We start from the raw sequence: 44981 nt of genomic DNA, 5'->3' as shown, positions 1-44981 counted from the left end.
CATGCCGTCGGACGCGGCGGCGGGAGCGGCCGGTGCGTTCGGCGGTGCCCCGGGCGCTGCGGCCGCGACCACCACCGACATCGTCCTCCAGGCCCCCGTGACCGCGTGGATCATCGTCATCGCCGTCGGGATCGCCATCCTCGGCGGGCTGCTCGCCGGTGCCATCGGCGGGTGGCGCGCCTCACGACTGCGCCCGGCCGAGGCGCTCCGCTCCGTCGCCTAGGCGACGCACCAGACGCCGCCGGGTGGTCGTCTCCCCCGCGACCACCCGGCGGTCCCACTCCTCACTCCAGCCAGCAGAACGAAGGACCCCATGTACACGATCACCGGCCTCACCAAGCAGTACCGCCAGGCCAAGCGCTCCGTCACGGCGCTCGACGGCGTCGACCTCGAGATCCCCGATGGACAGCTCGTCGCCATCCAGGGCCCGACCGGCGGCGGCAAGTCGACGCTCCTCCAGATGCTCGGCGCGCTGGACCGACCGACCGCCGGCAGCATCTCCCTCGCCGGCGACGACCTCTCGACGCTCAGCGAGACGAAGCTCGGCAGGATCCGCGCCACGGAGATCGGCTTCGTGTTCCAGGGCTTCAACCTCATCCCGACGCTCACGGCACAGGAGAACGTCGAGATGGCCCTGGTGCCGATCGGCACCCCGCGGGCCGAACGCGAGACCAGGGCACGGGCGGCGCTCGCGTCCGTCGGACTCGCCGAGCGGGGTTCGCACCTCCCGGCTGAGCTGTCGGGCGGGCAGCAGCAGCGGGTCGCGATCGCCCGTGCGCTCGTCAAGGAGCCCGAGGTGCTGCTCGCCGACGAACCGACCGGCAACCTCGACGAGGAGACCCGCGACGAGATCATGGACCTCCTCGAGGGCCTGTGGCGAGACCGCGGGCTCACGGTCGTCGTGGTGACGCACGACACCGCGGTCGCCAAGCGCGCCGAGCGTCGTCTGCACATCGCGAACGGGAAGCTCAAGGACGTCACGGCTCGGCGCTGACCGGCCCCTCTGCAGGCTCGGGGAGCGGCTCCATCCGCTCCCCGAGCCACCCCGCCCCGGTCCCTGAGTCACCCGCCCGCTCCCCGACGCGCCCCTCCCCGGTCCCTGAGCCTGTCGAAGGGCCATGGGAATACCCCGCCATCGCGATTGGTTGACACTGATCAACTACTTCTCATATAGTTGACGCATATCAACTAGCTGACGTCATCACGATCGCGGAGCCCATGTCACACACCACTTCTTCACCAGCCACGCCCGCTCGCGCGGACAACGGCATGACGCATCGCCAGGTGCTCGAGGCCCTCTCCGGCCTCCTCCTCGGCATGTTCGTGTCGATCCTCGCCGGAACCGTCGTCTCGACCTCCCTCCCCCGGATCATCTCCGACCTGAACGGCGACCAGACGGCGTTCACCTGGGTCGTCACGGCCACGTTGCTCGCCACCACCGTCTCGACGCCCATCTGGGGCAAGTTCGCCGACCTCTTCAACCGCAAGCTGCTCATCCAGCTGGCGCTCGGGATCTTCGTCCTCGGCTCGGCGCTCGCGGGCTTCTCGCAGGACACCGGCACGCTCATCGGCTTCCGCGTCCTGCAAGGCCTCGGCGCCGGTGGTCTCACGGCGCTCAGCCAGATCATCATGGCCGACATCATCAGCCCGCGTGAGCGTGGGCGGTACATGGGCCTCTTCGGTGCGGTCATGGCGGTCGGCACGGTCGGCGGCCCGCTCTTCGGCGGCCTCCTCACCGACTCGCTCGGCTGGCGCTGGAACTTCTTCGTCGGCGTCCCATTCGCGATCGCCGCGATCTTCCTCCTGCAGCGCACGCTCCACCTCCCGAAGCGGAACGTCGGCAAGGTCAAGATCGACTACCTGGGCGCCGCCCTCATCGCCGGCGGCGTCTCGCTGCTGCTCATCTGGGTCACCCTGGCGGGGACGCAGTTCGAGTGGGCGAGCTTCACGACGCTCGTCATGGTGGGCATCTCCGTCCTCCTGCTCGCCGCCGCGGTCATCGTCGAGATCAAGGTCGACGAGCCGATCATCCCGATGTCGCTGTTCAAGAACCGCACCTTCACCCTCGCGGTCGTCGCGAGCATCTCGGTGGGTGTGGCGATGTTCGGCACCTCGGTGTTCCTCAGCCAGTACATGCAGCTGGCGCGTGGAGCGACGCCGACCGAGTCGGGCCTGCTGACGCTCCCGATGATCGGCGGCCTTCTGATCGCCTCCATCGTGGTCGGGCAGTTCATCTCCCGCTTCGGCCACTGGAAGCCGTACCTCATCGTGGGTTCGATCCTCCTCACCGTCGGCCTGTTCCTCATGAGCACGATCCACTACGACTCGAACTACCTGCTCGTCTCCGTGTACATGTTCGTCCTCGGCGCCGGTGTCGGCATGGTCATGCAGAACCTCGTGCTCGTGGTGCAGAACGACGTCCTGCCGCAGCAGCTGGGCACGGCGAGCGCGGGTGTCGCGTTCTTCCGCAGCCTCGGCGGCACGATCGGCGTCTCGGTCATGGGCTCGGTGCTCGCGACGAAGGTCACCGACATGCTGTCCGACCGACAGGACGACCTGCAGGCGGCCATCGTCGCCCTCGGTGCTCCCGGCGCCAAGATCGCCGAGACGCTCTCGAGCGGCACGATCCCGAAGGTGAGCACGCTGCCCGAGTCGGTGCGGACCATCATCGAGTCCGTCTACGGTGACGCGGTGGCCGACATCTTCCTCGTCGCCGCACCACTCGCGATCCTGACGATCATCGCCGTGATCTTCCTGCCGAACAAGAAGCTCGGGTCGAAGAACGCCGTGCAGCGCATGGCCGAGCAGGGCGCCGGGGAGCCGGCCCTCGTCGGCGCGGCCACCGGTTCCGTCACGACGACCACCGCGTCCACGTCGACCCAGTCGTTCGCGACCGGTGCGCTCGACGTGGCCGAGGCCATGATCGGTGGCGAGGCGGACACCCGACTCGAGCGAGGACGGGACGAGACCGCCGACGCCGACAGCGGCTCAGAGGCCGAGGCACACAGCCCCCGCCACGGCCGCTAGTCCGTACAATGCGAACGATGTCCATCGATCACGACGCCCAGGCCGGGCCGGCCGCTGCCGACGACGCAGCGGCCGGCACCGCGCACGACCTCGCGATCGGTGCCGTGGAGGAGCAGTTCGCCCTCCTCGTCAACCGCATCCGCAACGGCATCCGCGACCGCGCCGAGCGGATCTCCCCCGGACTCCAGCCGGCCGGCTACAAGCTGCTCAGCATGGTCTCGCGCTCCGGAGCGATCCGCGCCGGTGCCCTGGCCGAGATGCTCGCGACGGACAAGAGCGCGGTGAGCCGCCTCATCCACCAACTGGAAACGCTCGGCCTCGTGACGAGGACGCCGGACCCCGAGGACGGTCGTGCGAGCCTCGTCGTCGCGACCGCCGAGGGCGAGCGCCGGATGGAGTCGACACGGGCCAACGACCAGGCGATGCTCTACCAGCAGCTCTCGTCCTGGGACGAGGCCGAGGTGCGGCGGCTCGCGGAACTCCTCGCGAAGCTCAACGGCGCCCTCTGAAGTCCCTTTCTCAGGAGTCCTCCGGAGCGCCGGGCTCGCGAGCGAGCGACGCGCCGAGGAACTCCTGAGAACGGGTCAGCGCCAGCTGTGCTTCGGGTCGTACCCGAGGACCTCGCGGGCGTGGTCGATCGAGAGCAGCGTGCCGTTGCCGGCGATGTCGCCGTTGACGGGCACGTCCGGGAAGACCTCCGCGACGAGCTCGACGTTGTCGCGCGACATGACCGTGTCGGCCGCAGCGATGATGAACCGGTCGAACCCGGTGGCCTGGTGCTCGAGCGCGAGCCGCACGGCCTGCGCGCCGTCACGGCCGTCGATGTAGCCCCAGAGGTTCCACTTGCGGAGGGTGGCGTCGGCGTCGAACGACGGGAACGCCGCGTAGTCGGCCTCGTCCATCACGTTGGAGAAGCGGAGGGCGATGATCTTGAGCTCGGGGTGCCACCGCGTGAGCTCGATCGCCAGCTGCTCCTCGAGGTGCTTCGAGAGCGAGTACGTCGACTCGGGTCGCGCCGAGTAGGCCTCGTCGACGGGGATGTAGGGCGGCGGGGTGTCGAACGGCAGCCCGAGGACGGTCTCGCTCGACGCCGTGACGATGTTCGTGATGCCGGCCTTGATAGCGGCGTTGAACACGTTGTAGGTGCTGAGGATGTTGTTCTGGAAGGTCGCCGTGTTCGTCGAGAGCCCCGGCGCGGGGATGGCGCTCAGGTGGACGACCGCGTCGAACCCGTCCGGCGCCTGCTCGTCCACGCCGGTGAGGGCGTCGAACACTTGGCCCGCATCACGCAGGTCAATACGGACGAAGCCGTCACCCCGCTCCCCTGCCTGGTCGAGGTTGATCACCAGGTGACCGTGCTCCCGAAGATGGCCGACCACTGTTCGCCCGAGCTTGCCCGAGCCTCCCGTCACTGCGATTCTCATGACGCCCATCCTGGTCCATCAACCCGCGATCGCGTGGACGATTGACAACTCCCCCAGGATCGGGCGACCGAAGCGGAATGGTCGACCGCCGGGTCGCGTTGGACGAGACGTGAAGCTCACCCTGTACACCTCCGCGTTCTGCGCCCCCTGCATGCAGGCTCGCGCCGTCCTGGCCGAGGTCCCGGCGCTCGTGGCCGGTGCCGTCGTCGAGGAGCGCGACGTCGCCTTCCGTTCGGCGGAGGCGGAGGCCGACGGCATCCGCTCCACCCCCACGGTCATCATCAGGGCCGACGACGGCACCGAGGTGTTCCGCGCGACCGGCGCGCCCACGCTCAACCAGGTGCTCGTCGCGGCGGCGAAGGCGTTGTAGCCCTTCGACAGGCTCAGGGACCGAAGAGGCGGCTCAGGGACCGAAGAGGCGGCTCAGGGACCGAAGAGCAGCTCAGTGACCGGAGAAGCAGTTCAGGGTCCGGGGCTACTGCGTGCTGAACGCCGCGTCGAAGGACTGCTCGGGCAGCTTCCAGAGCAGGTTCCGGATGTATCCGACGGCCTCCTCGGCTCCGTGGAGGCGGTCCATGCCGGCGTCCTCCCACTCGATCGAGATCGGCCCGGCGTAGCCGATGCTCGAGAGGGCACGGAAGGCGTCCTCCCACGGCACGTCGCCGTGACCGGCCGACACGAAGTCCCAGCCGCGTCGCGGGTCGCCCCAGGGCAGGTGCGAGCCGACGATGCCGGCGTGACCGGTGGCCGGCCGGATCCGGGTGTCCTTGCAGTCGACGTGGTAGATCCGGTTCGCGAACTCGACGATGAACCCGACCGGGTCGACACCCTGCCACATCATGTGCGACGGGTCCCAGTTGAAACCGAACGCCGGGCGGTGGTCGATCGCCTCGAGGGTCCGGACACTCGTCCAGTAGTCGTAGGCGATCTCGGACGGGTGCACCTCGTGTGCGAAGCGGACACCTTCGGCGTCGAAGACGTCGAGGATCGGGTTCCAGCGGGTCGCGAAGTCCTCGTACCCGGCGTCGATGACGGAGGCCGGCACCGGCGGGAACATCGCGGAGTACTGCCAGATCTTCGACCCCGTGAAACCGACGACCGTGTCGACGCCGAGCTTGCGCGCGACCCGTGCGGACCGCTTCATGTCCTCGGCCGCCCGCTGGCGCACCCCCTCCGCGTCGCCGTCGCCCCAGGTGTAGTCGCGCACGATCGCCTGGTGGCGGAAGTCGATCGGGTCGTCGCACACGGCCTGGCCGGTGAGGTGGTTCGAGATCGCGAAGACCTCGAGGCCGTGCCGGTCGAGGATGTCGAGGCGGGACTGCAGGTAGGCGTCGTCCTCATCCGCGCGCTTCAGGTCGAGGTGGTCGCCCGAGGCCGCGATCTCGAGGCCGTCGTAGCCCCAGGAGGCGGCGAGGCGGGCGACCTCTTCGAAGGGGAGATCCGCCCACTGTCCGGTGAACAGGGTCACCGGGAGGCGGCTGGCGTACTGCTTGTCGGTGGTGTCGGTCATGCGGTGATCCTCTGCTCGTCGTCGGTGGAGGTGGCGATCGCTTCCCAGCGGCCGGTTTCGGCCGCGTCGAGGACGGCCTCGGTGATGCGCGCGGTGCGGAGTCCGTCGGCGAAGACGGGCAAGCCGTCCGGCGACTGCCCGGCCATCGCCGCGTAGCTGTCGGCCACGAACGCGTTGAAGGCGTCCTGGTAGCCCATCGGGTGCCCCGAGGGGACGATGGACAGGCGTGCGGCGTCCGGGTGCAGCTGGTCGGCGTCGCGCGGCAACACCTGCGTGCCCGACCGACGGCCGAGCCAGAGCGTCTCCGGCGCTTCCTGGTCGAAACCGATGCTGAGCTCGGTCCCGGCGACCTCGAGGTGCAGCCGGTTCTTCCGACCGGGCGCGACCTGCGAGACGAGCAGCGTGCCGATGGCGCCGCCCTCGAGCCGGATCACGACCGCGGCCGCGTCCTCGGTCGTGACCTCCGGGGTGTTCGCGCGTTCGGCGAAGAAGGTGCGGACCGTCGAACTGAGCTCCGTGATGCGCGCGCCGGTGATGAACTCGAGGAGGTCGACGAGGTGCGAACCGATGTCGGCGAAGGCGCGCGAACGGCCCCCGGCCGCCGAGTCGACCCGCCAGTTGTCGTCGGCTTGCGCGAGCAACCAGTCCTGGAGGTAGGACCCGCTGATCGTGAGCAGGGTCCCGAGGTCACCGGCGGCGACACGCGCCCGGGCCTCCCGGACGAGCGGGTGGAAGCGGTACACGAACGGCACCGTGCCGACGACACCGGCCTCGGCCGCGGCGGCGACGAGACGCTCGGCGGTCGCGGCGTCGGTCGCGAGGGGTTTCTCACAGACGACGTGCTTGCCCGCCGCGATGGCCGCGAGTGCCTGCTCGGCGTGGAGCGCGTTCGGCGTGCAGACGTGTACCACGTCGACCGAGGGGTCGGCCAGCAGCTCGTCGAGCGAGCCGTATCCACGCTCGAACCCGAGGCTCGCGGCGACCTCCCGCGAGCGTTCGGGTGTCGAGGCGACGACACCGACCAGCCGGGCACCCGCAGCGCGGGCCGCCCGGCTGTGGACGGTGGCCATGAAGCCACCGCCCACCACCGCGATACCGGGGCCGGCCACGGTCATGCTCCGAAGGTGCCGTCCGCCGGCGTCCACGACTCCGGCAGCGCGGGAGCGAGCTCCACGGTGCTGACGACGTCGACCGAGGTACGGCTCAGGCCCGACTCGGCCGTCGAGACCATGACGTCGAGCACGTGGTAGGCGAGCTCACCGGAGGCGCGCTCGGGACGACCGGCGCGGATCGCCTGGGCGAGCTCGACCACCCCGGTTCCGCGACCCTGCGTCGGACCGGTCGACGGGATCGACTCGGGCTCCTCGCCACCGCCGTAGACGAGCAGGTCGCCCTCGAAGGTGTTCGGGTCGGGGACGACGAGCGTGCCGGTCGAGCCGGCGACCTCGAACTGCGTGCGGCCGAGCTTGGAGTCGAAGCTGAAGACGCTCTGCGCGAGCTGGCCGCTCTCGAACTCGAAGAGGGCGCTCACGTGCGTCGGCACCGTCACATCGAACGACTGACCGGCGCGCGGGCCGGATCCGATCGTCCGCTGCGGGAAGGCCTGCGAAGCCAGCGCGGTGACGCGGGCGATCGGACCGAACAGCTGCACGAGCGCCGTGATGTAGTACGGGCCGATGTCGAAGAGCGGACCGGCGCCGTCCTGGAACAGGAAGTCGGGGTTCGGGTGCCACGACTCCGGGCCGGGACTCTGCATGAGGGTCAGCGCGGTGAGGGGCTGGCCGATGCCACCGGCCTCGACGAGCCGGCGGGCGGATTGGATACCGGCGCCGAGGAAGGTGTCCGGAGCCGTGGCGACGCGGAGCCCCTTCTCCTTCGCGGCGGCCAGCAGGGCCTGCCCGCTCTCACGGTCGAGCGCGAAGGGCTTCTCGCTCCACACGTGCTTACCGGCGTCGAGGATCTGCATGGCGACCTCGACGTGGACCTTCGGGATCGTCAGGTTGACGACGATCTCGATCTCGGGGTCGGCCAGGAGTTCGGCGACCGAGCCGTGGCCGGGCACCCCGTACTTCTCGGCCTGCGTCTTCGCCCGCTCGAGGTCGAGGTCCGCGACGAACCGGACCTCGAGGTCGGGGAAGGTGACCATATTGCTGAGGTACTGGTCGCTGATGACGCCGGCGCCGATGAGGCCGACACCGACCGTTCCGGTGCTGTTGCTCATGCCTGGACTCCGTTCGTGGTGAGGTACGTGAAGCTCTGCTCGAGCCCCTGGAAGATGTCGCCGTCGAACGCGTCGAACTCGACGACGCGGAGGGCCTGCGGTGCCGCGGCGAGGATGTCGAGCACCGGGACGACCCCGGCGCCCGCGGGCAGCTGCTTCAGCGTGTCGCGGGAGGCGTCGCCGTCCTTGACGTGGATGAAGCGCACACGATCGCCGATCGCACCGAGGACGTCGACCGCGCGGCGTCCGCCGACCTCGACCCAGTAGGTGTCGACCTCGAACACGACGGCCGGGTCGGTGAGCGCGGCGAGGTGCTCGAGCGGGCTGGTGCCCGCGACGTCGCCCTCGAGCTCCCACCAGTGGTTGTGGTAGCCCACCTGGACTCCGTGACCGGCGGCGACCGCCGCCGCGGCGTTCAGCTCGTCGGCGATCGAAGCGACCGTCTCCGCCGTGGCGAAGCGCTCTTCGGCGATGGCTGGGTCGATGAGGACCTGCACGCCCTGCTCCGCCGCCGCGCCGAAGGCCGCCGACAGGTCGATGTCGTCGGCGATGACCTTGCCGTGCGCGCTCGGGGTGGCGAGGCCGGCATCGTGGATGTCCTGCAGGCTGACGCCGGGACCGAAGCCGAACGGCTCAGCCTGGCGGAAACCGATCTCGGTCAGGCGCTGCAGCGCTGCGGCACGATCCGCGGTGAGCGGCTCCCGTACCGAGTAGAGCTGGACAGAGAGTTGGGAAGTCGACACGATGCTCCTCAATGATGATGGTGTCAGGCAGCCGCTGCTGCGAGATCCAGGCTAACCACACTTCTGTCGGTGGTCAAACAAAAGTCTCCCACCGGTCGCCGCTCCCCCGGCGACGAATACCGCAGGAGTCGGAAGCGTGGGGGACAATGGAGAGGTGAACTCAGCTCTGCTCTCCCGGATCGTCGCTGACTCCAGCGACCGCATCTCGTGGTTGCGGGCTCGTTCGCGCGGGATCACCGCGACCGACGTCGCCACCCTCTCGACCCCGGCCTCGATCCAGCGGGCGGCCGACGCGAAGCTCGGCGGGACGGGCTTCTCCGGCAACGCCTTCACCGACCACGGTCGCGCCCGCGAGCCGGAGATCGCCCGGTGGGTCGCCGCGACGCACGGGATCAACCCCTCGTCGGCGCTCTTCCGGGCCGAGGTCGAACACCGTCACCTCGCCACCCCCGACGGCATCGCCGTGACCGAGCGCGGGGCCGTCGTGCTCGCGGAGATCAAGACCACGACGAAGTCCTGGCGCTCGATCCCCCGCAACTACCTCCGCCAGGTGTGGTGGCAGCAGTACGTGATCGGCGCGGAGCGGACGCTCGTCGTCTGGGAGGAGCATAAGGACTTCGTCCCCATCGACGACGAACCGCTCTGTCGATGGGTCGAGCGGGATGACGTCGAGATCGCGAAGCTTGTGGGCCTTGCGAACGCACTCATCGACGAGCTGTACCACCGCACCAATCCAGCCGCCCGGCGCCCGGTCCTCCCGGAGCCTGCGCCCGTCACGCGGCAGCTCCGGGAACCACTGCTGAGCGCCGACTTCTGACGACAAGTCGACAGAAGTCCGCCGAGGTGGTTGACTGTCGCCATGACCGAGCCGCTACGCCCCTCCCCCGGAGCACCGGGCGCCGGCGACCTCTTCCAACTCTTCCGCGGCGGTGAGGCACGCACGAAGTCGGAGTTGTGCGCCCTGACCGGCCTGGCCCGCTCCACCGTCTCCCTCCGGATCGACGCCCTCGTGGCCGCAGACCTGCTCCGTCCCGCTGGAGAGGCAGCCTCCTCGGGTGGTCGCCCGCCCGCACGGATCGCATTCAACCCGCTCGCGCGCGTCGTCGTCGCCGTCGACCTGGGGGCGACGCACGGGACGGTGGCCGTCACCGACCTGGCCGGCGCGATCCTCGCGACGAGCCGATCGGAGCTGCAGATCGCCGCAGGACCCGAGCCCGTCCTCGACTGGGTGGTCGAAGCGGCGTCGGCCCTGCTGGCCGCTCCGCAGACCTGGGCCACACCCCAGCCGGTCGCGCCCCCGGTCATCGGGATCGGGATCGGGCTTCCGGGGCCGGTCGAGCACTCGACCGGACGGCCGACGAACCCGCCGATCATGCCGGGCTGGGACCGTTTCGACGTCCCCGCCTACATCCGTCGGACCATCGACGTCCCGGTCCTCGTCGACAACGACGTCAACGTCCTCGCGCTCGGCGAGCACGCGATCTCCTGGCCGGACACCGACGACCTCGTCTACGTGAAGGTGTCCACGGGTATCGGTGCCGGCATCATCGCGGGTGGCGAGCTGCAGCGCGGGGCACTCGGTGCGGCCGGCGACATCGGGCACGTCCAGGTCCCCGTCGGCCGAGACTCCCCGCGCGCTGCGGACGACGAGCGCGACCTCGAGGCCATCGCGAGCGGGCCGGCGATCGCGACCGAGCTCCGCGCCCGCGGGATCGACGCCGTCAGCAGTCGCGACGTCGCAGCACTCATCCGCGCGGGCGACCGTACGGCCATCGAGACCACGCGGCAGGCCGGCCGGGAGATCGGTGAGGTGCTCAGTGTCGTGGTGAACCTCCTGAACCCCTCGGTGATCGTGCTCGGCGGGACGATGACCCGGGCGGGTGAACATCTCCTCACCGGTGTCCGCGAGGTGGTCTACCGCCGGTCGATGCCGCTCGCCACCGGACACCTCGGCATCGTCACCTCGACGGCCGGCGAGGAGGCCGGGGTGTTGGGAGCGGCGATCATGGTGCTGCGCGACGCCCTGTCCGCACCGGCGATCGACGCGATGACTCAGCCCCGGGCGCTCGAGGCCGCGTCGACCTGACGCGCGTCCTCCAGTGCGGAACCAGGGCGTCCGACGTCGTCCGCCTTCCCGACGGCGAGGACTTCCGCCAGGCCGTACCCGACGAGCCAGAACAGGGCGATGGTCATCGCCGCGAACTCCAGCCAACTGCCGACCTGCTGCCCGACCTCCGCGAGTGAGAGCAGGCCACCGAGCCCCGCGACCACCGCGACGGCGGATCCGGCGAACCAGGACAGCCGCCGGACGGCGCGCAGCCGCGACCCGAGGGCCGACCCGATCATCGCCAGGCAGGCGAGGGCGAAGCCCAGCACGGCGAAGGAGATGTGCACCGCGTCCTGGAGCGTGAACAGCGGATTCGACGGGATCGGGCACTCGTAGGTGCAGGTCACCCGGGACGCCACGAGGAAGCACAGGCTCGACAGTCCGACGAGCAGCCAGGGGATGAGCAGCAGTCCAACCCTCGTGCGGCGCTGACCGGGCTTGCGGGACGGGACGGCTCGCTGCAGCGCCACAGCGATGCTGAGACCACCGACCGCGACCATGAGCAGTGCGGCGTTGAAGACCGGAGCCGTCACCTCGCCGGTGGCACCGAGGCCGCTCACGTAGCTGTTCTTGCCGAGGCTGAGTCGTGCGGCCCAGATCATGATCGTGGCGACCACGAGGAGCACGCCACCGATGATCGCGAACCCGAGGGCGACGGATCGGCGCCGACGGACGGCCGACGGGCGAGAGACCCGCTGGTCTGATGTGGCCCCCGTCATCCGCGGATGAGCCTCGTCCGGCTCAACGCGATGACGGCGCAGCCCATCAGGCCGATGAACCCGGCGATGGCGATCATGTAGACGACGACGGCTCCCCACCCGCCGGGCTGAGCCGGGTTGAGGAACGGGTACGGGTACCAGCCGACGATCGATCCGCGGATCATCGTGTAGACGGTCCAGACGAGCGGGAACGCGATGATCGCCCACACCTGACGCCATTCGAGGCGGGACTTGCCGGGCGTCACGATCCAGACGAGCACCAGGTAGATCGGTGCGATGAGGTGCAGCACCTCGTTCGACCAGCCGAGGGTGTGCCCCTGGTCGAGGGCGATGCCGCGGAGCAGCAGGTTGTAGACGACGCCCGTGGTCGCCATGTAGGTCACGACGCAGCCGAGGACCAGGTTGTACCAGGCCGGATCGCGTCGCAGCCGGAAGCAGAACCCGGCACCGACCAACAGGACGATCGCACTCAGCGCGTTCGACAGGATCGTGAAGTAGCTGAAGAAGTTGACGAAGAAGTCGTCGGGCGCATCACCGAAGGACAGGGTGTAGACGAACTGGCCGACGATGGCGGCGATGATCACCCCACCCGCGATGATCCTGATGACTCCGAACAGTGCGCGCATTGCGCCACTGTATCGGAAGCACGCGCCCGAGGATCAGGCGACAGCCGGGCCGCCGTGTCCCCCGAAGAGAGGGAATCGTTTCCAGCCAATTGACACCCCCGTAACAGCGCCGACTCATTCGACGGCTTTGATGAGAACAGAGCCGGACCACGCACCGGAGCGAGACTCGTCGCCGAGCCGACCTCCGCCGGGTGGAGCTTTCGGGGGATGAACGACGAAGGAGTACTCGATGCGTCAAGGAGTCGGACACTCCTGGTCTCTGGCGACAACCGCGGACGCGGTGAAGCCGGCACCGGAGACCATGCGAGCCGCGGTGATCGACGCCGTCGGCAGCCCTGAGGTCCTCCGGATGGAGACCGTACCGACACCGCGTCCGGTCATGGCGGAGTTCCTCGTGAAGGTCGTCGCGGCCGGCGTGAACCCGGTCGACGCCAAGACCCGCGCGGGCCGGGGCGTCTCCTCCTCCATCACGGCGATGCCGGCCGTCCTCGGGTACGACTTCAGCGGCATCGTGGTCGAGTCGCCCTTCGCCGCTGCCGGTCTCCTGCCCGGCGACGAGGTCTACGGCATGACGAGCTTCCCGCGGACGGGCGGCAGCTACGCCGAGTACGTCACGGTGTCCTCTCTGAGCCTGACGCGGAAGCCGACGACCCTGTCGCACGTCGAGGCCGCCGGGGTCCCCCTCGCCGCGCTCACCGCATGGGGCATGGTCGTCGACGTCGCGAAGGCGCACGAGGGGCAGCGCATCCTCATCCACGCCGGAAGCGGCGGTGTCGGGCATTTCGCCGTGCAGTTCGCCACCTACTTCGGCGCGCGGGTGATCGCCACCGGCTCCGGTCGGAACGTCGGTTGGCTGCGCGAACTCGGCGCCCATCAGGCGGTCGACCACGAGTTGCACCGGTTCGAGGACGTCGTCGACCAGGTCGACGTCGTGATCGACCTCGTGGGCAACACCGTGGAGGACACGGGGTCGCGTTCCCTGCGGGTCCTGCGTCCCGGCGGGCTCATCATCAACGCGCCGACCGGTTCCTGGCCGACGCTCGAGGAGGAGGCTCGCGCCGCGGGCGTCCGCGCGACGCGGTTCACCGTGGCACCCGACGGTGCCACGCTCGACACCATCAGCAGGCTGCTGGAGTCCGGGGACGTCCGGGTGTTCGTCGACCAGGTGTTCGACCTCGACGCCGTCCGGCAGGCCCACGTGCTCCTCGAGGGCGGGCACTCACGCGGCAAGATCGTCCTGAAGGTCGCCGACGGCTGACGACCGAGGCCGTCGGGTGACGACGCCGCTACGGCGCCGCCACCCGACGCTCAGCGGACGAGGGTGAAGTCGTAGGGCAGTGTCCTGATCACCGTGCCACCCACGGCTTCCGTCACCGTGCCACCCGAGTACCGAGCAGGCAGGTAGTCCGACGGCCAGGTGATGCTCCAGTCGCCCTGCGGTCCGGCCGTGATGCTCCCGAGGTCCGTGCCCCAGGCCCCGCGGATCTTGATCAGGGCGCCGGGGTTCGCGTGGCCTGAGAACACCGGCCGGGTTCCGGCGATGGTGCCGCCGAGTGCGGGCGACACCACCTCGAGGCGTGGGACGACGACGGTGAAGTCGTAGACGACCGAGTGGGTCTGCTCGCCGTCCACGAACTGCCTGACGGTGCCGCCGACGTACCGTGCGGGCAGCAGGGTCTTGTTCCAGGTGATGGTCCATCGGCCGTCGTCGGCGACGCGGTCGACGGCGCCCAGGAGGTCTCCCGACGCACCGCGGATCTCGATCGCCGCACCCGGCTGTGCGGTGCCCGTGAACACGGGGCTGTTCTCCAAGACGATCGCCCCGACCGACGGGGAGGTCACGACGAGGGGCGCCACCCGCCAGTCGACTCGGAAGTCGTAAGGGACGCTCGTGAACGGCTTGCCGTCGAGGTACTGCCGGACCGAACCGCCCGAGTAGGTCCCGGGCGTCAGCGCCTTGTTCCAGGTGAGCGTCCAGGTGGCGTCCGTCTCCACGCGGGTCTCACCCAGGAGCGAACCCCACGCTCCGTAGACCTGGATCAGTGCACCGGGCTGACCGGTCCCGGAGAACACCGGGGCGCCGGGCTCGAGGACCCCACCGATCGCCGGTGAGAGCAGGACGACCGGGGCGTCGGGAACCGGCGCACCGGCCTCGATCGTCGCGGTCCACACCTGGTCGATCCCTGTGGCGCGCACGGCGCCGTCGAACACGCCGACGGCGGCATCGGCGTTCGCGGTCAGCGCCAGGGTGAACGATCGGTTCGCGGCCGTGATCGTGCCCCGGTAGCTGTTGCTCGCGGGGTACCAGGTGAATCCGGCCGGCGCATCGCCGGTGGGCCTGAGCCCGGCCGGGACGACGATCTCCGCGGATCCGGACACCGATCCGGTGAAGGCGACGGGGACCTCGACGGCGTCCCCCTGTCGTACGGTGACGTTCGGGATGGCGACACCAGGCGCGATGGGTGCCGCGAGGACGTTCGCCGTGAAGTCCGCGAGCTTCACCCGGTTCGTGGACCAGCTGACGCTCCCGCCGGTGGCCAGGCCGAGCCGCGCGTCGGCGTCGGCAGTGAGGGTGAAGGTGACGGCGGTGGTGCCGATCGGCAGGGTGCCCCCGGCACCGGTGCCGTCGAGCGCGAATGCCGGGTTCGCCACGGCGGTGATCCTGGTACCGAGCGGCGGCACGATGTCGATCCGTTGACCACCCGCGTCGGTGTTGAAGGTCGCCTGGACCTGGACCGATTCGCCCTGCCGGAGCGACGGGGTCGGCACGGAGGCCGACGGCGACAGGTCCGGCACCAGCTGGCTCATCACCAGCTTGCTGACGTCTGCGTCGTTGTTCGGCCCGAATCCGAGTTGCATGTCCTTCGTGCCGACCCCGAGGACGTTCAGGCGCCGCCCGGACGGATCGGTGAGGAACCCGTCGGCGGCCAGCGTGTACTGCGTGCTCGCCGAGGAGCAGCTCGCCACGCGCACGAGATCGGTCCTCGTGCCGCCCCGGTCCGTGGTGAGGCATTGGCCGTTGATCTCGATCCGACCGCTGGTGCCGACGGCAGGGAAGGTCGCGGTGGCGGCGGCCGCCAGCGCTGCCTCGTACGACAACCCGTAGGGCCCGCCGGTGCCGATCGACTGCGGGTGGGTGAGCCACTGCGAGGACCCCCGCGGCGCCCATCCGTGGAATCCGGTGGACCACGCCGGATCGGTCACGAACTTGCCGCGCAACCGCGGCTGCGTGGCGGTCACCGACGTCTCCGCGTCTGATCCGGCCTGACCGACGGGCGCGGCCGATGCCGGACCGGACACCAGCGCTGTGGCGGCGACGGCCGTCAGGACGACCATCGAGAGGGCTGTGTGGGGCTTCATGGAGGGGCGTCCTTTCGTGATCGGGCCTGTCGGCCCGCGCCGCCTCGGCCTCCACCAGGAGGGAGACGTGCTTGGGAGGATCGAGGGCGCAGCTCACCGAGCGCCGCTCATGTCGTCCACAAACATATCAGTCGAACAGCTTGCTCGTCCGCACTCCTACCGAGGCCTGCCAGGGCTAGCCGATCGGGCCCCGTTCCGACATCCGTTCCATCACGAAGTCGTCGTGCCGCTCGGGCCCGACCAGGAACGTCTTCGTCCCCACCACCTCGAAGCCGCTCTTGCCGTAGAACCGGATCGCCCTGGCGTTCTGCTGGTTCACCCCGAGCCACACCGACGTGACGCCTCGGGACCGGGCGTCGTCGAGCGTCGCCTCCATGAGCAGGCGCGCTCCGCCGGCACCGTGGCTCGCGGGGAGCACGTACAGCTTGCTGAGTTCCGCTGTCGGGCGGTGCGTGACCGCGGCGAGCACGTCGGGGTCGATCGGATCACCGAAGACGAGCATCGTGTAGCCGATGGCCGTGCCGTCATCGTCGTCGACGAGGAGCCGGAGCGCGCGTCCGGGATCTGCCAGGTAGCCGGTGAACCGGTCGAGGGTGAAGTGCTCGGCGATGAACGCGTCGATGTGCTCCTGCGCGGTGCCGGGTGGGCAGGCGAGGGCGAAGGTCGCTGCGGCGAGCGTGGCGAGGGTGGCGGCGTCGTCGGCCTGAGCAGTGCGGGTGGAGACCATCCCTGCATCGTACGACGCCACCCCGGAGAACGACGAAGGCCCGGTCGCGTGACGCGACCGGGCCTTCGTACTGGTGAGACTAGATGGAGTTGACGTCCAGCGGGATGCCGGGGCCGAACGTGGTCGACACGGCGCCCTTCTGGATGTAACGGCCCTTCGAGGAGGACGGCTTGAGGCGGAGGATCTCCTCGAGCGCGGTGTTGATGTTCTCCTCGAGCTGCGATGCGTCGAACGAGGCCTTGCCGACGACGAAGTGCACGTTGGAGTGCTTGTCGACGCGGAACTCGATCTTGCCGCCCTTGATGTCGGACACGGCCTTGGCCACGTCCGGCGTCACGGTGCCGGTCTTGGGGTTCGGCATGAGGCCACGGGGACCGAGGACCTTACCGAGACGACCGACCTTACCCATGAGCTCCGGGGTGGAGACCGCGGAGTCGAACGAGGTGTAGCCCTCGGCGACCTTCGCTATGAGCTCGTCGCCGCCGACCTCGTCAGCACCGGCCGCGATCGCGGCCTCCGCTGCCGGGCCCGTCGCGAAGACGATGACGCGGGCGGTCTTGCCCGTGCCGTGCGGGAGGATGACCGTGCCGCGGACCATCTGGTCCGCCTTGCGCGGGTCGACACCGAGCTTGAGGGCGACCTCGACGGTGCTGTTGAACTTGGCGGAACCGGTCTCCTTGGCGAGGGCGACGGCCTCGTTCGGGGTGTAGAACTTGTCAGCCTCGATCTTCTCGGCTGCGGCCCGGTAGGCCTTCGACTTCTGTGCCATGTGTGTTCTCCTATGAGAAATGTGGTCATCTGCGCCTGGCCGGCGCTGCCACGAGTGAAAAAGAAAGGTGCGAGGGTGTGGCCTGGACGGCTCACCCCGTGCGGTTCGGAAGGACTAGCCCTCGACCGTGATGCCCATGGAGCGGGCGGTGCCGGCGATGATCTTCGCGGCTGCGTCGATGTCGTTCGAGTTCAGGTCGGGAGCCTTCTGCTCGGCGATCTGACGGACCTGCTCCTTGGTGAGCTTCGCGACCTTGACGGTGTGCGGGGTACCGGAGCCCTTGGCGACGCCGGCGGCCTTCTTGATGAGCTCCGCTGCGGGCGGGGTCTTCAGGATGAAGGTGAACGAACGGTCCTCGTAGACGGTGATCTCGACGGGGATGACGTTGCCGCGCTGCGACTCGGTGGCCGCGTTGTACGCCTTGCAGAATTCCATGATGTTGACGCCGTGCTGACCAAGGGCGGGGCCGATGGGGGGAGCGGGGTTTGCGGCGCCGGCCTGGATCTGCAGCTTGATGAGACCCGTGACCTTCTTCTTCGGTGCCATGTTTCTTCCTTCTTCTGGGGTTCGAACGCCATCGGATGATGTGCGCTCTCCCGCGCGCCCGTCGGGCGGCGGTGGACTGTGGAGCCGTGTGGCTTAGAGCTTGGTGACCTGGTCGAAGCTGAGCTCGACCGGAGTCTCGCGCTCGAAGAGGGAGACGAGCACCGTGAGCTTGCCGCTCTCGGGCTTGATCTCGCTGATGGAGCCGGGGAGGCCCGCGAACGAGCCTTCCTTGATCGTGATGGTCTCGCCGATCTCGAAGTCGACCTCGGCGGGGATGACACGCTGCTGCGTGGCGCTGCCCTTGGTGCCGGAGCCCTTGACGGGCGCGGTCTCCTTGACCTCGACGAGCGACTTCAACATGTTGAAGGACTCTTCGAAGCGGAGCGGCGTGGGGTTGTGCGCGTTGCCGACGAAGCCGGTGACGCCAGGCGTGTGGCGGACGACCGACCAGCTGTCCTCGTTGAGGTCCATGCGGACGAGCACGTAGCCGGGGATGCGGACGCGGGTGACCATCTTGCGCTGGCCGTTCTTGATCTCGACCACGTCTTCCATGGGGACCTCGACCTGGTAGATGTAGTCCGCGACCTCGAGCGTCGACTTGCGCTGCTCGATGTTGGCCTTCACCTTGCGCTCGAAACCGGCGTAGGAGTGGATGACGTACCACTTGCCGGGCAGGAAGCGGAGTTCCTTGCGGAACGCGTCGTAAGGGTCTTCCTCGGACTCCTCGGCGGGCTCGGCGTCGGCGTCGGTGGGGTCTGCCTCTTCTTCGGCGATGGCCTCTGCTGCGGCTTCGACCTCGGCTGCCTCGTCGAGTTCGAGGGCGTCGTCGACGACGGCGTCGGCCTCGGGGTCGACGGCCTCGGCCATCGCGTCGAGCACGGCGTCGAGGTCGACCTCGGTGTCGCCGGTCTCCTCGACGTGGACGGCGTTGTGCTCAGCGGGGTCGACGGAGTGCTCGTCGGCCGAGAGCACGTTGCCCTCCTGGGCCTCGTCGTCCTCCGAGGACTGCTCGGCAGCGGTTGCCCAGTCGACGTCGTTCGAGTTTCGCTCAGACACTGATTTCCATTCCGTTTCTGTTGTGCGGATCGTGGGTGATCCCCGACCGCGGCGCCAGATCCTGGCGCGTGACGACTGCGTCGCCGTCTGTGATTGTGGAACCCGGGTGCCGGACCGGAGCACCGGAACCTGAGCGGAACTAGCTCGCGGTACCGAACACCAGCGTGACGACCCAGGCGAAGACGAAGTCGATGCCGTAGACGAGCGCCATCATGATGCAGACGAAGACGAGCACCACAGCCGTGTAGCTGAGGAGTTCCTTCCGCGTCGGCGTGACGACCTTCTTGAGTTCCGCGAAGACCTGCTTCAGGAACAGGACGATGCCCGAGAAGAAGCCGCGCCGTTCGGCACGGTCCGCCTTCGCCTTGACGACGACGTCCTCGCCGGGCGTGTCGGTACTCTTCGGGGCCACTCGTTACACCTTTCGTGTGCCGGTGCATACGCACCGACTCGCAGGGCGGACAGGACTTGAACCTGCAACCTGCGGTTTTGGAGACCGCTGCTCTACCAATTGAGCCACCGCCCTTCAGTGCTGACGCACCGGAGGGGTCGAAGCTACCCTGAACTCCTGAGCGTTGCCTCACCACACGGGTGAAAACAGGCGCAGAAAATCATGGCAGATTTCAACTACCTCCATCCAGTGTACGGCACGGTCGCCCGGCTGTAAAACCGGCGGGACCCTGCAGCCGACCACGGTCGGTCACGGGCGCCCGGCTGCCGCGTGATCGGCGACTTCCTCGACCGACAACGCGCGCAGATGAACGCCGACGGCGTCGAGGTCGCCCCCGAACCAGGGCGACGTGGGGGCGTTCGGCCAGCCAGCCGTCACGTTGTCGAAACCGATACGCCAGTAGCCGCGGTAGTTCGTGGAACCGGTGCTCGGGTTCGACGCGACCAACTCGCCGTCGAGGTACAGCTCCATTCCTGACGACTCGGACATGACGGCGACCACGTGATGCCACTCGCCGTCCACCACCGGTTCAGGCGACATGACGACCTCAGGCGAACCGGACTGCACGCCGAACACCAGTCGTCCGTCAGGGCCGATGTACAGGTGCCGATCGGCCTTCCAGGACCCGACCGTCTGTGCCACGCCGAAGCCGATCAGCTTGCCCTGCGGGCGCGTGGTGCGGAACCAGGTCTCGAGCGAGAAGGTCCGCGGCGAAGAGACCTGAGGCATCGTCGTGACCTGGGTCCCGACTCCGTCCAGTCGGGCGAAGGGACCGTCGCCACAGACACCGTCGACGCGCACGGCCTCGTTGCTGATGAAGGCGAACCCGGGGCCGGACCCGGCGTTGACGAGCGCCGTACCGCTCGGCTCGTTGAAGTCGAACCACATCTCCGGAGCACCGAGCGGCTGGCCGAGGCAGGAGAACACCTCGGTTCCGAGGTGGTTGCCCGAGGAGTCCGCGGCGCTCGTCCAGGACGCACCGGCGGTCGGCACGACTGCCGCGATCGCCAGGACACCGGCCAGAGCGACGCCGCCCACCGGGCCCATGGCCTGCAACCGCCCACGCGAGGTCGTGCGGCCACGCTCGTCGACGAGGAACCGCCGCGTCCACACGATGGCGCAGCCGGTCGCCGCCGCCGAAGGGGCGAGCAGGGCCAGCTCCGCCCACCGACCCTCGTGCGCCCAGACGACGGGGAGACCGATGTACGGGACTCGGAGGACGCCGACGCCACGAACGGCGTCGTCTTGGACGAGCTGTCGATCCGGTTGCCGGTTCGCGTCACCCTTCAGGCGGAGTCCCTCCGCCTCCCGCTCGAAGACGCGGTGCAGGAGCAGCGCGTCGTCCTCGCCCGGTCCGTCGACGAGGACCACCTGCCCTGCCGCGGCGTCGGCGCCGTCGATCGGCATCGAGACGACGACGTCGCCGGTCCTGATGCGCGGCTCCATGGAACCTGACGCCACGGTGGTCGGAACCCACCCGACGAGCTTCGGCACAGCGGCCCATGCCAGGAGGCACAGCGCGAGCAACGCGAGGACGCGCGCACCGAGGGCGACGACCACGATGACGGACGACACGATGCGCCGGCGGGCGGATGACGGTTCCATGAGAGCTCCCGGAGGGACGAGGTGGACGGGGACAGGCGGGCCGCGGTGCTCCCGTCAGCGGGACGAGAGCACCGGGATCGCCTAGGAGGTGCGACCCTCCCAGACGAGGTCGACCGCCGCCGTGCCACCCTGGACGGTGTTCGGCGCATCCGGGGACAGCGTGTACGTGACCTTGAAGACGCGCTCCTCGCCGCCGCCGACGGAGGCCCACGAGCCGAGTCCGGACGCGTGGTCGAACGCAGTGTTCGCGAGGCCGGCGAGGGTGCCGCTGTAGACGGACGCGCCCGTGGTCGCGGGGACGAAGTCCTCGCAGGACCCGTAGCCGCCGCCGGCGCCCTGGACGATGTCGAGCTGCAGGTGCTGGTCGAGGTCCTGCGTCTGCGCCGCGTTGTCCGCATAGAGACGGATGTCGGACGACAGCGAGCCGTCCGAGGTGACGGCGATGCAGTTCACGCCGGTCGAGCCGGGCTGCAGGTCGTCCGCGGCGAACATGGCGGCGCCGGAGTCGTCATCGCTCAGCGCGATCGCTCCGGCGCTCCAGGCGTTGCCGGCGTTGTCGGTCGACGAGGTGAAGGCGGCGTAGGAGGCGGTCGAGACGATGACGCCGCTCGCCACGACGGCGACGGGCAGCGCGGCCCAGCGGACGAGGCGGCGGGATCGAGGGGACAGTGCGGTGGTCATGGTGATTCTCCAGGGTCGGGGCCGAAATCGGCACGTGTTGTACAACTAATATTCCATATGTTGCTCTGAAATACAACATGTGCTGGCGATGTCGGTAGGGTGGACGCACGAATGCACGACGATTCGACCCAGGGGGACCGATGAGCAGCGCAGACGAACACGCAGTGACCGCGAACGCGGCGGAGACGGACCGCAAGGACGATCGCCGGATCCCGGCCCGGTTCGCGGATGACAGCCCGCTCCCGGGCGCCGGCCCGATCCAGGCGTTCCTCCGCTTCTGGAAGCGGTATCCGATCTTCACCGGGCGGGCCAGCCGGAGCGAGTTCTGGTGGTGGGTGGTCGTCCACGCCGTCATCGTCACCGCGCTCCTGGTGATCGGACGCGGTGTCGACGTCGCGACCGGGGTGACGGCCGGTTTCTGGGAGGGTCAGGTCACCGAAGGACCCGCATGGGGTGTCCAGAGCGTCCTGTCCGGGATCTGGGGCCTCGCGACGATCATCCCGGGGCTGTCGCTGAACGCCCGTCGCATGCACGACACGGACCACAGCGGCTGGTGGCAGCTCATCAACCTGGTCCCGATCTTCGGCTGGTTCTTCTTCATCTGGCTCGCGGCGCAGCCGAGCGACCGGGGCGGCGCCCGCTACGACACGGGGCCGCACCGCGAGGGCGCCCAGATCAAGCCTGGCGACGCTCCGCAGTGACCCGCCGGTCCGGGAGGACCGTGTCGGCGATCGCGGCGAGGACGAGCACCAGCGTGCAGAGACACCCGAGGACGAGTTCCCCGAGCTGCGGCACGAGGAACGCGGCGACCGCGCAGCCAGCGAGCATCGCGAGGCCGATGACCGGCGCGAGTGGAACGGCGCGGTCGACGACGAACCGGAACAGCGACAGCCCGAGCAGATAGAGGACCGGGCCGCCGAGGATCACGACGCCCCCGGCGAGTTCGACGGCGTCGGCCGGTCGGTCGAGGATCTCCCTGTCCCCCACCGAGACGAGCACGATCCCGGCGACGATCACGACGTGGGCGTAGCTGTATCCGTCGCGCGCGATGCGTCCGAGACGTCCCGGTCCCCGTCGACCGGGACGACCCTCGTCACCGTCGGCGCGGTCGGCCTCCTCCTCGGCGGCCTCGACCGCTCGGCGTCCCGCCGCCTCCGTGCGGTGGAAGTACAACCACCACAGCGCGACCGCGGAGACGAAGGCACTCAGCATCCCGACGACGGCGGCGACCGACGTCTCGAGCGCGACGAACGCGAACCCGGTGACGAGCAGCGACTCGCCGATCGCGATGATGATGAAGAGCGACGCCCGCTCCGAGAGGTGCGCACCGGAGAGCTCCCAGCTCTCGACCTCCGAGGTCCGCACACCCGGCAACCGGAATCCGAGGGCCCCGCCGCCGTACTCGATGGCGACGGCGCAGATCCAGAACGCCAGTTGCCAGTCGGTCGGCACCAGCGCGCCGGCGATCCAGAAGACCGCGGCGAACGCGGTCCAGACGAGGACGCGTGCGAAGCTCAGGGCCACGTCGCGGTCGTGCCGCCAGGTCGCCACGACCATGAACAGCGTCCGGATGAGCTGGAGCACGACGTAGGCGACGGCGAACGCCAGCGCGCGGTCGGTGAACGACGCCGACACCGACACCGCCGCGACGAACGCCAACAGGCCGAAGCCGATGAGCGCGAGTCGCACCGCGAGCCGTTCCGGGTCGAGCCAGTTCGTCACCCAGCTCGTGGACACCCAGGACCACCAGAGCGCCAGGATGAGGACGATCGACTCGAGCGCGGCGGTGACGCTCTGGTCGTCGGCGATGAGCTTGCTCAGCTGGGTGAGCGCGAAGACGAAGACGAGGTCGAAGAACAACTCGACGAAGGTGACGCGCTCGGCGCGTTCACCGGACTCCGGGCGACGGAGATCGGAGACGAGGCCGAATCTGGGGGCGGGCATCTTCGTATCCTGGCAGGGTTCCCGGTGCCGACGCCTCCCCCTCGGATTCGTCGACACCGGGTCGTGCTCGTCGCGAGCTGCGGGGACAGAGCCCGACGACCACACCGTGAGCCTAGCAAGAAGTATTCCAGATGCACAAGGTCCAGAAGCATCATCGGAATATCGACGGCCGCAGCCGGGTTGCGTCCGGAGGCCGCGTCCTCCGCGAGCCGCATCCCCCACGAAAGGCATCACCCGTATGGATCTCTTCGCGCCCGTCCGACTCGGCGACCTCGAACTCGCCAACCGCGTCGTCATGGCCCCGCTCACCCGCATGCGGTCCGGAGCCGACGGCGTCCCCGGCGACCTCGTCGCCGAGCACTACAGCCAGCGCGCAGGACTCGGGCTCATCATCACGGAGGGCACCTACCCGAGCGCCGAGTCGCGCTCCTACCCGGGCCAGCCTGGCATCGTCACCCCCGAGCAGGTCGAGGGTTGGCGGGGCGTCGCGGAGGCCGTGCACGGAGCGGGCGGGCTCATCGTCATGCAGCTCATGAACGGCGGCCGCGTCTCGCACACCGACATCACGGGCACCGACCGCATCGTCGCGCCGAGCGCGATCGCCATCGCCGGCGAGGTCCGGACGCCCGCGGGCGCCCAGCCGTACCCCGTCCCGCACGCGCTGACCACCGAGGAGCTCGACACGGTCCGCGAGGAGTTCGTCCAGGCGGCCCGCAACGCGATCGAAGCAGGACTCGACGGCGTCGAGCTCCACGCCGCGAACGGCTACCTGCTGCACCAGTTCCTCTCCCCCGTCTCCAACGTGCGCGATGACCGCGCCGGAGGCAGCCCGGAGGCCCGCGCGTCGTACGTCGCCGAGGTCGTCAGCGCCGTCGCCGAGGCGGTCGGTGCAGCGCGCGTCGGCATCCGCATCTCCCCGATGAACGGTGCCGGTGACACGGCGGAGACCGACGAGGCCGACGTCCGCGCGACCTATGAGGCACTGCTCGACGCCCTGGCACCGCTCGGCCTCGCCTACGTCAGCATCCTCCACGAGGACCCGGCCGGCGCGCTCGTCCAGGACCTGCGCGGTCACTTCGGCGGCAAGCTCATCGTCAACAGCGGCTTCGGCACCGTCACGACGCGCGACGAGGCGATCGCCCTCGTCGAGCACGCGCACGCCGACGCCGTCGCCGTCGGGCGTCTCGCCATCGCGAACCCCGACCTCGTCGAGCGCTGGGCGGGCGAGCACGAGGAGAACACGCCGAACCCGGCCACCTTCTACGGCCCGGGCGCCGAGGGCTACACCGACTACCCGCGCCTCGCGAGCTGATCACGCTGAGGTGAGGCACCTCGTCGCTCGACACCACGTCGGGCGACGAGGTGCCTCACCTCAGTCCGCCCGCGGCGCGTGCGACTCGAGGAACTCGTACACCTCGACGGAGTCGACCCCCGGGAAGGATCCGGTCGGCAGCGCCGCCAGCAGACTCGTCGGCGTCCGCGCCGCCGGCCAGGCTTTCCCCTCCCACCGTTCGGCGAGCGCCGGCGACGCCCGACGACAGCATCGCTCGTCGGGGCAGTTCGAGGTGGACCGATGCGGCGTCTCTCGTCCGCGGAACCACTTCACGTGCGCGAACGGGACGCCGACGCTGACCGAGTACTCGCCCTCCTTGGCCTTCTCGATCCGCGAGGTGCACCAGAAGGTGCCCGTGTCCATGTCCGTGTACTGATACCAGGGACTGAAGCGGTCCTCGACGTCGAAGACGGTCCTGGCCGTCCAGTTGCGGCAGACGAGCGAGCCTTCCACCGCTCCGAGGACGTCGGACGGGAACGTGACCCCGTCGTTCTCGTACGCCTTGATGATCGTCCCCGACTCGTGCACCTTCATGAAATGCACCGGGAGTCCGAGGTGCCTCGTCGCGAGGTTCGTGAAGCGGTGCGCGGCGGTCTCGTACGACACCGCGAACGCGTCGCGCAGGTCCTCCATCGAGATGCGCCGGAGCTGTTTCGCCTCACCGAGGACGCGCACGGCGTCACGCTCGGGCAGCAGGATGGCCGCCGTCAGGTAGTTGGTCTCGACGCGCTGGCGCAGAAAGTCCGCGTAGTTTCCCGGCTCCTCGTGTCCGCACAGGTGACTGGCGAACGCCTGGAGGATGGGGGAACGCGAATCACGGGACATCGAGGGTTCGGTCGGCAGGTAGATCCGACCGTTGCGCCGGTCGGTGACCGAGCGCGTCGAGTGCGGCAGGTCGCCGACGTAGTGGAGCGAGAACCCGAGGTGCTGTGCCATCTCCGCGACCGTCTGGTGCGAGACCGGCCCTCCGGTGTAGCCGACGGCGTCGAGCAGTCCTTTCGCGACGGCCTCGAGCTCGGGGAAGTGGTTGTCGGCCGCGCGCATGTCCGCCCGGAGGACGGCGTTGGCCCGGCGCGCCTCCTCGGGTGTCGCCGCTCGCTCCCGATGCAGGCGGGCGACCTCGTCGTGCAGCGCCAGCACGGTGCGCAGCGTCTCGTCCGCTGTCCCTTTCGAGACGCGGATGGGCGCGATCCCGAGGGCGGAGAAGACGGGCCCCCGCTGGGCACGCTCGACGGCGATCTCGAGCGCGGCCCGGTCGCTCGGCGGTTCGTCACGGAGGAGGTCGTCGACGGTGGTGCCGAGGGCCGCGGCGATGACGCGGAGCATCGACAGGCTCGGCTCCCGATGCCCGTTCTCGATCGCCGACGCCTGCGACGGTGCGCGGTCGATCGCCTGTGCGAGTTCGTCGAGGGTGAGGCCCGCACGGGATCGGGCATCGCGGATCCGGCGACCGAGGACGAGGGCGTCCGCGTGCGGAGCAGGTCCGTCACCAGCGGTGGCGGAGACGGGTGGAGCAGCGGCGGTGCTGGTCATGGTGATCATGCTCACACGCGCCGGTTGTTCCGGCAAACAGAAGGTCGGCCGTTCTTCTGTCCACGGATGACGTCCGTCGGGGTTGCGGCGAGCGCAGGATCGTTCCCACAGCACGACCCGCCCCACCGACCTCGACACCACAGGAGTCATCGTGAGCAACGAAGCCACCCGACCGACCGACCACCGCACGCCCCTCCGCGCCGGCGACCAGACGCAGACGGCCGAGGAACTGCAGCGCGAGTGGGACACCGACCCGCGCTGGGACGGGGTCCGCCGCGACTACACCGCTGAGGACGTCGTCCGCCTGCGCGGCGGTGTCCGGGAGGAGCCGACGCTCGCCCGCCGAGGGGCGGAGCGCTTGTGGAACCTCCTCCACACCGAGGAGTGGGTGCCTGCCCTCGGCGCGCTGACCGGCAACCAGGCCGTGCAGCAGGTCCGGGCTGGCCTGCAGGCGATCTACCTCTCCGGCTGGCAGGTCGCCGCCGACGCGAACCTCTCCGGGCAGACCTACCCCGATCAGAGCCTCTACCCGGCGAACTCGGTTCCGGCGGTCGTCCGGCGGATCAACAACGCGCTGCTCCGGGCCGAACAGATCGACTTCGCCGAGCGAGCTGTCGGGGAGACGCCGGGACCCGAGGCGATCGACTGGCTCGCGCCGATCGTCGCCGACGCCGAAGCCGGCTTCGGTGGACCGCTGAACGCCTACGAACTCATGGCCGGCATGATCCAGGCCGGCGCCGCGGGCGTCCACTGGGAGGACCAGCTCGCGGCTGAGAAGAAGTGCGGCCACATGGGCGGCAAGGTGCTGGTACCGACGAGCCAGCACATCCGGACCCTCAATGCGGCCCGGCTGGCGGCGGACGTCGCCGGTGTCCCGACCATCGTCATCGCCCGCACCGATGCGCTGGCAGCAACGCTCCTCACGAGTGACATCGACGAACGCGATCTGCCGTTCCTGAACGGGAACCGGACCCCGGAGGGCTTCTACGAGGTGGAGAACGGCATCGGTCCGGTGCTCGCACGCGGCCTCGCCTACGCGGAGTACGCCGACCTGCTCTGGGTCGAGTCCGCGGAACCCGACCTCGACCTCGCCCGGCGGTTCGCCGAGGCCGTCCACGAGCGGTTCCCGGGCAAGCTGCTCGCCTACAACTGCTCGCCGTCGTTCAACTGGAAGTCGCTCCTCGACGATGCGCAGATCGCGTCCTTCCAGCGGGAGCTCGCCGCCATGGGATACGCGTTCCAGTTCATCACCCTCGCCGGCTTCCACGCGTTGAACCACTCGATGTTCACCCTGGCGAGCGACTACCGGGAGCGGGCGATGAGCGCCTACGTCGACCTCCAGGAAGCCGAGTTCGCCGCAGAAGCCAGCGGCTACACCGCCACCAAGCACCAGCGGGAGGTCGGTACCGGCTACTTCGACCTGGTCGCGACCGCCCTCAACCCCGGCAGCGCCACCCTCGCCCTCGCCGGATCGACCGAGGAACAACAGTTCCACTGATCCACACCAGCCCCGCCCTTCGACAAGCTCAGGGACCGCTCGAAGGACCCATCCGACGCACGACCATCCGAAACGGAGTCACCCCATGAACACCCTGCTCGCTTCCCCGTCCACACCCACCACCGGGCCGGTGCCCACGCAGCGCACCGGCCCCGCCATCGAGGTCGTCGGTCGTCTCGGTGACCGGTACGAGGAGATCCTCACCCCGGACGCGCTCGCCTTCCTCGCGGACCTGCACCAGCGGTTCGCGGGTGCGCGCCATGACCGCCTCGCCGAGCGCATGCGCCGACGCTTCGAGATCGGCAACGGCCGCGACCCGCGGTTCCGCGATGACACCGCGTCGATCCGGGAGGACCGCTCCTGGCGCGTCGCCGGCGCCGGGCCAGGTCTCGAGGACCGCCGGGTCGAGATCACCGGCCCCACCGATCCGAAGATGACGATCAACGCCCTCAACTCCGGCGCGAACGTCTGGCTCGCCGACCAGGAGGACGCGACGAGCCCAACGTGGGCCAACGTCATCGGTGGTCAGCTCTCGCTGCGCGACGCCGTCCGCGGCGAGCTGACGTTCACGAACGAGACGGGGAAGGTGTACCGCGTCACCGCGACGGAGACGCCGACGATCGTCATGCGCCCGCGCGGCTGGCACCTCGTGGAGAAGCACCTGCGGTTCATCGACCGATCCGGGGCGGCGATGGCGGCCTCCGGGAGCCTCGTCGACTACGGCCTCTATGTCTTCCACAACGCCCGCCCGCTCATCGACGCCGGCCGCGGGCCGTACTTCTACCTCCCGAAGCTGGAGTCGAGCGAGGAGGCGCAGCTCTGGGACGACGTCTTCACGTTCACCGAGGAACGCCTGGGTCTCGACCATGGGACGATCCGCGCCACCGTGCTCATCGAGACGCTGCCGGCGGCGTTCGAGATGGACGAGATCCTGTACGCGCTCCGCGACCACTGCGCCGGTCTCAACGCCGGTCGGTGGGACTACATCTTCTCGATCATCAAGAACTACCGGGGGCGCGGTGCCCGGTTCGTCCTGCCCGACCGCAGCGAGGTGACGATGACGGTGCCGTTCATGCGCGCCTACACGGAACTCCTCGTGCAGACGTGCCACCGCCGCGGTGCGCACGCGATCGGCGGGATGTCCGCGTTCATCCCGAACCGGCGCGATCCGGAGGCGACGGCGCGCGCGATCGAGAAGGTCTCGGCCGACAAGCGCCGCGAGGCGGGCGACGGCTTCGACGGGACCTGGGTGGCGCACCCGGACCTCATCGAGACCGCCAGGGCCGAGTTCGACGCGGTCCTCGGTGATCGTCCGAACCAGCTCGACCGCCTGCGGGAGGACGTGTCGGTGACACCAGCGCAGCTCCTCGACGTCCGCATCGGTCGCGCGGTCACGGACGCCGGTCTCCGCGACAACGTGTCGATCGCCGTCCGCTACCTCGACTCCTGGCTCCGCGGGATCGGCGCCGCGGCCATCGACGGGCTGATGGAGGATGCGGCGACGGCGGAGATCAGCCGATCGCAGGTCTGGCAGTGGATCCACCAGGACGTCGCGACCGACGACGGCCGTCCGATCACCCGTGAGCGGGTCGAGGACCTCCTCGACGAGCTCCTCGCCTCGCTGCCCCGCACCGCGGACGACCGCTTCGACGACGCCGCCGAGCTGTTCCGCGAGGTGGCACTCCGCGACGAGTTCCCGACCTTCCTCACCGTCCCGGCGTACACGCGGTACCTCGTCGACCCCGCGTAGGTGCACCACGTCCACAACTCCTGCTCTCCATGGACCGTCAGCTCCGGCCCGCGCGCCGTCCACGCGCGGCGGTCGAGGCCGTCGGTGCTGGCGCAGGAGTTGTGGACCGACGCACGGCGGTTCCAGCGCCCTTGTCCGGTCCGCACGGGCCCCCGTAGAGTCGGGCGTATGACCCAGAACGTGCAGGAAGCATCGACCGTCGGGAACATGTCGCCGGGTGGGCCGTCGTCGGCACTCCAGCAGGCGCATCGATGGAACGCCTCGAGCCGCTACGGCGCCTCGCTCGTCGCGATCATCCTCGGAGCGTACCTCGTCATGCGCGCACCCCTGAACGTCATGTGGCTGCAGCCGGCCAGCGATACGGAGGTGATCGGGAACTTCGTCCTCGAGTTCGTCGTCGCCGGCGCCGTCCTCCTCGGAGGTGTGTCACTCGCCCCGGTATCGGTTGGTCGTCGGCTGATCGCGGCCGCGGTCGTCGTGGCCTGTCTCGCGTTCCACGTCGTGGGATCCGCGACGGCGAGCATCTCGACGCCGCCGTTCCTGCTGTTCGCGTCGTTCGCCGTGACCCTCGGTGGACTCGCAGGCGCGGCCGCATGGCTGATCGTCCGCGGACGATCCTGGCCGACGCTGATCCTGCTCCTCGCGTTCGCGGTCCTTCCAACACTGGCCGAACGGCTGAGCTACACCGGTTGGTCGGGTGTCGTCCGTGAGGAACTCCTCCTGATCGTCTCGGGACTCATCGGCATCGGCGTCGCCTGGGCCGGCGCCGCCATCGACCGCACCCGATCCGTGTAACCGCCGAGCGACGGCGTCACGCACTGTCCTCGCGACACCGGGTTCGGTACGCTCGGACTCGTGCCTGAATCGACTCCCACGCCCCGCCTGTCCACGAAGATCTCAGCGATCGCCGAGTCCGCCACGCTGAAGGTGGACGCGAAGGCGAAGGCGCTGCAGGCGCAAGGCCGGCCCGTGATCTCCTACGCGGCGGGCGAGCCCGACTTCCCGACGCCCGAGCACATCGTCGAAGCGGCGCTCGTCGCCGCCCGCGACCCGAAGGCGCACCGGTACACCCCCGCGGCCGGCCTGCCCGACCTCCGCGCCGCCATCGCGGAGAAGACGCGCCGCGACTCCGGTCTCGAGGTCGACCCGAGCCGCGTCATCGTCACCAACGGCGGCAAGCAGTCGGTGTACGAGGCGTTCCAGGTCCTCTTGAACCCGGGCGACGAGGTCATCGTGCCGACTCCGTTCTGGACCACCTACCCCGAGGCCATCGCGCTCGCCGACGGTGTCGCGGTCGACGTCTTCGCCGACGCCTCGCAGAACTACCAGGTCACCGTCGAGCAGCTCGAGGCGGCGCGCACCCCGCGCACCAAGGTCCTCCTGTTCGTCTCCCCTTCGAACCCGACCGGGTCCGTCTACTCGCCGGAGCAGACGAAGGCGATCGGCGAGTGGGCGCTCGAGCACGGCATCTGGGTCATCACCGACGAGATCTACCAGAACCTCACCTACGACGGCGTCCGCGCGACGTCGATCGTCGAAGCGGTGCCCGAGCTCGCCGAGCAGACGCTCCTCGTCAACGGCGTCGCCAAGACGTACGCGATGACGGGCTGGCGCGTCGGGTGGACCGTCGGCCCGGCGGACGCGATCAAGGCGCTCGGCAACCTCCAGTCGCACCTCTCCGGCAACGTGAACAACATCGCGCAGCGCGCGGCGATCGCGGCCCTCACCGGTCCGCAGGACGCCGCTGAGGCGATGCGTGAGGCGTTCGACCGCCGTCGCAAGCTCATCGTCGGCGAGCTCAACAAGATCGACGGCTTCGAGACGCCGACCCCGCAGGGCGCCTTCTACGTCTACCCCGACGTCACGGCGCTGCTCGGCCGCACGTTCGGCGGCGTGACGCCCACGACGTCGCTCGAACTCGCCGACCTCATGCTCGACCAGGCCGAGGTCGCGGCCGTGCCCGGCGAGGCGTTCGGGCCGTCGGGCTACCTGCGCTTCAGCTACGCGCTCGGCGACGACCAGCTCCTCGAGGGCGTCCAGCGTCTCCAGCGCCTGTTCGCGTCCTGACCCGAGGTCCGCTCGCTCGTCTCCGGGCGAGCGGACCTCGCATCAGCGTCAGATCGTGACGCCGACCACCACGGGTTCGGGCTGCAGGAGGACGCCGAACTCGGCGTGGACGCGCGCCTGCACGAATCTCGCGAGCTCGGCGATCTCGGTGGCGGTCGCCCCGCCCCGGTTCGTCAGGGCGAGCGTGTGCTTCGTGGAGACCGCAGCGTGCGATCCGGGGAGCGCGAACCCGCGACGGACGCCGGCCCGCTCGATCAGCCAGGCCGCCGAGAGCTTCGCGAGGCGCTCCACAGGAGCCGGTCGGGGCGGGTTGACGACCTCGCCGAGCGGGAAGACGTACTCGGTGTCGTCGTCGGCCGCCGGGTCCACCGGCCACCACGGGGCGTCTCCCGGCAGCGATCGGGCGACGTGCTCCGACACGATCGGGTTCGTGAAGAACGAACCGGCGCTGGCGGTGTCGTGGTCGTCGGGATCGAGCACCATGCCCTTCGACGCCCGGAGCGCGAGCACGGTCGTACGCACCTGGGCCAGGCGGACCTGCTCGCCGACCTCCACGCCGAGCGCGAAGGCGAGCTGCTGATAGGCGACCGGTGCGGCCAGGCCGTCGACGCCGACGTCGTCGAGGTCGATGATGATCGCCACGACCACGCCGGAGCGCTCAGGCTCTCCGCCACCGTGGCGTTTCAAGACCGACGTCCGGTAGCCGAGCCCGAGCTCCGCGGCCGGAACGCGCTCGACGGTCTGCGACTCCTCGTCGAGCAGGTCGACGGCGACGAGCGACGACACGATCTCCTGCCCGTAGGCGCCGATGTTCTGGACGGGGGCAGCCCCACAGGATCCCGGAATGCCGGAGAGCGCCTCGATGCCCGCGAAGCCGTGCTCCACGGTGAAGGCGACGAGCGCGTCCCAGTCCTCACCGGCCTGCACCCGCAGGCGGACACGGCCGGACGGCGCGTCGAGGCGTTCGATGCCGCGGTTCGCCGCCCGGATGACGGTCGCGTCGAGGGGCTCGTCGCCGATCAGCAGGTTCGACCCGCCGCCAAGCAGCAGCCACGGCTGGTCGGTGTTCCAGACGTCGAGCACGGCATCGATCAGCTCAGCCTCGCTCGTGCACTCCACGAAGGCGGCGGCGGGCCCGCCCACCCCGAGGGTGGTGAGCTCGCTCAGACGGATGGCGTCGTTCATGATCCTCCGGGTCAGGCGAAGCTGATGACCAGCTGCGCCTTGCCGAGCACCGTCTGCTCGGCGTAGGTGACGGTGAGGTCGACGCGCGCGGTGTTGGCTTCCTCGTCGACCTTGCCGACCTTGGCGACGATCTGGAGGTCGGCACCGGTCTCGGGGTCGACGACGACCGGTCGGGTGAACCGCACCTGGTATTCGAGCACCCGACCGGGGTCGCCGATCCAGTCGACCACCGGCTGGGCCGCGATCCCCATCGTCAGCATGCCGTGGGCGAGCACGCCCGGCAGCCCGACGGATGCGGCGACGTCGTCGCGGTAGTGGATGGGGTTGAAGTCTCCGGAGGCGCCGGCGTACCGCACGAGGGCGTCGCGCGTCAGGTGGACGGTCCGCTCCGCGACGACGTCTCCGACAGCCGGCATGGTCGGGGTCTGCTGCACGTCGCTCATCCTTCGTCTCCTCGCACCACGAGCGTCGAGGTCGCGGTGACCACCGGCTCGCCGGTGGCGTCGGTCATGACCGAGTCGCACGTCACCATCGAGTGGCCGCCCAGGGACTTCACCGCGGTGACGGTCAGCTGCGCGGTGAGCTCGTCGCCGGCGACGATCGGACGGTGGTGCACGAAGCGCTGGTCGCCGTGGACCACCCGGGTGAAGTCGATACCCGCGTCGGGTGCGGCGAGCAGTTGCTGGAGCGTGTGCTCCTGGACGACGACGGCGAAGGTGGGCGGCGCCACGACGTCGGCGTATCCTGCGGCGCGGGCCGCCTCCGGGTCGAGGTTGATCGGGTTCGTCGCGAAGACGGCCCGCGAGAACTCGCGGATCTTCTCGCGTCCGACCAGGTACGGGGCGACGGGCGGGAAGACCCGACCGGCGAGCTCTGGGTTCACTGACACGCCCTCCAGCCTACCCGCTGCCTCGGCTCGACGACCGGGCACGGATGGACCGGCGAGGGTCGGTCAGGAGCGCTTGAGCGCCTGGAACACCATGCGGATGGCGATGACCACGAGGAACGCCGCGAAGAGCAGGTTGCCGACGAACGGCGGGACGACCGACGCGACGATGGCGCCGAGGGCCGTGGTCGTGCAGGCGGCGACACCGATGATCGCTGCGGCCGTCAGGTCGACGTTGCCTCGCCTGACGTTGCCGATGGTGCCGGAGATCGCGGTCGGCACCATCATGAGCAGCGAGGTGCCCTTCGCGATGAGGTCGCTCGCGCCGAACAAGAGAATGAGCATCGGCACGACGACGACCCCGCCGCCGATGCCGAGCAGCCCCGACAGGACGCCGGTCAGGAAGCCGAGCACGATGAGGCCGATGATCGAGCCGACGTGCAGATCGATCTCGGCTGTGCGGGACGGGACGATGAGGAACAGCGAGACCACCACGACGAGCAGGAAGCCGATGAAGCCCCACTGGAGCGCCTTCTTGGGGAGCTTGGAGAGGAGGTAGCTGCCGAGTTGTGCGCCGCCGATCGCGCCGACCGCCAGGAGGATCGCCGCCACCCAGTCGACGGTGCCGTTCACCGCGTAGGACACGACGCCGACGAGCGAGGTCGGGACGATCGCCGCGAGCGACGTTCCGGCGGCGAGCCGCTGGCCGAAGCCGAGCAGGAAGACGACGGCGGGGACGATGAGGATGCCGCCGCCGACCCCGAACAGCCCGGAGAGGAATCCGGCGGTCAGTCCGATGCCGATGAGCCAGGCGATGCCCGACGGGGAGCGGACCGGACGGCCGGTCGGGTCGCTCCCGCTCACTGCGCGCTGGAGCCGGACAGCGCCGTCTCGAGCGAGGGCGTCGTGCGAGCGGTACCGGCGTCCAGGAGCGACCAACCGGAGTCCGTCGCCTCGATGACCGACACGGAGCAGTTCTCCAGCGGCGGGACCGTCGTACCGGAGAGGTGGCTGAGCGTGAGTCGGATGAGCGTGCCGTGGCTCACGACGAGGACGTTCTGCCCGGGGAAGTCGCGTGCGATGGCGTCGATGCCGCGGAGTCCGCGTTCGATGACCGACTCCTCGGTCTCGAGGTTCGGGTACTGGTGGTCTGGCCAGTTCTCGAGGACCATCTGCGCCGTCGCGCCCTCGGCGTCGCCGTAGTGGCGCTCGACGACGTCGGGGTAGGTGGGGCCGAGCTCGAGACCCAGCGCGTCCGCGATGATCTGCGCGGTCTCGCGTGCGCGCCCCAGCGGGGAGCTGACGACGACGTCCCAGGTGCCGGTGAGCCGAGGGGCGACCGTGGCCGCCTGCTCCCGCCCGGTGTCGTTCAGGGGAATGTCCGTCGTGCCCTGCAGCCGTCGTTCGAAGTTCCAGGCGGTCTGTCCGTGACGGACGAGGGCGATGGTCATGTCTCCAGCCTAACCGGCGTCGGACCGAGCGCCTCCGGTCTCAGGACGACAGGGGGCGCACGACTCGACGTCGGCGTCCTTGGCCCATCGGATCCGGATGGGGCCGCGGACCGTCTCGCGGTCGACCGCCTCGTCGCCCTGCGTGATCCGCACCCGTCCTTCTTCGACCAAGCGCCAGGCGACCCGGCGGGTGTCGTCCATCAGCGCTCGCCAGTCGTCGCCACCGACCGCTCGAGCGACGTCGGACGGACAGATGGACGAGGTCGCGGCCCGCTTCCCCAGCAGGTCGAGCATCGTCGACTCCAGGAGGTCGTCGTCTACGGCTGCCGCAGGCGTCGGGTCCGGTGCGGCTTCGTCGGTCATGGTCCCAGTATGCGCGCGCCGCTACGCGAGGTCGGCGTGCCGGGACAGATCCGCATGCTGCGCGACGAACGCCCGGGCCAGACGCTTCGTGACGCCGAGTTCCGCGACGAGATGCTCGAGGTCCGGTGCCCAGCGCGCGATGGCCCGGAACTCGTCGAGGTCGATGAGGTTCGACGCGGCGAAGCGGTCGGCCTGCACCTCGTGCTTCGGTCGGTCGTCCTCGTGGCCGAGCACGCAGTGCGCGATGCCGTGGGCGAGGGCGTTCCGCCGATGGACGGACCGGAGCGACTCCTGGATGACGATCGTGTGCGCGGACGGCAGCCAGCGCTCATGGGACACCCGCAGGGGCCGGAAGATCACGGCGAGACCGAGCTCCTCCGCGTGCGCATACGGGTCGTAGGCGCGTCCACGCTCACGGGGCTTCCGGCTCGGGTTGCTCCAGTTCTCCATCGGTGATTGCCGCCCCACGTTCCCCCTCCAACTGCTCCGTCGTCCACGACGCAGCTTCCCTCTGCCGGCGTCTGCGATCCAGCTCGTCATTCGTAGCAGTGGTGTCCGACACGGGAGCCACACGCTCATCGTCGCTCGCTTGCAGTTCGGCCTCGATCCGACTCATCCCCCCGACGGCTTGCAGTGCGTCGGCCAGGAGGCGCACCGGATCGGCGCCGGTCGCCGCGCAGAGCGTGACGAAGGTCGGGCCGCTGATCTCGCTGCGACCGGCGAGGACACGTTGCAGTGTCGTCGGACTCATCCCGGTCGCCTCAGCCAGGGCGCGCTGATTCATGCGTCGCCGCTTGTAGGCGGCCACGAGTTCGTCCGCCAACGCCTGATTGACCATCGCCTCTGCTGCGTTCACGTTCCGATCGTAGCCAGAAACCCTGTCGGGAACGGCAGAAAACCTGCCTTGTGCGCTCTATAGTGTCACCTCCGACCTGAATGATGCCAGATGAGACAACTTCTGGAAACCATCCGGGTCGTACACCACCACCCACGACGCCTGAGGAGGCACCATGACCGAACACCGGACCTCACCGGAACCACCGCCCACACCACCGACACCACCGCCCGTCCCGTTTCCTGCACAGCGGATCATCCGCACCGTGATCCAGACGACCGCGGCCGTGATCCTGAGCTCGGTGGCCTGCATCACGACCGCGAGCATCATCGCGCCACAACTCCTGGAGGCGATCCGGGAGCTCCTTCCGGACGACGTCTACGCCTGGGCGGCGGCGGCCGTGGCCACGACGGCGGCAATCGCCGCAGCGCTGGCGCGGATCATGGCGATCCCCGGCGTGAACGGGTTCCTGACGAGACTGAGAGCAGGATCCACACCCCGCCACGGACGATTCGATTCAGGCACTGAATCTGCCACTGAAGAAAGAAATTCATGATGAATCGGCAAAATGAACTGGACAAGACGACGAGATCGTCGTAGAGTCTCTCTCGAACACACGTTCGAATGTCGGAGGACACTTCCTCCATCAACAGAAAGGAGGGCTCATGGTTTTGAAGTACCAGCAACCGTTCGCACAGACGGATCAGGCGACAGACGGCTGGGGCTCCTGGGCGGATGGGCGCACACAGGCTCATCGAGGCGTCGACTACCAACCTGGGGCAGGCGCGTCGATTCCCGCAGTGGCAACCGGGACGGTGTCGCACAACGGCTGGAACTCCGCGCTCGGAAACGTCCTCGTGATCGCCCATCCAGATGGCATGTACTCGGGATACTCACACATGCGTGACCGATCGCCGCACGCGCTTGGGACGGGGATCACGCGGGGCCAGCACGTCGGCTACGTCGGGAACACCGGCACGGCGTCACGCGCTGCGCATCTGCACCTCACCATCACCCACACCGCGGACGGGACCTGGAACAACGGCGACATCAACGTCACCGTCGACCCGTACGCATTCATCAACGCTCGCCTCAATGGCGACGACCCCATCACCGCACCACCCAAACCGAAGGAGGACGACATGATTCGTCTCGCAAGGATCCCCATCAACGGCGCCAACGAGAGCGCAGGTGTGCACTGGATCGTCATCGACCACGGCGCTCGCGCCTACTGGAACGTCAAGAGCATGCCGGCGGTGGATCTGCTGCGCGCACAGGGCATCATCGAGATCCCCGACCTGCAGGCGCCGAGCATCGTGGGAACGTACCGCAACATCACCAACCTCACCTGAACCTGCTCAGTGAACGGCGCCTTCGAGCCGACCGTAACGTCTCGAGGGCGCCCATCGACGCTCGAATGCCGGAGGACATCTCCTCCACGAACAGAAAGGAGGGCTCATGGTCCTGAAGTATCAATACCCATTCGATCTCAGCCACTACGACAGCAGCGACGGGTACAACGCCCCACGAGCCGGCGGCTCAAACCATCGGGGTGCCGACTTCAACGGCTTCCCGGAGGGCACGCCGATTCCCGCGGTCGCTGCCGGAACCGTCGTCGAGAACTACCGGAGCGGAGGGCTCGGATGGCTTGTCGTCCTGGCGCACCCTGACGGCGCGTTCTCGGGGTACTGCCACATGTACCAGCAGTCCCCGCTCGCCATCGGCACCGCCGTCACGCGAGGGCAGATCCTCGGAGGAATCGGTAACACCGGCGAGTACTCCTTCGGCGCCCACCTCCACCTCACCATCGGGCTCAACCAGTCCGGCGCGACGGGCGGAGGCTCCCACTGGATCGATCACACCGATCCGATCCAGTTCATCAACGATCGCCTCAACGGCGACGACCCAGGCAACACCGGCGGACCGACCGCCCCGACTCAGGAAGAATTCGACGAAATGGCAGCTACGAAGAACGCATCGATCGTCCGCGACTACCAGAAGGAGAACGCGGGCACCCTCGCGATCGCCCTCGTGTACCCGGACGGCAAGGCCGTGAAGCTCGCGGGCAACATGGACGTGGACGGGGCGATCACCGCTCACGTGCAGGTCTACGGCATCTCGCCCACCAACCCGAACAACACGGCGCTGCGCGACAAGTACGCGTCCCAGCTCACCACTGCTCAGTGGAACGCGTTCTGGGCCGTCTACCCGGGCACCAAGATCGGCTTCTGAGCCGAGGAGCCCCACCCGATGCCCCCGAGCAGACCGTAACTGCTCGGGGGCATCCCCATCGGCACCACGAAAGGAGCCTCATGGTTCTCAAGTATCAGCACCCGTTCGCTCAGATCGACCTCGCCGACGGCTGGGGATCGATGGCCGGCGGGCGGACCCAACCGCACCGCGGGCTGGACTACCAGCCCGGCGCCGGAGCCGCGATCCCGGCGGTCGCTGCCGGCGTCGTCTCCGCCAACCGGTGGAACGCGGCCCTGGGCAACGTCCTGGTCATCGCCCACCCCGACGGCATGTACTCGGGCTACTCGCACCTGGCGGCCGCCTCACCGCACCAGGTCGGCGCGGCGATCGTCCGTGGTGAACCCGTCGGTGTCGTCGGGAACACCGGATCCGCTTCCAGCGGAGCCCATCTGCACCTCACCATCACCTTCACCGCGGACGGAACGTGGAACAACGCCGACATCGGCGTCACCACCGATCCGTATCCGTTCATCAACGCTCGTCTGAACGGCGACGACCCTGGACACCCACTCAAGGAGTCAGACATGCCCAAGATCATCAGCGTGCCAGGCGGCACCATCGCGCTCGTCACCGAGACGTTCGGCACGATGTACACGTCCACCAGCGGCGGGCAGGGGTTCTCCATCGCCGCCAACACGAAGGCGTACGGCCAGGTCACCGGCCTGACCCAGGACCAGGTCACGACGCTCGTCGCCGAGGCGAACGCACGAGGCCAGCGCATCGCCGACCTCGTCGCGGCCGCGCGGTAACCCACGCCGGCATGAGGAAGCCCCCGAGCAGACCGTAACTGCTCGGGGGCTTCCTCCATTCTGCACCGTGCACGTCTCCTGCACAGCGCCCAGGCTCCATGCTCAGGCGAACTGCGCGTAGAACGCGTCAGGGTCGTGGGCGAGCGACGCCTTGACCATCGCGCTCCAGTCGTCGACGACGACCTCGGAAGCGCCGGCCGCGACGCCGTCGAGGCTCGCCCGTGCGACGTCCGCGGGGTCGACCATGGGGCCGTCGTAGCCGGCCATGATGTCGGTGTCGGCGGCCCCGAGGTGGAGCCCCTGCACCGTGACACCCTTCGGGGCGAGTTCCAGACGCACCGCGTTCGTCATGTTCCACTCCGCAGCCTTGGCCGCGGCGTATCCGCCGGAGCCGGGGTGGGCGAACCAGCTCAGGGCGGAGAGCACGTTGACGATCGTCCCTCCACCGTTCGCTTCGATCACCGGCGCGAACGCACGCACCATGGCGAGGTTGCCCCAGTAGTGCGTGTCCATCTCCCGCCGAGCGTCCGCGAGGTCGCCGGTCAGCATCGAGCCCTGCGTCGCGATCCCGGCGTTGTTGACGAGCAACGTGACGTCGGTCGCGATCTCGGCCGCCGCAGCGACGGACGCCTGATCGGTGATGTCGAGCTGCAGCACCTCCACGCCCGGGATGTCGACGAGTTCCGGGCGCCGCGCGGTGGCGTACACCTTCGACGCGCCGCGCTCGAGCAGTTGCACGACGAACCGGCGGCCGATGCCCCGGTTCGAGCCGGTGACGAGTGCGACGGATCCTGCGATGTCCATGATTCCCTTCCGCGTGCGGGGCGATCCCGCAGCAGCCTGGTTAGGCTAAGACCTCACATCAATGTCAGGTGCAAGCCAGGAACGGAAGCTCGATGCGCATCGGAGATCTCGCGGCTCGGACCGGGGTGAGCGTCCGCTCGCTCCGGTACTACGAGGAGCAGGGGCTGCTCACCGCCACCCGCACGACGACTGGCCAACGGACCTATGAACGAGCGGCGGTGGAACGCGTCGAGCTCGTGCAGCAGCTCTTCGCCGCCGGGCTGCCGAGCCGCACGATCGTCCAACTGCTCCCCTGTGTCGATGCGGGAGTCGCGACGCCGGAGTCTCTGGAGCTGCTCCGGACCGAACGCGACCGCATCACCGCGCAACTGGCCGACCTCGAAGCAGCACGCGCCCGCTTGGAAGCGGTCATCGACATCACCCTCCACCCGACACCGGAGCACTGCCCCGCGCTGCGCGAGGAGCTTCCGGCCGAGCTGGACGCCGCCTGACCCCACCCGGCACGGCTCCGGCAGGGTCGGCCCATCGCGGCTACCATGACCACGTCGGAGGTCGAGGGCGCAACCGGTCGCTCGCCTCCACGGCAGCCGAGTCGGGCACGCCTGAGCCCGACTCCCGATCCGGGGGATCAACGATGAGTGAACCAGCGAAGCAGGGACCAGCGACTCAGAGACCAGCGACCGAGTCGGTCGCCGCCCAGGCGGCGCGCACCCGGCTCGAGGAGCGCGTGGCGGGCATCGAGTCGATCCTGATCTCGGTCCCGATGCTGCTGCTCGAGATCGCCCTCATCCTCTCGCTGTTCGTCCCCTACGCGAGCCAGACGAAGACGGATGAGGACCCTGAGTCCTTCAACCTGTTCTTCTTCCTTGCGGGATTCGCCGATCGCGACGACGACGGCGACCCGGAGGCCGCCTCGATCCTGTTCGCGAGTGCGTTCCTGATACTCATCGTCGTGATCGTCGGCACGATCTGCACCGCGCCGACCCTCGCGGGCAAGCGGGTCTCGTCGCGAGCGGGAGCGACCGCGGTGACCTTCATCATCGTGCTCATCCTCGGCAACATCGGCGCCTGGATGGTCATGCTGATGGGGGTCTACGCCGACTCGCCCTGGACCATCGGTCCAGCTCTGCCACTGCTCAACCTCGGCACCCTGCTCGCGGCGATGATCGCCTTCATGCCCGGCTACCGTCGCATCTGGGAGCGATGAGGCAGCCCAGTCCCCCGCCGATGCGATCAGCTAGTGCGCCTGGAGGACCGCCCAGGCGATGAGGCTGTCCAGACGACGGACGTCCACGCCCTTCGCGAGTTTGACCTTGATGTGCCCGGCCCGGGTCCAGAGCTCGATCTCTGAGTTCCAGTCGAGCGTTCCGGCGTTCTCCGATGACCACATGTTGATCGAGCTGTACGGCAGGGAGTAGATCTCGACCTTCTTGCCGGAGATGCCCTGCGCATCGCGCACGATCAGGCGCTTGGTCGTGAACACCGCGGAGTCGCGGAACGTCTTGAACGCTGCAACGGCCTGCTCACCCTGCACGAGCAGCTGTGTCACATCGGCGGGGATCGGAATCTCGTTCTGCAGTGTCCAGGCCATGATCGGTGCGCTTTCCATGGCCTGAGTGTGGCAGAGGATGGCGGTGGTGCGGTTGCATCGGGATGGGGACCTCTCCCCATCCGTCATTCACGTCGCAGGCCCGCGCCGTTGACATACTTGCTGCATGCCCGGAACCGACGACACCCGATGAGTGTGCTCGAGGACTATCAGTGGGCCGTCGAAGCCGAGCTGCAGAACACCCCATTCACCGTCACCAGGCTTTCCGACGGGTTCCAGGTCGGATACGATCTCGCGGACGCCCGGTGGTGGAACGTCCTCCAGCTGAACGAGGTGTCCGACAGCATCACCTACACCGTGCGGGTCGATGAGCGACGCCGGCGGTTCAGCATCACCGACACGGTCAAGCGGATGAGCTGGTCGGCTGGTGTCTCCGGCTTCGTGCCGCGCCTCTCCTGGTCGTTCTCCTGGCAATCCGGCCGTGTCCGGTACGGCAGGGTCATCATGCTCGGAACCTCCCCCGGCGGGTTCGAGATCGCGTTCAGCCCCGAGAACGAACGCGCGCGGATCAAGGAGATCGGCGAGGAACTCGGTCTGCGTCCCCGCATGAGCCCCCACGTCCGCATCGGACTCTGGGCGGCGGCCGGTGGCGTCGCGATCGGCCTGATCGTGCCCGCCATCATCATGCTGAGTCTTTCCCTCACCGGGAACCACTGATGCAGGAGCTTCGAATCGGGACGGTGGCGCACTGGTGATGGCACGCAAGCGCGCGACGGGCGACACACGCGGCTTCCTGCACAGCAGGGTGTTCCAGACGGTGGCGATCGTCCTGATGCTGTTGGCCGGTCCGGTGGCCGTGGTCGTCGGCTCCTTCATGATGGCAGCCGACAGCGACCTGTTGCAGAACGGGGAGCGGACGAGTGGGACGGTCACCGAGGTCGACGACGGCCGGAAGGCATCTCACCACCGGTTCAGGACCGACTATCTGGCACCCGACGGTTCGCCACAGTGGGTCTGGTCGGACTGGCCCCTCGACGGCAAACCCGCCGTCGGCGACGTCGTCACGGTGATCTACCGCGCGGACGACCCCGGCACGGCGGTGCTCGAGGGCTATGACGGACCGGGGACCTCGGTCGTCGGTATCGGTATCGTGCTGACCGGCGTGAGTCTCCTGATCGGCACCGCGATGCTCGTCGGCGTCCTGCTCCGTGCGGGACGGGGACCCGACCCCGGCGAGACTTCGAAGGGCTGACGCCACGCTGTTCGCGCATCCCACAGGAGAGCTGCCGATTCAGGCCGCATACAGATCTACTGCGTCGGCGTAGGCCGAGGCAGCGAAATACGGGTTCCGAACAGCGGAAGCCATCACGAGGTCGACCGGGCGGCCGAACAAGGACTCGAGGTCCTCTCGAAGACCGAAGTACGCGTCGAACGGATCCGCCGACCCCGGCACGAATTCGACGAGCAGGCGACTGCTCGACCGTCGGCGGCCGCGGGGCGAAGCTAGGCTTGGTTGATGAGCTCCGATGACGAAGTGATTCAAGCCATAACCGCTGGTTCGGATGCAGGACTCGTGATGGATTTCGACGGTGTCCTCTCCCCGATCACGGACGAGCCGGCCCTCAGCGACCTGCTGCCTGGCACGGCGCAGACGCTCGAAAACCTGGCTGGGAAGCTCTCCACGGTCGCGCTCCTCTCGGGGCGCCCGGTGAGTTTCCTCGCCGACCGCGCCATGATCCCCGGTGTCGACCTCTACGGCTCGTACGGTCTCGAACGTGTCACCGACGGCGGCATCGACGTCGTGCCCGAAGCCCAGGAGTGGACGGCTGCTGTCCAAGCCGCGACACGCGAACTCCACCGAGAACTCGACAGCATCGACGGTGTCGACGTCGAAGAGAAGTCCCTCGCCGTCGCGGTCCACTGGCGCCGTGCACTCGACCGCGCGGCGGCCGAGCAATTGGTGGCGCCGCTCGTCGAGCGCGTCATCGACGAATTCGGGCTCAGGCGGGAACCCGGCAAGTGCGTCGAAGAGCTGCAGATGCCATTGGATGAGGACAAAGGGACGGCGCTGCACAGAATCATCCGGGCTGATGGCTTGGGTGTCGTCGCATACGCCGGTGACGACCGTGGGGACCTGCCTCCGTTCAGGGTGGCGCTGGATAGCGGCGGGTATGCACTCGTCGTCGACGGCCCCGATGCTGCGGAGGAGGTCGCTTCGGTGGCCGGAGTCCACTTCTCAGGTCCGGGCGAGTTCCAGCAGTGGCTCGGGCAACTCGACGACGCTCTGGGATGACCGGACCGCTCCTCGCGGTCGTGCGCGAAGAAGCGGACGCCACGGCCCAACAGAAAAGCACCGAAGAAATCTCCGGTGCTTCTCTCTTGAACAGCTGATCTGGTAGCAGGAGAGAGATTCGAACTCTCGACCTCACGATTATGAGTCGTGCGCTCTCACCAACTGAGCTACCCTGCCACGTCTCTCCGTATGCCGGCGAGAGCAGTGACGGAGAGAACGAGCCCCGAGCGGGACTTGAACCCGCGACCTCTTCCTTACCAAGGAAGTGCTCTACCACTGAGCTATCGGAGCGCGAACCAGACCGCTCACGCGGAAATGGCACCAGTAGAGACTAGCATCCCGCGAGGGGTGCTTCGTACACCGGATCGGGATCAGTTCGCGGCGAAGGTGTCCGCGGCGTGGACGACCTTCTGCAGGTACGACGCGGCCCCGTTGTACGAGCCGATCGCCGCGATCCAATCGGCCTCGATGCGGAGGTCACGGCCACCGTGGCACAGGTAGTGCGCTGCGGCGAGCGCCGCGTCGTCGATCTGCTGCGGGTCCGCGACGCCGTCGCCGTTCCCGTCCGCGCCCCACCGCTGCCAGGTCGACGGGATGAACTGCATCGGCCCGACCGCACGATCCCATCTGGCGTCACCGTCGAAGGCGCCGCGGTCCGTGTCGGTGACGGCATCGAACTCGGTGCCGGTGAGCGCCGGGCCGACGATGGGTGGAACGGCCCGCCCGGCGTCGTCGAGGGCACCGCCGAAGATCGTGCCGTGGCCGGACTCGACGCTGCCGAGCGCGGCCAGCGTGTTCCAGGCGATCCCGCAGCCCGGCTGCGTCTCCGCAACGGCGAGCGCCGCACCGGCGTAGGCGACCATCGCCCGCTCGGGGATGCCGAGGCGGAGCGCCGTGGCCGTCGCCCAGGCACGGT

At 69.0% G+C, this 44981-nt stretch carries 50 protein-coding genes, 3 tRNA genes and 1 pseudogene; 23 read left to right on the top strand and 31 right to left on the bottom strand.

What is annotated here, in order from left to right; translation table 11 throughout:
• The 4 genes and pseudogenes from IFT89_RS11925 to IFT89_RS11910 all read left to right on the top strand — a co-directional run.
• Positions 1–223 (top strand): annotated as a pseudogene (locus tag IFT89_RS11925) (ABC transporter permease); the annotation flags it as partial.
• A 90-nt stretch (positions 224–313) separates the two neighbouring features.
• On the top strand, positions 314–994 hold the full coding sequence (locus IFT89_RS11920; protein ID WP_138945153.1) for an ABC transporter ATP-binding protein: 681 nt from the start codon (positions 314–316) through the stop codon (positions 992–994).
• Between the two features lie 275 nt (positions 995–1269).
• Positions 1270–3027 carry an MDR family MFS transporter gene (locus IFT89_RS11915; protein ID WP_194645719.1) on the top strand — a complete coding sequence of 586 codons (1758 nt, stop codon included), beginning with the start codon at positions 1270–1272 and terminating at the stop codon, positions 3025–3027.
• A 17-nt stretch (positions 3028–3044) separates the two neighbouring features.
• Complete coding sequence (locus IFT89_RS11910) at positions 3045–3536, top strand: MarR family winged helix-turn-helix transcriptional regulator (protein ID WP_158596512.1); 492 nt, start codon at positions 3045–3047, stop codon at positions 3534–3536.
• A 75-nt stretch (positions 3537–3611) separates the two neighbouring features.
• On the opposite strand, the gene IFT89_RS11905 is transcribed toward IFT89_RS11910, so the two are convergent.
• Positions 3612–4451, bottom strand: coding sequence for an NAD-dependent epimerase/dehydratase family protein (locus tag IFT89_RS11905; protein WP_202939065.1), 840 nt, complete (start codon positions 4449–4451; stop codon positions 3612–3614).
• Between the two features lie 109 nt (positions 4452–4560).
• Here IFT89_RS11905 and IFT89_RS11900 point away from each other — a divergent pair, with 109 nt between their 5' ends.
• Positions 4561–4821, top strand: coding sequence for a thioredoxin (locus tag IFT89_RS11900; protein ID WP_192019064.1), 261 nt, complete (start codon positions 4561–4563; stop codon positions 4819–4821).
• A gap of 105 nt (positions 4822–4926) precedes the next feature.
• Here the strand turns inward: IFT89_RS11900 and IFT89_RS11895 are convergent, their stop codons facing one another.
• From IFT89_RS11895 to IFT89_RS11880, 4 genes are read right to left on the bottom strand one after another with little or no spacing between them, the layout of a single operon-like run.
• The gene (locus IFT89_RS11895; RefSeq protein WP_202939064.1) at positions 4927–5961 is read right to left on the bottom strand and encodes a sugar phosphate isomerase/epimerase family protein; all 1035 of its coding nucleotides are present in this window, start codon (positions 5959–5961) and stop codon (positions 4927–4929) included.
• A complete protein-coding gene (locus IFT89_RS11890) occupies positions 5958–7076 on the bottom strand; it encodes a Gfo/Idh/MocA family protein (protein ID WP_124767347.1) in 1119 nt (372 codons plus the stop codon). Before IFT89_RS11890 ends, IFT89_RS11895 begins: the two co-directional genes overlap by 4 nt.
• On the bottom strand, positions 7073–8182 hold the full coding sequence (locus tag IFT89_RS11885; RefSeq protein WP_202939063.1) for a Gfo/Idh/MocA family protein: 1110 nt from the start codon (positions 8180–8182) through the stop codon (positions 7073–7075). Before IFT89_RS11885 ends, IFT89_RS11890 begins: the two co-directional genes overlap by 4 nt.
• Positions 8179–8925, bottom strand: coding sequence for a sugar phosphate isomerase/epimerase family protein (locus IFT89_RS11880; RefSeq protein WP_079706711.1), 747 nt, complete (start codon positions 8923–8925; stop codon positions 8179–8181). The genes IFT89_RS11885 and IFT89_RS11880 overlap by 4 nt, the downstream gene beginning before the upstream one ends.
• Positions 8926–9079: 154 nt before the next feature.
• Between IFT89_RS11880 and IFT89_RS11875 the strand changes: the two genes are divergently transcribed.
• Positions 9080–9742, top strand: coding sequence for a YqaJ viral recombinase family protein (locus IFT89_RS11875; protein WP_124767348.1), 663 nt, complete (start codon positions 9080–9082; stop codon positions 9740–9742).
• A gap of 42 nt (positions 9743–9784) precedes the next feature.
• On the top strand, positions 9785–11011 hold the full coding sequence (locus IFT89_RS11870; protein ID WP_202939062.1) for an ROK family transcriptional regulator: 1227 nt from the start codon (positions 9785–9787) through the stop codon (positions 11009–11011).
• On the opposite strand, the gene IFT89_RS11865 is transcribed toward IFT89_RS11870, so the two are convergent.
• Together IFT89_RS11865 and IFT89_RS11860 are read right to left on the bottom strand one after the other, a co-directional pair.
• Entirely contained in the window at positions 10978–11751 is a 774-nt protein-coding gene (locus IFT89_RS11865) for a DUF998 domain-containing protein (RefSeq protein WP_202939061.1), read from the bottom strand. The genes IFT89_RS11870 and IFT89_RS11865 overlap by 34 nt on opposite strands.
• A complete protein-coding gene (locus IFT89_RS11860; RefSeq protein ID WP_159879921.1) occupies positions 11748–12377 on the bottom strand; it encodes a Pr6Pr family membrane protein in 630 nt (209 codons plus the stop codon). The genes IFT89_RS11865 and IFT89_RS11860 overlap by 4 nt, the downstream gene beginning before the upstream one ends.
• A gap of 301 nt (positions 12378–12678) precedes the next feature.
• Here IFT89_RS11860 and IFT89_RS11855 point away from each other — a divergent pair, with 301 nt between their 5' ends.
• Positions 12679–13635 (top strand): NADP-dependent oxidoreductase, encoded by a 957-nt coding sequence (locus IFT89_RS11855; RefSeq protein WP_191942133.1) that lies wholly within the window; start codon positions 12679–12681, stop codon positions 13633–13635.
• 50 nt (positions 13636–13685) lie between these two features.
• On the opposite strand, the gene IFT89_RS11850 is transcribed toward IFT89_RS11855, so the two are convergent.
• From IFT89_RS11850 to IFT89_RS11810, 9 genes are all read right to left on the bottom strand, one after another.
• The gene (locus tag IFT89_RS11850; protein WP_202939060.1) at positions 13686–15737 is read right to left on the bottom strand and encodes a hypothetical protein; all 2052 of its coding nucleotides are present in this window, start codon (positions 15735–15737) and stop codon (positions 13686–13688) included.
• 175 nt (positions 15738–15912) lie between these two features.
• Entirely contained in the window at positions 15913–16464 is a 552-nt protein-coding gene (locus tag IFT89_RS11845) for a GNAT family N-acetyltransferase (protein WP_202939059.1), read from the bottom strand.
• Positions 16465–16543: 79 nt separating this feature from the next.
• The gene (gene rplA, locus IFT89_RS11840) at positions 16544–17233 is read right to left on the bottom strand and encodes a 50S ribosomal protein L1 (protein ID WP_079706704.1); all 690 of its coding nucleotides are present in this window, start codon (positions 17231–17233) and stop codon (positions 16544–16546) included.
• A 114-nt stretch (positions 17234–17347) separates the two neighbouring features.
• Complete coding sequence (rplK, locus tag IFT89_RS11835; protein ID WP_056014074.1) at positions 17348–17779, bottom strand: 50S ribosomal protein L11; 432 nt, start codon at positions 17777–17779, stop codon at positions 17348–17350.
• Between the two features lie 93 nt (positions 17780–17872).
• Positions 17873–18835: a transcription termination/antitermination protein NusG gene (nusG, locus tag IFT89_RS11830; RefSeq protein ID WP_079706703.1), complete on the bottom strand. Its 963-nt coding sequence runs from the start codon at positions 18833–18835 to the stop codon at positions 17873–17875.
• Between the two features lie 139 nt (positions 18836–18974).
• A complete protein-coding gene (gene secE / locus IFT89_RS11825; protein ID WP_079706702.1) occupies positions 18975–19247 on the bottom strand; it encodes a preprotein translocase subunit SecE in 273 nt (90 codons plus the stop codon).
• A 41-nt stretch (positions 19248–19288) separates the two neighbouring features.
• Positions 19289–19361 (bottom strand) — tRNA-Trp (locus tag IFT89_RS11820).
• 174 nt (positions 19362–19535) lie between these two features.
• Positions 19536–20891, bottom strand: coding sequence for a signal peptidase I (locus IFT89_RS11815; RefSeq protein ID WP_202939058.1), 1356 nt, complete (start codon positions 20889–20891; stop codon positions 19536–19538).
• Positions 20892–20972: 81 nt separating this feature from the next.
• On the bottom strand, positions 20973–21572 hold the full coding sequence (locus tag IFT89_RS11810) for a hypothetical protein (RefSeq protein ID WP_191941768.1): 600 nt from the start codon (positions 21570–21572) through the stop codon (positions 20973–20975).
• A 140-nt stretch (positions 21573–21712) separates the two neighbouring features.
• Between IFT89_RS11810 and IFT89_RS11805 the strand changes: the two genes are divergently transcribed.
• Positions 21713–22273, top strand: a complete 561-nt coding sequence (locus IFT89_RS11805) for a DUF805 domain-containing protein (protein WP_137243902.1) — start codon at positions 21713–21715, stop codon at positions 22271–22273.
• Here the strand turns inward: IFT89_RS11805 and IFT89_RS11800 are convergent.
• Positions 22248–23516 (bottom strand): low temperature requirement protein A, encoded by a 1269-nt coding sequence (locus IFT89_RS11800; RefSeq protein ID WP_202939057.1) that lies wholly within the window; start codon positions 23514–23516, stop codon positions 22248–22250. The genes IFT89_RS11805 and IFT89_RS11800 overlap by 26 nt on opposite strands.
• 238 nt (positions 23517–23754) lie before the next feature.
• Here IFT89_RS11800 and IFT89_RS11795 point away from each other — a divergent pair, with 238 nt between their 5' ends.
• Entirely contained in the window at positions 23755–24828 is a 1074-nt protein-coding gene (locus tag IFT89_RS11795; protein ID WP_086474912.1) for an alkene reductase, read from the top strand.
• A gap of 60 nt (positions 24829–24888) precedes the next feature.
• Here IFT89_RS11795 and IFT89_RS11790 read toward each other — a convergent pair whose 3' ends face one another.
• Positions 24889–26382: a helix-turn-helix transcriptional regulator gene (locus tag IFT89_RS11790; RefSeq protein ID WP_124767358.1), complete on the bottom strand. Its 1494-nt coding sequence runs from the start codon at positions 26380–26382 to the stop codon at positions 24889–24891.
• Between the two features lie 151 nt (positions 26383–26533).
• Between IFT89_RS11790 and aceA the strand changes: the two genes are divergently transcribed.
• The 4 genes from aceA (at position 26534) to IFT89_RS11770 (ending at position 31697) form a co-directional block, all read left to right on the top strand.
• Entirely contained in the window at positions 26534–27880 is a 1347-nt protein-coding gene (gene aceA / locus IFT89_RS11785; protein WP_192005878.1) for an isocitrate lyase, read from the top strand.
• Positions 27881–27965: 85 nt separating this feature from the next.
• Positions 27966–29630 carry a malate synthase A gene (gene aceB / locus IFT89_RS11780; RefSeq protein ID WP_202939056.1) on the top strand — a complete coding sequence of 555 codons (1665 nt, stop codon included), beginning with the start codon at positions 27966–27968 and terminating at the stop codon, positions 29628–29630.
• Positions 29631–29798: 168 nt separating this feature from the next.
• Positions 29799–30425: a hypothetical protein gene (locus tag IFT89_RS11775; RefSeq protein ID WP_194645129.1), complete on the top strand. Its 627-nt coding sequence runs from the start codon at positions 29799–29801 to the stop codon at positions 30423–30425.
• A gap of 60 nt (positions 30426–30485) precedes the next feature.
• Complete coding sequence (locus tag IFT89_RS11770) at positions 30486–31697, top strand: pyridoxal phosphate-dependent aminotransferase (protein ID WP_202939055.1); 1212 nt, start codon at positions 30486–30488, stop codon at positions 31695–31697.
• A gap of 48 nt (positions 31698–31745) precedes the next feature.
• Here IFT89_RS11770 and IFT89_RS11765 read toward each other — a convergent pair whose 3' ends face one another.
• The 8 genes from IFT89_RS11765 to IFT89_RS11730 all read right to left on the bottom strand — a co-directional run bounded on the left by IFT89_RS11765 (position 31746) and on the right by IFT89_RS11730 (position 36438).
• Positions 31746–32882 (bottom strand): UDP-N-acetylmuramate dehydrogenase, encoded by a 1137-nt coding sequence (locus IFT89_RS11765; RefSeq protein WP_202939054.1) that lies wholly within the window; start codon positions 32880–32882, stop codon positions 31746–31748.
• Positions 32883–32893: 11 nt separating this feature from the next.
• Positions 32894–33325: a MaoC family dehydratase gene (locus tag IFT89_RS11760; protein ID WP_229940084.1), complete on the bottom strand. Its 432-nt coding sequence runs from the start codon at positions 33323–33325 to the stop codon at positions 32894–32896.
• Positions 33322–33771, bottom strand: coding sequence for a MaoC family dehydratase N-terminal domain-containing protein (locus IFT89_RS11755; RefSeq protein WP_191941776.1), 450 nt, complete (start codon positions 33769–33771; stop codon positions 33322–33324). The genes IFT89_RS11760 and IFT89_RS11755 overlap by 4 nt, the downstream gene beginning before the upstream one ends.
• A gap of 63 nt (positions 33772–33834) precedes the next feature.
• The gene (locus IFT89_RS11750) at positions 33835–34632 is read right to left on the bottom strand and encodes a sulfite exporter TauE/SafE family protein (protein ID WP_191941777.1); all 798 of its coding nucleotides are present in this window, start codon (positions 34630–34632) and stop codon (positions 33835–33837) included.
• The gene (locus IFT89_RS11745) at positions 34629–35219 is read right to left on the bottom strand and encodes a histidine phosphatase family protein (RefSeq protein WP_202939053.1); all 591 of its coding nucleotides are present in this window, start codon (positions 35217–35219) and stop codon (positions 34629–34631) included. The genes IFT89_RS11750 and IFT89_RS11745 overlap by 4 nt, the downstream gene beginning before the upstream one ends.
• A 9-nt stretch (positions 35220–35228) precedes the next feature.
• Entirely contained in the window at positions 35229–35582 is a 354-nt protein-coding gene (locus tag IFT89_RS11740; RefSeq protein ID WP_191941778.1) for a DUF3253 domain-containing protein, read from the bottom strand.
• A gap of 21 nt (positions 35583–35603) precedes the next feature.
• The gene (locus tag IFT89_RS11735; protein ID WP_159879943.1) at positions 35604–36050 is read right to left on the bottom strand and encodes an ImmA/IrrE family metallo-endopeptidase; all 447 of its coding nucleotides are present in this window, start codon (positions 36048–36050) and stop codon (positions 35604–35606) included.
• Positions 35995–36438 carry a helix-turn-helix domain-containing protein gene (locus IFT89_RS11730; protein ID WP_085512825.1) on the bottom strand — a complete coding sequence of 148 codons (444 nt, stop codon included), beginning with the start codon at positions 36436–36438 and terminating at the stop codon, positions 35995–35997. The genes IFT89_RS11735 and IFT89_RS11730 overlap by 56 nt, the downstream gene beginning before the upstream one ends.
• A 154-nt stretch (positions 36439–36592) precedes the next feature.
• Between IFT89_RS11730 and IFT89_RS11725 the strand changes: the two genes are divergently transcribed.
• The 4 genes from IFT89_RS11725 (at position 36593) to IFT89_RS11710 (ending at position 39419) form a co-directional block, all read left to right on the top strand.
• Positions 36593–36973, top strand: coding sequence for a hypothetical protein (locus IFT89_RS11725; protein ID WP_202939052.1), 381 nt, complete (start codon positions 36593–36595; stop codon positions 36971–36973).
• Positions 36974–37082: 109 nt separating this feature from the next.
• On the top strand, positions 37083–37769 hold the full coding sequence (locus IFT89_RS11720) for a M23 family metallopeptidase (RefSeq protein ID WP_191941781.1): 687 nt from the start codon (positions 37083–37085) through the stop codon (positions 37767–37769).
• Positions 37770–37875: 106 nt separating this feature from the next.
• A complete protein-coding gene (locus IFT89_RS11715) occupies positions 37876–38649 on the top strand; it encodes a M23 family metallopeptidase (RefSeq protein WP_202939051.1) in 774 nt (257 codons plus the stop codon).
• An 80-nt stretch (positions 38650–38729) separates the two neighbouring features.
• Positions 38730–39419, top strand: a complete 690-nt coding sequence (locus tag IFT89_RS11710; RefSeq protein ID WP_202939050.1) for a M23 family metallopeptidase — start codon at positions 38730–38732, stop codon at positions 39417–39419.
• A 102-nt stretch (positions 39420–39521) separates the two neighbouring features.
• Here IFT89_RS11710 and IFT89_RS11705 read toward each other — a convergent pair whose 3' ends face one another.
• Positions 39522–40223: an SDR family oxidoreductase gene (locus IFT89_RS11705; protein ID WP_194645123.1), complete on the bottom strand. Its 702-nt coding sequence runs from the start codon at positions 40221–40223 to the stop codon at positions 39522–39524.
• Between the two features lie 92 nt (positions 40224–40315).
• Here IFT89_RS11705 and IFT89_RS11700 point away from each other — a divergent pair, with 92 nt between their 5' ends.
• Positions 40316–40714, top strand: a complete 399-nt coding sequence (locus IFT89_RS11700; protein WP_202939049.1) for a MerR family transcriptional regulator — start codon at positions 40316–40318, stop codon at positions 40712–40714.
• A 143-nt stretch (positions 40715–40857) separates the two neighbouring features.
• Positions 40858–41430, top strand: coding sequence for a hypothetical protein (locus IFT89_RS11695; protein ID WP_202939048.1), 573 nt, complete (start codon positions 40858–40860; stop codon positions 41428–41430).
• A gap of 30 nt (positions 41431–41460) precedes the next feature.
• Here the strand turns inward: IFT89_RS11695 and IFT89_RS11690 are convergent, their stop codons facing one another.
• Entirely contained in the window at positions 41461–41832 is a 372-nt protein-coding gene (locus IFT89_RS11690) for a PH domain-containing protein (RefSeq protein WP_056014031.1), read from the bottom strand.
• 129 nt (positions 41833–41961) lie between these two features.
• On the opposite strand from IFT89_RS11690, the gene IFT89_RS11685 reads away from it, so the two are divergent.
• The 3 genes from IFT89_RS11685 to otsB all read left to right on the top strand — a co-directional run bounded on the left by IFT89_RS11685 (position 41962) and on the right by otsB (position 44065).
• Entirely contained in the window at positions 41962–42489 is a 528-nt protein-coding gene (locus IFT89_RS11685) for a hypothetical protein (protein WP_202939047.1), read from the top strand.
• 37 nt (positions 42490–42526) lie between these two features.
• Positions 42527–43024 (top strand): DUF3592 domain-containing protein, encoded by a 498-nt coding sequence (locus IFT89_RS11680; RefSeq protein WP_202939046.1) that lies wholly within the window; start codon positions 42527–42529, stop codon positions 43022–43024.
• A gap of 264 nt (positions 43025–43288) precedes the next feature.
• Entirely contained in the window at positions 43289–44065 is a 777-nt protein-coding gene (gene otsB / locus IFT89_RS11675) for a trehalose-phosphatase (protein WP_202939045.1), read from the top strand.
• A gap of 100 nt (positions 44066–44165) precedes the next feature.
• Here otsB and IFT89_RS11670 read toward each other — a convergent pair.
• The 3 genes from IFT89_RS11670 to IFT89_RS11660 form a co-directional block, all read right to left on the bottom strand.
• Positions 44166–44242, bottom strand: a tRNA-Met gene (locus IFT89_RS11670).
• A gap of 42 nt (positions 44243–44284) precedes the next feature.
• Positions 44285–44356: transfer RNA gene (locus IFT89_RS11665), tRNA-Thr, on the bottom strand.
• Positions 44357–44436: 80 nt separating this feature from the next.
• The coding region (locus tag IFT89_RS11660) for a lytic transglycosylase domain-containing protein (RefSeq protein WP_202939044.1) at positions 44437–44981 on the bottom strand (545 nt) is incomplete at its 5' end.

The organism is Plantibacter sp. CFBP 13570 (assembly GCF_014841395.1).
GTDB classification, from domain to species: domain Bacteria; phylum Actinomycetota; class Actinomycetes; order Actinomycetales; family Microbacteriaceae; genus Plantibacter; species Plantibacter auratus.
The sequence above is the reverse complement of the archived record's forward strand: the minus strand, read 5'-3'. Positions and strand labels throughout refer to the sequence as shown.

Bases quoted from the DNA above. Each gene is read 5' to 3' on its own strand.
- IFT89_RS11740 (WP_191941778.1), bottom strand. From the start codon at position 35,582: ATGACCGACGAAGCCGCACCGGACCCGACGCCTGCGGCAGCCGTAGAC.
- IFT89_RS11765 (WP_202939054.1), bottom strand. From the start codon at position 32,882: ATGAACGACGCCATCCGTCTGAGCGAGCTCACCACCCTCGGGGTGGGC.
- IFT89_RS11685 (WP_202939047.1), top strand. From the start codon at position 41,962: ATGAGTGTGCTCGAGGACTATCAGTGGGCCGTCGAAGCCGAGCTGCAG.
- IFT89_RS11715 (WP_202939051.1), top strand. From the start codon at position 37,876: ATGGTCCTGAAGTATCAATACCCATTCGATCTCAGCCACTACGACAGC.
- otsB (WP_202939045.1), top strand. From the start codon at position 43,289: ATGAGCTCCGATGACGAAGTGATTCAAGCCATAACCGCTGGTTCGGAT.
- IFT89_RS11865 (WP_202939061.1), bottom strand. From the start codon at position 11,751: ATGACGGGGGCCACATCAGACCAGCGGGTCTCTCGCCCGTCGGCCGTC.
- IFT89_RS11815 (WP_202939058.1), bottom strand. From the start codon at position 20,891: ATGGAACCGTCATCCGCCCGCCGGCGCATCGTGTCGTCCGTCATCGTG.
- IFT89_RS11910 (WP_158596512.1), top strand. From the start codon at position 3,045: ATGTCCATCGATCACGACGCCCAGGCCGGGCCGGCCGCTGCCGACGAC.
- IFT89_RS11690 (WP_056014031.1), bottom strand. From the start codon at position 41,832: ATGGAAAGCGCACCGATCATGGCCTGGACACTGCAGAACGAGATTCCG.
- IFT89_RS11885 (WP_202939063.1), bottom strand. From the start codon at position 8,182: ATGAGCAACAGCACCGGAACGGTCGGTGTCGGCCTCATCGGCGCCGGC.
- IFT89_RS11700 (WP_202939049.1), top strand. From the start codon at position 40,316: ATGCGCATCGGAGATCTCGCGGCTCGGACCGGGGTGAGCGTCCGCTCG.
- IFT89_RS11805 (WP_137243902.1), top strand. From the start codon at position 21,713: ATGAGCAGCGCAGACGAACACGCAGTGACCGCGAACGCGGCGGAGACG.
- IFT89_RS11795 (WP_086474912.1), top strand. From the start codon at position 23,755: ATGGATCTCTTCGCGCCCGTCCGACTCGGCGACCTCGAACTCGCCAAC.
- rplA (WP_079706704.1), bottom strand. From the start codon at position 17,233: ATGGCACAGAAGTCGAAGGCCTACCGGGCCGCAGCCGAGAAGATCGAG.
- IFT89_RS11695 (WP_202939048.1), top strand. From the start codon at position 40,858: ATGAGTGAACCAGCGAAGCAGGGACCAGCGACTCAGAGACCAGCGACC.
- IFT89_RS11920 (WP_138945153.1), top strand. From the start codon at position 314: ATGTACACGATCACCGGCCTCACCAAGCAGTACCGCCAGGCCAAGCGC.
- IFT89_RS11775 (WP_194645129.1), top strand. From the start codon at position 29,799: ATGACCCAGAACGTGCAGGAAGCATCGACCGTCGGGAACATGTCGCCG.
- IFT89_RS11915 (WP_194645719.1), top strand. From the start codon at position 1,270: ATGACGCATCGCCAGGTGCTCGAGGCCCTCTCCGGCCTCCTCCTCGGC.
- IFT89_RS11790 (WP_124767358.1), bottom strand. From the start codon at position 26,382: ATGACCAGCACCGCCGCTGCTCCACCCGTCTCCGCCACCGCTGGTGAC.
- IFT89_RS11855 (WP_191942133.1), top strand. From the start codon at position 12,679: ATGCGAGCCGCGGTGATCGACGCCGTCGGCAGCCCTGAGGTCCTCCGG.
- IFT89_RS11710 (WP_202939050.1), top strand. From the start codon at position 38,730: ATGGTTCTCAAGTATCAGCACCCGTTCGCTCAGATCGACCTCGCCGAC.
- rplK (WP_056014074.1), bottom strand. From the start codon at position 17,779: ATGGCACCGAAGAAGAAGGTCACGGGTCTCATCAAGCTGCAGATCCAG.
- IFT89_RS11905 (WP_202939065.1), bottom strand. From the start codon at position 4,451: ATGAGAATCGCAGTGACGGGAGGCTCGGGCAAGCTCGGGCGAACAGTG.
- IFT89_RS11895 (WP_202939064.1), bottom strand. From the start codon at position 5,961: ATGACCGACACCACCGACAAGCAGTACGCCAGCCGCCTCCCGGTGACC.
- aceB (WP_202939056.1), top strand. From the start codon at position 27,966: ATGAACACCCTGCTCGCTTCCCCGTCCACACCCACCACCGGGCCGGTG.
- IFT89_RS11800 (WP_202939057.1), bottom strand. From the start codon at position 23,516: ATGCCCGCCCCCAGATTCGGCCTCGTCTCCGATCTCCGTCGCCCGGAG.
- IFT89_RS11845 (WP_202939059.1), bottom strand. From the start codon at position 16,464: ATGGTCTCCACCCGCACTGCTCAGGCCGACGACGCCGCCACCCTCGCC.
- IFT89_RS11810 (WP_191941768.1), bottom strand. From the start codon at position 21,572: ATGACCACCGCACTGTCCCCTCGATCCCGCCGCCTCGTCCGCTGGGCC.
- IFT89_RS11890 (WP_124767347.1), bottom strand. From the start codon at position 7,076: ATGACCGTGGCCGGCCCCGGTATCGCGGTGGTGGGCGGTGGCTTCATG.
- IFT89_RS11725 (WP_202939052.1), top strand. From the start codon at position 36,593: ATGACCGAACACCGGACCTCACCGGAACCACCGCCCACACCACCGACA.
- IFT89_RS11720 (WP_191941781.1), top strand. From the start codon at position 37,083: ATGGTTTTGAAGTACCAGCAACCGTTCGCACAGACGGATCAGGCGACA.
- IFT89_RS11760 (WP_229940084.1), bottom strand. From the start codon at position 33,325: ATGAGCGACGTGCAGCAGACCCCGACCATGCCGGCTGTCGGAGACGTC.
- IFT89_RS11705 (WP_194645123.1), bottom strand. From the start codon at position 40,223: ATGGACATCGCAGGATCCGTCGCACTCGTCACCGGCTCGAACCGGGGC.
- IFT89_RS11680 (WP_202939046.1), top strand. From the start codon at position 42,527: ATGGCACGCAAGCGCGCGACGGGCGACACACGCGGCTTCCTGCACAGC.
- IFT89_RS11860 (WP_159879921.1), bottom strand. From the start codon at position 12,377: ATGCGCGCACTGTTCGGAGTCATCAGGATCATCGCGGGTGGGGTGATC.
- IFT89_RS11745 (WP_202939053.1), bottom strand. From the start codon at position 35,219: ATGACCATCGCCCTCGTCCGTCACGGACAGACCGCCTGGAACTTCGAA.
- IFT89_RS11870 (WP_202939062.1), top strand. From the start codon at position 9,785: ATGACCGAGCCGCTACGCCCCTCCCCCGGAGCACCGGGCGCCGGCGAC.
- IFT89_RS11850 (WP_202939060.1), bottom strand. From the start codon at position 15,737: ATGAAGCCCCACACAGCCCTCTCGATGGTCGTCCTGACGGCCGTCGCC.